The sequence below is a fragment of the Tindallia texcoconensis genome, assembly GCF_055383815.1.
On record NZ_AP042431.1, the window covers coordinates 2,892,501 to 2,950,171 of the forward strand.

General features: G+C 38.6%; 55 protein-coding genes, 15 tRNA genes and 2 rRNA genes (2 of these 72 cut by a window edge). 68 read left to right on the forward strand and 4 right to left on the reverse strand.

Features of this window, described 5'->3' with window-relative positions:
• The 21 genes from ACZ47N_RS13050 to ACZ47N_RS13150 form a co-directional block, all read left to right on the forward strand.
• Positions 1-2,518 (forward strand): 23S ribosomal RNA (locus ACZ47N_RS13050); it begins 422 nt to the left of the window's first position.
• 42 nt (positions 2,519-2,560) lie between these two features.
• Positions 2,561-2,677, forward strand: a 5S ribosomal RNA gene (rrf, locus tag ACZ47N_RS13055).
• 30 nt (positions 2,678-2,707) lie between these two features.
• Positions 2,708-2,796, forward strand: a tRNA-Leu gene (locus ACZ47N_RS13060).
• Positions 2,797-2,826: 30 nt separating this feature from the next.
• Positions 2,827-2,902 (forward strand) — tRNA-Met (locus ACZ47N_RS13065).
• Positions 2,903-2,906: 4 nt separating this feature from the next.
• Positions 2,907-2,983: transfer RNA gene (locus tag ACZ47N_RS13070), tRNA-Met, on the forward strand.
• 7 nt (positions 2,984-2,990) lie between these two features.
• Positions 2,991-3,065, forward strand: a tRNA-Glu gene (locus tag ACZ47N_RS13075).
• Between the two features lie 6 nt (positions 3,066-3,071).
• Positions 3,072-3,147 (forward strand) — tRNA-Val (locus tag ACZ47N_RS13080).
• A gap of 4 nt (positions 3,148-3,151) precedes the next feature.
• Positions 3,152-3,228, forward strand: a tRNA-Asp gene (locus ACZ47N_RS13085).
• A gap of 276 nt (positions 3,229-3,504) precedes the next feature.
• A tRNA-Leu gene (locus ACZ47N_RS13090) sits at positions 3,505-3,587 on the forward strand.
• Between the two features lie 25 nt (positions 3,588-3,612).
• Positions 3,613-3,687: transfer RNA gene (locus tag ACZ47N_RS13095), tRNA-Gly, on the forward strand.
• 3 nt (positions 3,688-3,690) lie between these two features.
• A tRNA-Lys gene (locus tag ACZ47N_RS13100) sits at positions 3,691-3,766 on the forward strand.
• A 6-nt stretch (positions 3,767-3,772) separates the two neighbouring features.
• Positions 3,773-3,846 (forward strand) — tRNA-Cys (locus ACZ47N_RS13105).
• A gap of 6 nt (positions 3,847-3,852) precedes the next feature.
• Positions 3,853-3,929: transfer RNA gene (locus tag ACZ47N_RS13110), tRNA-Arg, on the forward strand.
• 168 nt (positions 3,930-4,097) lie between these two features.
• A complete protein-coding gene (locus ACZ47N_RS13115; RefSeq protein WP_464886983.1) occupies positions 4,098-7,037 on the forward strand; it encodes a diguanylate cyclase domain-containing protein in 2,940 nt (979 codons plus the stop codon).
• 73 nt (positions 7,038-7,110) lie between these two features.
• Entirely contained in the window at positions 7,111-7,962 is an 852-nt protein-coding gene (locus tag ACZ47N_RS13120; protein ID WP_464886984.1) for a DegV family protein, read from the forward strand.
• Between the two features lie 78 nt (positions 7,963-8,040).
• The gene (locus ACZ47N_RS13125; protein ID WP_464886985.1) at positions 8,041-10,035 is read left to right on the forward strand and encodes a SpoIID/LytB domain-containing protein; all 1,995 of its coding nucleotides are present in this window, start codon (positions 8,041-8,043) and stop codon (positions 10,033-10,035) included.
• A 66-nt stretch (positions 10,036-10,101) separates the two neighbouring features.
• Positions 10,102-10,175 (forward strand) — tRNA-Gly (locus ACZ47N_RS13130).
• A 3-nt stretch (positions 10,176-10,178) separates the two neighbouring features.
• Positions 10,179-10,270 (forward strand) — tRNA-Ser (locus ACZ47N_RS13135).
• A 14-nt stretch (positions 10,271-10,284) separates the two neighbouring features.
• Positions 10,285-10,361 (forward strand) — tRNA-Pro (locus ACZ47N_RS13140).
• Between the two features lie 6 nt (positions 10,362-10,367).
• Positions 10,368-10,443 (forward strand) — tRNA-Phe (locus ACZ47N_RS13145).
• 131 nt (positions 10,444-10,574) lie between these two features.
• The gene (locus tag ACZ47N_RS13150; protein ID WP_464886986.1) at positions 10,575-12,719 is read left to right on the forward strand and encodes an ATP-dependent helicase; all 2,145 of its coding nucleotides are present in this window, start codon (positions 10,575-10,577) and stop codon (positions 12,717-12,719) included.
• A gap of 81 nt (positions 12,720-12,800) precedes the next feature.
• Here ACZ47N_RS13150 and ACZ47N_RS13155 read toward each other — a convergent pair whose 3' ends face one another.
• Entirely contained in the window at positions 12,801-13,238 is a 438-nt protein-coding gene (locus tag ACZ47N_RS13155; RefSeq protein WP_464886987.1) for a Dps family protein, read from the reverse strand.
• Between the two features lie 207 nt (positions 13,239-13,445).
• Between ACZ47N_RS13155 and ACZ47N_RS13160 the strand changes: the two genes are divergently transcribed.
• The 5 genes from ACZ47N_RS13160 to moaC all read left to right on the forward strand — a co-directional run bounded on the left by ACZ47N_RS13160 (position 13,446) and on the right by moaC (position 18,606).
• Positions 13,446-14,114, forward strand: coding sequence for a YczE/YyaS/YitT family protein (locus ACZ47N_RS13160; protein ID WP_464886988.1), 669 nt, complete (start codon positions 13,446-13,448; stop codon positions 14,112-14,114).
• A gap of 142 nt (positions 14,115-14,256) precedes the next feature.
• A complete protein-coding gene (locus ACZ47N_RS13165; RefSeq protein ID WP_464886989.1) occupies positions 14,257-15,657 on the forward strand; it encodes an S-layer homology domain-containing protein in 1,401 nt (466 codons plus the stop codon).
• An 86-nt stretch (positions 15,658-15,743) separates the two neighbouring features.
• Positions 15,744-16,904 carry a cysteine desulfurase family protein gene (locus ACZ47N_RS13170; protein ID WP_464886990.1) on the forward strand — a complete coding sequence of 387 codons (1,161 nt, stop codon included), beginning with the start codon at positions 15,744-15,746 and terminating at the stop codon, positions 16,902-16,904.
• Between the two features lie 4 nt (positions 16,905-16,908).
• Entirely contained in the window at positions 16,909-18,105 is a 1,197-nt protein-coding gene (thiI, locus tag ACZ47N_RS13175; RefSeq protein WP_464886991.1) for a tRNA uracil 4-sulfurtransferase ThiI, read from the forward strand.
• Entirely contained in the window at positions 18,106-18,606 is a 501-nt protein-coding gene (gene moaC / locus ACZ47N_RS13180; RefSeq protein WP_464886992.1) for a cyclic pyranopterin monophosphate synthase MoaC, read from the forward strand.
• A gap of 35 nt (positions 18,607-18,641) precedes the next feature.
• On the opposite strand, the gene ACZ47N_RS13185 is transcribed toward moaC, so the two are convergent.
• On the reverse strand, positions 18,642-19,145 hold the full coding sequence (locus ACZ47N_RS13185; protein WP_464886993.1) for a MogA/MoaB family molybdenum cofactor biosynthesis protein: 504 nt from the start codon (positions 19,143-19,145) through the stop codon (positions 18,642-18,644).
• A gap of 13 nt (positions 19,146-19,158) precedes the next feature.
• Positions 19,159-21,978 carry a transglycosylase domain-containing protein gene (locus tag ACZ47N_RS13190; protein ID WP_464886994.1) on the reverse strand — a complete coding sequence of 940 codons (2,820 nt, stop codon included), beginning with the start codon at positions 21,976-21,978 and terminating at the stop codon, positions 19,159-19,161.
• 221 nt (positions 21,979-22,199) lie between these two features.
• Between ACZ47N_RS13190 and hflX the strand changes: the two genes are divergently transcribed.
• The 40 genes from hflX (at position 22,200) to ACZ47N_RS13390 (ending at position 55,328) form a co-directional block, all read left to right on the forward strand.
• Positions 22,200-23,477 carry a GTPase HflX gene (hflX, locus tag ACZ47N_RS13195; RefSeq protein ID WP_464886995.1) on the forward strand — a complete coding sequence of 426 codons (1,278 nt, stop codon included), beginning with the start codon at positions 22,200-22,202 and terminating at the stop codon, positions 23,475-23,477.
• Between the two features lie 115 nt (positions 23,478-23,592).
• A complete protein-coding gene (locus ACZ47N_RS13200; protein ID WP_464886996.1) occupies positions 23,593-24,024 on the forward strand; it encodes an NUDIX hydrolase in 432 nt (143 codons plus the stop codon).
• 108 nt (positions 24,025-24,132) lie between these two features.
• Complete coding sequence (locus ACZ47N_RS13205) at positions 24,133-24,804, forward strand: IMPACT family protein (RefSeq protein ID WP_464886997.1); 672 nt, start codon at positions 24,133-24,135, stop codon at positions 24,802-24,804.
• 64 nt (positions 24,805-24,868) lie between these two features.
• Entirely contained in the window at positions 24,869-25,264 is a 396-nt protein-coding gene (locus ACZ47N_RS13210; protein WP_464886998.1) for a CoA-binding protein, read from the forward strand.
• Positions 25,265-25,420: 156 nt separating this feature from the next.
• Positions 25,421-26,164, forward strand: coding sequence for an NAD(+) synthase (nadE, locus tag ACZ47N_RS13215; protein ID WP_464886999.1), 744 nt, complete (start codon positions 25,421-25,423; stop codon positions 26,162-26,164).
• 117 nt (positions 26,165-26,281) lie between these two features.
• Complete coding sequence (locus ACZ47N_RS13220) at positions 26,282-26,995, forward strand: YebC/PmpR family DNA-binding transcriptional regulator (RefSeq protein ID WP_464887000.1); 714 nt, start codon at positions 26,282-26,284, stop codon at positions 26,993-26,995.
• Positions 26,996-27,020: 25 nt separating this feature from the next.
• Positions 27,021-28,136 (forward strand): C40 family peptidase, encoded by a 1,116-nt coding sequence (locus tag ACZ47N_RS13225; protein ID WP_464887001.1) that lies wholly within the window; start codon positions 27,021-27,023, stop codon positions 28,134-28,136.
• 34 nt (positions 28,137-28,170) lie between these two features.
• The gene (locus ACZ47N_RS13230) at positions 28,171-28,527 is read left to right on the forward strand and encodes a DRTGG domain-containing protein (protein WP_464887002.1); all 357 of its coding nucleotides are present in this window, start codon (positions 28,171-28,173) and stop codon (positions 28,525-28,527) included.
• A 24-nt stretch (positions 28,528-28,551) separates the two neighbouring features.
• Complete coding sequence (locus tag ACZ47N_RS13235; protein ID WP_464887003.1) at positions 28,552-28,980, forward strand: ATP-binding protein; 429 nt, start codon at positions 28,552-28,554, stop codon at positions 28,978-28,980.
• A 14-nt stretch (positions 28,981-28,994) separates the two neighbouring features.
• Complete coding sequence (locus ACZ47N_RS13240) at positions 28,995-29,327, forward strand: DRTGG domain-containing protein (RefSeq protein ID WP_464887004.1); 333 nt, start codon at positions 28,995-28,997, stop codon at positions 29,325-29,327.
• 1 nt (position 29,328) lies between these two features.
• Complete coding sequence (locus ACZ47N_RS13245) at positions 29,329-30,048, forward strand: PHP domain-containing protein (protein WP_464887005.1); 720 nt, start codon at positions 29,329-29,331, stop codon at positions 30,046-30,048.
• Positions 30,049-30,064: 16 nt separating this feature from the next.
• Entirely contained in the window at positions 30,065-30,613 is a 549-nt protein-coding gene (locus ACZ47N_RS13250; RefSeq protein ID WP_464887006.1) for an ATP-binding protein, read from the forward strand.
• A gap of 65 nt (positions 30,614-30,678) precedes the next feature.
• Complete coding sequence (gene rsxC, locus ACZ47N_RS13255; protein WP_464887007.1) at positions 30,679-32,007, forward strand: electron transport complex subunit RsxC; 1,329 nt, start codon at positions 30,679-30,681, stop codon at positions 32,005-32,007.
• A 29-nt stretch (positions 32,008-32,036) separates the two neighbouring features.
• Positions 32,037-32,990, forward strand: coding sequence for an RnfABCDGE type electron transport complex subunit D (locus ACZ47N_RS13260; protein ID WP_464887008.1), 954 nt, complete (start codon positions 32,037-32,039; stop codon positions 32,988-32,990).
• Positions 32,983-33,519, forward strand: a complete 537-nt coding sequence (locus ACZ47N_RS13265; protein ID WP_464887009.1) for an RnfABCDGE type electron transport complex subunit G — start codon at positions 32,983-32,985, stop codon at positions 33,517-33,519. The genes ACZ47N_RS13260 and ACZ47N_RS13265 overlap by 8 nt, the downstream gene beginning before the upstream one ends.
• Positions 33,520-33,536: 17 nt before the next feature.
• Positions 33,537-34,133, forward strand: a complete 597-nt coding sequence (gene rsxE / locus ACZ47N_RS13270) for an electron transport complex subunit RsxE (RefSeq protein WP_464887010.1) — start codon at positions 33,537-33,539, stop codon at positions 34,131-34,133.
• A gap of 15 nt (positions 34,134-34,148) precedes the next feature.
• A complete protein-coding gene (gene rsxA, locus ACZ47N_RS13275; RefSeq protein ID WP_464887011.1) occupies positions 34,149-34,730 on the forward strand; it encodes an electron transport complex subunit RsxA in 582 nt (193 codons plus the stop codon).
• Positions 34,731-34,742: 12 nt separating this feature from the next.
• A complete protein-coding gene (locus ACZ47N_RS13280) occupies positions 34,743-35,567 on the forward strand; it encodes an RnfABCDGE type electron transport complex subunit B (protein ID WP_464887012.1) in 825 nt (274 codons plus the stop codon).
• A gap of 192 nt (positions 35,568-35,759) precedes the next feature.
• Positions 35,760-36,287 (forward strand): Gx transporter family protein, encoded by a 528-nt coding sequence (locus tag ACZ47N_RS13285; protein WP_464887013.1) that lies wholly within the window; start codon positions 35,760-35,762, stop codon positions 36,285-36,287.
• A gap of 13 nt (positions 36,288-36,300) precedes the next feature.
• Positions 36,301-36,549, forward strand: coding sequence for a DUF4321 domain-containing protein (locus ACZ47N_RS13290; RefSeq protein WP_464887014.1), 249 nt, complete (start codon positions 36,301-36,303; stop codon positions 36,547-36,549).
• 29 nt (positions 36,550-36,578) lie between these two features.
• Positions 36,579-37,283 carry a RadC family protein gene (gene radC / locus ACZ47N_RS13295; RefSeq protein WP_464887015.1) on the forward strand — a complete coding sequence of 235 codons (705 nt, stop codon included), beginning with the start codon at positions 36,579-36,581 and terminating at the stop codon, positions 37,281-37,283.
• Between the two features lie 40 nt (positions 37,284-37,323).
• Positions 37,324-38,154, forward strand: a complete 831-nt coding sequence (mreC, locus tag ACZ47N_RS13300) for a rod shape-determining protein MreC (protein ID WP_464888445.1) — start codon at positions 37,324-37,326, stop codon at positions 38,152-38,154.
• A 9-nt stretch (positions 38,155-38,163) separates the two neighbouring features.
• Entirely contained in the window at positions 38,164-38,661 is a 498-nt protein-coding gene (mreD, locus tag ACZ47N_RS13305; protein ID WP_464887016.1) for a rod shape-determining protein MreD, read from the forward strand.
• Between the two features lie 12 nt (positions 38,662-38,673).
• Positions 38,674-41,475, forward strand: a complete 2,802-nt coding sequence (locus ACZ47N_RS13310) for a penicillin-binding transpeptidase domain-containing protein (RefSeq protein WP_464887017.1) — start codon at positions 38,674-38,676, stop codon at positions 41,473-41,475.
• An 81-nt stretch (positions 41,476-41,556) separates the two neighbouring features.
• Positions 41,557-42,231: a septum site-determining protein MinC gene (gene minC / locus ACZ47N_RS13315; protein WP_464887018.1), complete on the forward strand. Its 675-nt coding sequence runs from the start codon at positions 41,557-41,559 to the stop codon at positions 42,229-42,231.
• A gap of 26 nt (positions 42,232-42,257) precedes the next feature.
• Positions 42,258-43,055, forward strand: a complete 798-nt coding sequence (minD, locus tag ACZ47N_RS13320; RefSeq protein WP_464887019.1) for a septum site-determining protein MinD — start codon at positions 42,258-42,260, stop codon at positions 43,053-43,055.
• 28 nt (positions 43,056-43,083) lie between these two features.
• Positions 43,084-43,368: a cell division topological specificity factor MinE gene (minE, locus tag ACZ47N_RS13325; RefSeq protein ID WP_464887020.1), complete on the forward strand. Its 285-nt coding sequence runs from the start codon at positions 43,084-43,086 to the stop codon at positions 43,366-43,368.
• 29 nt (positions 43,369-43,397) lie between these two features.
• Positions 43,398-45,224 carry a TIGR03960 family B12-binding radical SAM protein gene (locus tag ACZ47N_RS13330; protein ID WP_464887021.1) on the forward strand — a complete coding sequence of 609 codons (1,827 nt, stop codon included), beginning with the start codon at positions 43,398-43,400 and terminating at the stop codon, positions 45,222-45,224.
• The gene (locus ACZ47N_RS13335) at positions 45,215-45,997 is read left to right on the forward strand and encodes a TIGR03936 family radical SAM-associated protein (RefSeq protein WP_464887022.1); all 783 of its coding nucleotides are present in this window, start codon (positions 45,215-45,217) and stop codon (positions 45,995-45,997) included. The genes ACZ47N_RS13330 and ACZ47N_RS13335 overlap by 10 nt, the downstream gene beginning before the upstream one ends.
• On the forward strand, positions 45,994-47,415 hold the full coding sequence (locus tag ACZ47N_RS13340; RefSeq protein WP_464887023.1) for an Rne/Rng family ribonuclease: 1,422 nt from the start codon (positions 45,994-45,996) through the stop codon (positions 47,413-47,415). Before ACZ47N_RS13335 ends, ACZ47N_RS13340 begins: the two co-directional genes overlap by 4 nt.
• A gap of 146 nt (positions 47,416-47,561) precedes the next feature.
• Positions 47,562-47,873 carry a 50S ribosomal protein L21 gene (rplU, locus tag ACZ47N_RS13345; protein ID WP_464887024.1) on the forward strand — a complete coding sequence of 104 codons (312 nt, stop codon included), beginning with the start codon at positions 47,562-47,564 and terminating at the stop codon, positions 47,871-47,873.
• A 12-nt stretch (positions 47,874-47,885) separates the two neighbouring features.
• Positions 47,886-48,221 (forward strand): ribosomal-processing cysteine protease Prp, encoded by a 336-nt coding sequence (locus ACZ47N_RS13350; RefSeq protein ID WP_464887025.1) that lies wholly within the window; start codon positions 47,886-47,888, stop codon positions 48,219-48,221.
• On the forward strand, positions 48,221-48,520 hold the full coding sequence (rpmA, locus tag ACZ47N_RS13355; protein ID WP_464887026.1) for a 50S ribosomal protein L27: 300 nt from the start codon (positions 48,221-48,223) through the stop codon (positions 48,518-48,520). The genes ACZ47N_RS13350 and rpmA overlap by 1 nt, the downstream gene beginning before the upstream one ends.
• Before the next feature lie 94 nt (positions 48,521-48,614).
• Positions 48,615-49,943, forward strand: a complete 1,329-nt coding sequence (gene obgE, locus ACZ47N_RS13360) for a GTPase ObgE (RefSeq protein ID WP_464887027.1) — start codon at positions 48,615-48,617, stop codon at positions 49,941-49,943.
• A gap of 28 nt (positions 49,944-49,971) precedes the next feature.
• The gene (nadD, locus tag ACZ47N_RS13365; protein WP_464887028.1) at positions 49,972-50,607 is read left to right on the forward strand and encodes a nicotinate-nucleotide adenylyltransferase; all 636 of its coding nucleotides are present in this window, start codon (positions 49,972-49,974) and stop codon (positions 50,605-50,607) included.
• Positions 50,604-51,200 (forward strand): bis(5'-nucleosyl)-tetraphosphatase (symmetrical) YqeK, encoded by a 597-nt coding sequence (gene yqeK / locus ACZ47N_RS13370; protein ID WP_464887029.1) that lies wholly within the window; start codon positions 50,604-50,606, stop codon positions 51,198-51,200. The genes nadD and yqeK overlap by 4 nt, the downstream gene beginning before the upstream one ends.
• Positions 51,201-51,234: 34 nt before the next feature.
• A complete protein-coding gene (gene rsfS / locus ACZ47N_RS13375) occupies positions 51,235-51,594 on the forward strand; it encodes a ribosome silencing factor (RefSeq protein WP_464887030.1) in 360 nt (119 codons plus the stop codon).
• Between the two features lie 175 nt (positions 51,595-51,769).
• On the forward strand, positions 51,770-54,238 hold the full coding sequence (gene leuS / locus ACZ47N_RS13380) for a leucine--tRNA ligase (RefSeq protein ID WP_464887031.1): 2,469 nt from the start codon (positions 51,770-51,772) through the stop codon (positions 54,236-54,238).
• 29 nt (positions 54,239-54,267) lie between these two features.
• Positions 54,268-54,930 (forward strand): helix-turn-helix transcriptional regulator, encoded by a 663-nt coding sequence (locus tag ACZ47N_RS13385; RefSeq protein ID WP_464887032.1) that lies wholly within the window; start codon positions 54,268-54,270, stop codon positions 54,928-54,930.
• Positions 54,931-54,947: 17 nt separating this feature from the next.
• Positions 54,948-55,328: a RidA family protein gene (locus ACZ47N_RS13390; protein ID WP_464887033.1), complete on the forward strand. Its 381-nt coding sequence runs from the start codon at positions 54,948-54,950 to the stop codon at positions 55,326-55,328.
• 53 nt (positions 55,329-55,381) lie between these two features.
• Here the strand turns inward: ACZ47N_RS13390 and ACZ47N_RS13395 are convergent, their stop codons facing one another.
• The gene (locus ACZ47N_RS13395) at positions 55,382-56,551 is read right to left on the reverse strand and encodes a D-alanyl-D-alanine carboxypeptidase family protein (protein WP_464887034.1); all 1,170 of its coding nucleotides are present in this window, start codon (positions 56,549-56,551) and stop codon (positions 55,382-55,384) included.
• 328 nt (positions 56,552-56,879) lie between these two features.
• On the opposite strand from ACZ47N_RS13395, the gene ACZ47N_RS13400 reads away from it, so the two are divergent.
• Complete coding sequence (locus tag ACZ47N_RS13400) at positions 56,880-57,530, forward strand: helix-hairpin-helix domain-containing protein (RefSeq protein ID WP_464887035.1); 651 nt, start codon at positions 56,880-56,882, stop codon at positions 57,528-57,530.
• Positions 57,531-57,552: 22 nt separating this feature from the next.
• On the forward strand, positions 57,553-57,671 hold the 5' end (the start) of the coding sequence (selD, locus tag ACZ47N_RS13405; RefSeq protein ID WP_464887036.1) for a selenide, water dikinase SelD. 922 nt of this gene lie beyond the right edge of the window; the window shows 119 of its 1,041 coding nt (coding positions 1-119); it begins with the start codon at positions 57,553-57,555; its stop codon lies off the right edge, out of view.

Here is a 57,671-nt window from a genome sequence, read left to right on the forward strand (position 1 = left end):
GGACACGAGAAACCCGGTGGGAACGCGGGGGGACCACCCCCCAAGGCTAAATACGACCCAGTGACCGATAGCGAATAGTACCGTGAGGGAAAGGTGAAAAGAACCCCGGGAGGGGAGTGAAATAGAACCTGAAACCCTTTGCTTACAAGCTGTGGGAGCATTTTTAACGAATGTGACCGCGTACTTTTTGTAGAACGGGCCAACGAGTTGCGATTGGTAGCAAGGTTAAGCTCTTCAGGAGCGGAGCCGTAGCGAAAGCGAGTCTTAATAGGGCGAATAGTTACCGGTTGCAGACCCGAAACCGTGCGATCTACCCATGGCCAGGTTGAAGCGAGAGTAAAATCTCGTGGAGGACCGAACCAGGTGACGTTGAAAAGTCATTGGATGAGCTGTGGGTAGGGGAGAAATTCCAATCGAGCACGGAAATAGCTGGTTCTCGCCGAAATAGCTTTAGGGCTAGCCTTGGAACAAACCTCGATAGGAGGTAGAGCACTGAATGGTCGCGGGACCTTCACCGGTTACCAACACCTATCAAACTCCGAATGCCTATCGAGAAATCCAGGAGTCAGACTGCGAGTGATAAGATCCGTAGTCGAGAGGGAAACAGCCCAGACCAACAACTAAGGTCCCCAAGTGTATGTTAAGTGGAAAAGGATGTGAGATTGCATAGACAACCAGGATGTTGGCTTAGAAGCAGCCATACATTTAAAGAGTGCGTAATAGCTCACTGGTCCAGGGATCTTGCGCCGAAAATAACCGGGGCTAAAACATACCACCGAAGTTTTGGATGTACTAAGGTACATGGTAGGCGAGCAATGCGTGCGGAGCGAAGTTGGATTGTGAAATCTGGTGGACCGCACACAAGAGAGAATGTTGGCATGAGTAACGAGAGGCAGGTGAGAAACCTGCCCGTCGAAAACCCAAGGTTTCCTGAGGAAGGCTCGTCCGCTCAGGGTAAGTCGGGACCTAAGCCGAGGCCGAAAGGCGTAGGCGATGGATAACAGGTGGAGATTCCTGTACCACCGAGATTCGATTGAGAGAAGTGGGGACACAGGAGGATAGACCGAGCGCGCCGTTGGTTGAGCGCGTCCAAGCAGGTAGGGAGAACCGGTAGGCAAATCCGCTGGTTCAATCCTGAGAAGTGATGGGGAGCGAAATATAAGTAGCGAAGCGGTTGAATCCACACTGTCAAGAAAAGCCACTATCGAGAATCAAGGTGCCCGTACCGCAAACCGACACAGGTGGGTGAGGAGAGAATCCTAAGACGAACGGGAGAACTATTGTTAAGGAACTCGGCAAAATGACCCCGTAACTTCGGGAGAAGGGGTGCCGGGAGAGGTGAATAAAAAACTTTAGGAGCCTCCCCCGGCCGCAGTGAATAGGCCCAAGCGACTGTTTAGCAAAAACACAGGTCTCTGCAAAGTCGAAAGACGAAGTATAGGGGCTGACGCCTGCCCGGTGCTGGAAGGTTAAGGGGAAGAGTTAGGGTAACCGAAGCTCGGAGCCGAAGCCCCAGTAAACGGCGGCCGTAACTATAACGGTCCTAAGGTAGCGAAATTCCTTGTCGGGTAAGTTCCGACCCGCACGAAAGGCGTAACGATTTGGGCACTGTCTCAACAATAGACCCGGTGAAATTGTAATACCAGTGAAGATGCTGGTTACCTGCGACAGGACGGAAAGACCCCGTGGAGCTTTACTGCAGCCTGACATTGGATTTTGGTACGGAACGTACAGAATAGGTGGGAGACTAAGAACCCGGAACGCCAGTTTCGGAGGAGTCGCCTTTGGGATACCACTCTTTTCGTACTGGAATTCTAACCACGAACCGTAACCCGGTTCTGGGACACTGTCAGGCGGGCAGTTTGACTGGGGCGGTCGCCTCCTAAAGAGTAACGGAGGCGCTCAAAGGTTCCCTCAGCACGGTCGGAAATCGTGCGTAGAGTGTAAAGGCACAAGGGAGCTTGAATGCGAGACCTACAAGTCGAGCAAGGACGAAAGTCGGACTTAGTGATCCGGTGGTACCGCGTGGAAGGGCCATCGCTCAACGGATAAAAGCTACCCCGGGGATAACAGGCTTATCTCCCCCAAGAGTCCACATCGACGGGGAGGTTTGGCACCTCGATGTCGGCTCATCACATCCTGGGGCTGAAGTAGGTCCCAAGGGTTGGGCTGTTCGCCCATTAAAGTGGTACGCGAGCTGGGTTCAGAACGTCGTGAGACAGTTCGGTCCCTATCCGTCGCAGGCGTTGGAAATTTGAGAGGATCTGTCCTTAGTACGAGAGGACCGGGATGGACATACCGCTGGTGAACCAGTTGTTCTGCCAAGAGCATCGCTGGGTAGCTACGTATGGCAGGGATAAGTGCTGAAGGCATCTAAGCACGAAGCCCGCCTCAAGATGAGATTTCCCACTCCGTAAGGAGGTAAGACCCCAGAAAGACGATCTGGTTGATAGGCCGGAGGTAGAAGTGCAGCAATGCATGCAGCTGACCGGTACTAATGGTACGAGGACTTGACCTAACCTGTGCAGAACGTTTCATGTAGTTTTGAGGGAACAATAGAAGGCGTGGCCATAGCGAAGGGGAAACACCTGTTTCCATCTCGAACACAGCCGTTAAGCCCTTCAGCGCTGATGGTACCTGGAAGGAGACTTCCCGGGAGAGTAGGTCGCTGCGTCTTCTTACCTTATATAAAAAGATAGGCCAACAAGCCGAAGTGGCGGAACTGGCAGACGCACAGGACTTAAAATCCTGCGATCCTAATCGATCGTACCGGTTCGATTCCGGTCTTCGGCACCAGGATTTTAAATAATGAAGCATACACAATGACGCGGGGTGGAGCAGCTGGAAGCTCGTCGGGCTCATAACCCGGAGGTCGCAGGTTCAAATCCTGTCCCCGCAACCAATTTGGCGGCATAGCTCAGCTGGCTAGAGCGTTCGGTTCATACCCGAAAGGTCACAGGTTCAATTCCTGTTGCCGCTACCAGTATTACGGCCCCTTGGTCAAGCGGTTAAGACACCGCCCTTTCACGGCGGTATCAGGGGTTCGAGTCCCCTAGGGGTCACCATTTTTAGGGCGCATAGCTCAGCTGGGAGAGCACCTGCCTTACAAGCAGGGGGTCACAGGTTCGAGCCCTGTTGCGCCCACCATTTAGGCCCGGTAGTTCAGTTGGTTAGAATGCCAGCCTGTCACGCTGGAGGTCGAGGGTTCGAGTCCCTTCCGGGTCGCCATTTAATGGCACGATGTATAAAGGAGAAACCATTCATAGGTAAGTAGCGGAATTGGCATAAGTAGAGAACCCAAATCTTGATTTGGAGTGAATCACTTAGTTAATATCGTTCATATAAATCCCAGCCATAAGATGCTGGGAGAAATCAGTTGTATATGCGGGTGTGGCGGAATTGGCATAAGTAGAGAACCCAAATCTTGATTTGGAGTGAATCACTTAGTTAATATCGTTCATATAAATCCCAGCCATAAGATGCTGGGAGAAATCAGTTGTATATGCGGGTGTGGCGGAATTGGCAGACGCACTAGACTTAGGATCTAGCGGGCGACCGTGGGGGTTCAAGTCCCTCCACCCGCACCACATCAATTCTTAACTTAATATAGATGCGGAAGTGGCTCAGTGGTAGAGCATCGCCTTGCCAAGGCGAGGGTCGCGAGTTCGAATCTCGTCTTCCGCTCCATATGACCCATTAGCTCAGTTGGCAGAGCACCTGACTTTTAATCAGGGTGTCCCGCGTTCGAGTCGCGGATGGGTCACCATTGTATGGCGGCATAGCCAAGGGGTAAGGCAGAGGTCTGCAAAATCTCTATCCCCAGTTCAAATCTGGGTGCCGCCTCCATAAAATGCGCTCATAGCTCAGCTGGATAGAGTGTCTGACTACGAATCAGAAGGTCGGGAGTTCGAATCTCTCTGAGCGCGCCATAAAAAAAGACTTTAAACGGTTTTCGTTTGAAGTCTTTTTTTGTTTGAGTATAAACAACAGATAATCGGTAAAGTAAATAGGAAATAGACACTATAATAAGGGTGTGCTATAATCAATTTATTGTTTAAATAACAGATTTTTATACGTCATAGAAAGGCGTGGGCATAATGGTAGTACTATTTCAATGGTGGATAATTCATGCGCATACTATTTTGATTGTAGGACAGTTGATCTTAAGCTTTGTCATAACAGGAGTGTTATGGCAGTTTAGGAATCATTCTCGATCAAATCGCTACTTATTTTTCTTTTTTATTGCCAATACCATAGCAATACTGTTTCATTGGCTGACATCTGCTGCCTTAACCATTAACTGGTATTATCAGACTGATGCATTAACCCTTTTCTTCTATCTACTAGGTGCAATAGCCCTTTACTATTTTGGACACAATTATGACACGGGATCTGTATCACAATATTCCAAAAAGTTACACCATGTCCTTCCAGCCACTTTATTAATCATTGGTGTGATTGCTGCTTTTGCATACGTGCATCTAAATGATCATATATGCTTGATGATACTCCTTTTCATGACACTTATCGGTTACATTGCTTCAGAGTGTGTCTTCTATTCAATAATATCTAAAAAGAAAAAAAACTCATCTAATCTAAGTGATGAAAAAGCATCTGAACTACGTGGGTATATGCGAATCATTCTATTGTTTATTTTTCCTTTTCTAATGTCTGCCATATACTGGATGTTTTTATATCAATTTTATCCTTCAACAGTCCACTATTTCTCAATAAATATAGCATTTATTCTATTTATGTTCTCATTTGTTCACCATTTCTTAAAGTATTCTTCGAAACCTGCATCTCTAATGATAAAAATGACCATGGGTACACTGACGATGGTGATTATTGTAGCCGCTACTATGGGTTATATAAATTCAATACTACATGATAGAGATTTAAATCAAGAGTGGATTGGAAAGGTTGAGACGATTGAAGACTATGTAGATTCTAATGAAACTGATAAATTAATAGATCCTTCTAGACTGAATCATTCTGTTTCCTTTATCCTGTCTTCTTCCTTAACATCAGAATCCTTCAATGATCGAGTCGATGTCCCTTATGGGTCTTTGAGTGATAGGGGTCCTATAGAGATTCTTATGCTTCGTGAAGAGACACTTATCCCTGAAGACCTTATAGTGGATGAGTTTGTCACATCACATTATACAAAGTTTTGGAGTTATGCTGGGCCAGATCCTGAAGATACATATGTTCTTTATACTTTTGAAGCAGGACAAAAATTGTACGTTGTAGGGTTTTCGGGCATACATATGAGAGATGCAATCAATGCAAGAGGGTTACCTGCCATATTTATGATGTTATTAAGTTCTGTACTTGTTCTGCTTGTTTTTCCGTGGTTTTTTCGCTCTATTCTAGTAAAGCCGCTGTATAATCTTGTAGAAGGGATGGAAAAGGTTAATGAGGGCAATTTGGATATCCATGTGCCTAAGACAACTGAGGACGAGTTTGGATTTTTGACGACTTCTTTTAACCAGATGATTATATCACTAAAGAAAGCAGATCAGTATATGAAAAATAGTAATGAAATTTTAAAAGATAAAGTTAAGGAACGGACCAGTGATTTGAGGAAGGCGTTAGAAGAGAGTCACAGCCTACAAAAATGTCTTTTTTCTGAAAGAGAGCTTTTAAAACAGACGCTTCGATCTATAGGAGACGGGTTGATTACAACAGATAAAGAAAGCAATATTGTAATGATAAATCCGCCAGCGGAGCGAATGACTGGATGGAAACGGTCAGATGCTGTAGGCAAGGCTCTTGAAAGAGTCTTTGTACAACAATCCCCCAAAACACAAGAGGAATTGAAAAATCCTGCAGAACAAGTGATGAAAACAGGAGAAATGTATAGAACACATGCACATACATTGCTGATTAGTAAAAGTGGAGAGGCTATTCCCATAGAAAAAAATGTAGCGCCTATCATGGATGAAAAAGGTAAAACAAATGGAGTGGTGTTGGTTTTTCGAGACTATACTGAAAAGAAGAAAGAAGAAGAAAAAATTCGTTATTTAAGCTATTACGATCAGTTGACAGGGATTCCTAATCGTCGATACTTTGAAGAAGAATTGATTAAGGTTAATACAAGTCATAATTTACCTATCACTTTGGTAATGTTGGACCTAAATGGACTGAAGCTTATTAACGATGCCCTTGGCCATAAAGAAGGAGATCTGGCACTTCTAAAAGCAGGGCAAATCATAAGAGATACATGCTATGGAGAAATGATTGCCGCTCGTATTGGAGGCGATGAATTTGCTTTGATTTTACCTGGAGTAGAGAAAAAAGAGGCTGAAAAAATTGTAAATGAAATTCAACAACGAATTGCTGCTGAAAAGATTAGGTTTTTAAAATTATCAGCTTCCATTGGATGGGCAACCCGATCGGATGAAAAAGAATCCATGGATGCTGTTTTTAAATTAGCGGAAGATAGAATGTACCAACAGAAACTAATTGATAGTAAACGGATGCACCGGCACACGATCGACTTATTACTGGAAACCTTATACAATAATCATCCTTTTGAAAAAAAATGTGCTGAGAAAATTGCTATTCTTTCCAAGAAAATTGCTATATCATTGGAACTTGATCAAGAGACTGTAAAAGCTATTCACCAAGCCGCTTTTATGCATGATCTTGGGAAAATTGCCCTAGATCCTGAGGCAATGGCAATTAATGCAAGCACAATAAGTGAAGAAAAGAAAATTCAAGAACGTCATCCAGAGATAGGCTATCAGATTTTAAGATCAACTCAAGAGTACTTAGTCGTCGCAGACTATGTACTGGGTCATCATGAACATTGGGATGGAACAGGATACCCTCGAAAACAATCAGGAAATGAAATTCCCTTAGGTTCTAGAGTGATTGCTGTCGCAGAAGCCTGGGTTCATTTGATGAATCCAACTAGCACAGGGCACCCTTATTCACATCGAGAGGCTATAGATGTGCTTAAACAAATGGCTGGAAAACGTTTGGATCCACAACTGACAAAAACTTTTCTAGAAAAAGTACTTGATGAATGAAGCACTCCAACAGATTGAAGTTCATTCATTATTCGAATGTAAAGGAAAATGGAAATAAGGAAGGGTGCAAAGGATGATAATCATAACGGATAGTGCCAGCGATATACCAGATGAATGGATAAAGAAATATAGGATTAAAGTGATTCCTATGCAAGTAGAAATAGATGGCACTAATTATTTAGATGGAATAGAACTTTCGCATCAAGAATTCTATGAAAAAATGAAAGTCAGTCACAATCTACCCAAAACCTCACAGCCATCTACAGGTTCTTTCATTAGTATATATAGGGAGTCTCTTCAAGAAGACGATGAAGTGCTTTCTATACACATGTCATCTAAATTAAGTGGCACTTTTAATGGTGCCTTAAATGCAGCCAAACAAACAAGCAAAAAAATTCATGTTTTTGATAGTCTCTCGGGAACGATGGGCACTGGGATGATGGTTTTGTGTGCAGCAAAGTTGAAAAAAAAAGGATATTCTATGGCGAAAATAATAAAAGAGTTAGAATCCTATCGTAAGCATATTCATGTGATTGGATATTTAGATTCTTTAGAAAATGCAGTTAAAGGTGGGAGGGTAAAACCTGCTAAAGGATTTTTTCTTGAGCTAATGAAAATAAAGCCCATAACAAATATTCAAAATGGGAATGTAGAAGTTATAAACGCCATCAGAGGTACAAAGAAAACCTATGCGTACATACTTGATAAACTAAAAAAAGAAATGCATAATCAAAAGGTCATTCAGGTGTTTATTGTACACTGCAATGCGGAGAAGAGTGGGGAAATATTGAGAAGGTCTATTGAAGCTCAATGGAAGGAATCAGAAGTGCATATTATGACGATGGGTCCCGTGAATAGCACTCACGTTGGATTTGGAGGAATTTCAATTTGTTTTTCTAATGAAGATAATCTTACAAGTTGTTGACAGTTTTTAAAAATGGTTTACGAAATTGCTTTGATTCAGTAAAATGAATATATCCAAACTAAAGGAGTGTGCATTGAGATGATAAGGGATACACAAAAATATATCAGCGGACTTGGATTGGTGTTCATTTTATTTGCTATCATGATGATCACTTTGCCTGTTTATGCGGAGATGCCTGTAGGAACAGTAATAGGGGAAGTTGTATCGACAGATATTGTAGCCACCATTGATCATCAACCTATTCCATCCTTTAATTACAATGGTTATACGATTGTAATTGCAGAAGATTTAAGGTCTTATGGTTTTGATGTGAGATGGAAACCAGCTGAAAGAAGGCTAGAAGTGACTAGGAGTCCATCCATAGAGGTGATAGGGAATAAAAATTCCAAAGAAAATATGATTGAATCTGGAGTGAAATTACATCAAGTACTACATACTGACATCAAAACATTTGTTAACGGAACGGAAGTGGTTTCATATAATATAGATGGTCAAACAGTTATTCCTTTTAATACTTTATCCGAACAAGGAGAAATTGAATGGAACCAAGAGGCTAGGATGGCTTCCTTATATTTGGATAAACCGGATAACGAGAAAGAAATAGAAACTGGGACGGTGCAGCTTGCTGAGGAAAAAAAAGATAGGACAAATCGAAAAGTCACCGAAACACCTGTATCCCGAAGAAAAACCACTGTTGATCCTTCCGAAGGGTTTTTAGAACAAGGGAATTACAGTCCGCTAATGATTCCTGAACATATTAAAATTGGATTGTTTTATGGAAGCACATCAACCCCATCTATCAAGGTTAAATCAGCTGATGGTTTACTGGCTGGATTTTATGAATCGAATCAGTTCCAAAAGATCCTAATGCTTGACCGCGTAAAGGAGATTAGCTTAAATAAGGACTCTCATTATTATGTTGGGTTAAAAAGACCTTTTAAAACACTTTCTCAGGCGAATAGTAGCCTATTGGATATTTCAGAAGGTATAGGCCAAGAATTGTTTTTTGCCAGCACGGAAGAAGGGTGGAATCTTTTTTTAGGTCCTTTCAGTACACGACAAGAAGCACAAGAATCCATGGGCTTCATTGAAAAGAAAACAGATAATACATGGACTATCATGTATCCTTCGGATACCAGGGTAAGAGTAGAAGATACTAAAGGGAACAACACGGTTATGACCTATCAAAGCAGTAAGCCTCTATATTTTGCTTCCGCCTCCGAAATATTCGAGAACTCTATGATGCTAATAGGGGGAAAAAGATATCGCGGGGCAACAACTGCTATTAGGCAAAAAAACAGTGATTTAACCGTGATAAACTTATTGCCTATGGAACAGTATCTGTATGGTGTGATTCCCAGGGAGATGCCACATAGTTGGCCTGAAGAAGCATTGAAAGCACAAGCAGTAGCAGCCCGGGGTTTTGCTGTGGCTAGTTATGATAAATATGCTGAATTTGGTTTTAATTTATGTGATACAGTTCATTCTCAAGTATATGGAGGATTTGATGTAGAGCAAATCAAAACCAATAGGGCTGTTGACACGACAAAAAGTCAAGTTATTACCTATAATGGACATTTAGCAATTCCTTACTATCATTCTTCTAGTGGGGGGCATACTGAAAGTAGCGAAAATATATGGACAAATCCAGTGCCCTATATTCGGGGAATAGAAGATAAGTATTCATTGAATTCTCCTCACTCAAATTGGGAAGTTGAATTAAGTAGAGGTGAAATTGAAACCATATTAAAAAGAAATCAAAAAGATATAGGGAATATAAAGAATTTATATGTTGCAGAAATATCTGAAAATGATCGTGTGCTGTCTTTTATAATTGAAGGTACCAATGGAAAAAAAGAACTAATTAAGCAGGAAAGTCGGAATATGTTTGGATTGCGTAGTAGTTGGTTCCATGTAGAACATGATTCTGAAAAGGATATTTATTTTTTTGTTGGGAAAGGATATGGGCACGGGATAGGAATGAGTCAGTATGGTGCAAAAAGAATGGCCGAAGATGGCTATGGGTATGCAGATATTCTCAAACATTATTATAGTGGAATAAGAATTCAATAAAAGTGTTGACAACCATAGAATTATTTGTTATTATTACTCTTGTGGTTCTCGTTAACCGCAAGAATTGCGGGTGTAGTTCAGTGGTAGAACTTCAGCCTTCCAAGCTGATAGCGAGGGTTCGATTCCCTTCACCCGCTCCAAATGGAGAAGTACTCAAGTAGGCTCAAGAGGACGGTTTGCTAAACCGTTAGGTCGCTTATGCGGCGCGCGGGTTCGAATCCCGCCTTCTCCGCCATTTATTTCTTTTGTCCGGGTGTAGCGCAGTTTGGTAGCGCACATGGTTTGGGACCATGGGGCCGGGAGTTCGAATCTCTCCACCCGGACCAATTCTTGCCCAGATAGCTCAGTCGGTAGAGCAGAGGACTGAAAATCCTCGTGTCCGTGGTTCGATTCCGCGTCTGGGCACCATTAAAGACCAACTTTTGCATATAAATGCACAAAGTTGGTTCTTTTTTTAGAATCAATTAATAAAATCGTAAACTGTTCATTGAGCAAGATGAAATTAAACTTTAGGATCGAGGATATAAAGGAGACAACAAATGCTGAGCTCATGGTTAAAAGAAACCCATAATATTACGCTTAATCAGCAGCAAGAGGATGTAATGAATCATAGCGATGGGCCAGCATTAGTATTAGCTGTTGCGGGAGCTGGAAAAACAACCTGTTTATGTGCCAGAATTGCTAAATTAATTCTTGATGGCAAGACAGATCCCAAAAGAATATGCACCGTAACGTTTTCTAAATCGGCTTCACGTGATATGAAAACTCGTTTTAATCACTTGTTTCATCGCATGGTTCCTAGTGGGCATGATATTCATTTTTCTACCATCCATTCTTTTTGCTATTACATTTTAAGGAATCACTATGGAAAGAATCAGATTCCTTTTCAATTTATGGAAAAGGGTAATACAAAGATAGACAAACATACGTTACTCAGAAAGATTTATGCACATTTCTATAAAGTTCCTATAGATGTGGATACTCAGGAAGAATTAGAACGTCTAATTAGTTTTTCGAAAAATAGCTTATTGAATAAAGAAGAAATTAAAAATTTAGATACAGGGATAAAGAAATTCCCGATCATTTTTCAAGCCTATGAGCATTATAAGTACAAACATTCTTTACTTGACTTTGATGATATGCTAACGAAAACCTACTACTTATTAAAGCAGAACAATCAATATTTATATTTATTTAGAAATCAGTTTGATTACTGGCAAGTAGATGAGTTTCAGGACACTTCTCCAGTTCAGTGGGAAATTATTAAAATGATCGTTGGTGATCGAAAAAACATTCTTTGCGTGGGAGATGATGATCAGACTATCTATAGTTTTAGAGGATCTAATCCAGCGATTATGCTTGGTTTTAAAAATGACTATCCTAGGGCGTTAGAATATTTTATGGAAGAAAATTTTCGATGCGGAAGTCTTAATACCCAAATAAGTAGTCTATTTATTCAAAAAAACATTACCAGATATCACAAAAAAATTGAAACTCAAAACCCTGAAAGAAAAGGGATAGAATTTATTCTTTATAGCGATGAGAGAAAACAATTGAATAAAACAATTGATACGATAGTGGATATCACTGAAAATCAGCCTCAGGCATCCATTGGAATTCTATTTAGAAAAAATATTTCATCGATTCCATTTATTGATGCTTTAAGTGATTTGAATCTATCCTTCAAAGTACGGGATCGGGCTGTTAAAGTAATGAGTCATTGGGTGGTTCATGATATGCTAAACATCATTGACTTTGCTTACTATCCAGATAAGCAAGAAATCTTAGAAAAAATATTTTATCGAATGAATGGATATATTAGTCGGCAGCAATTAGAGTACGCTTTAAGAAACAAACAACCAGGTCAGCATATATTGAAAGTGTTGGCAGCAAACCCAGCACTGGAAGAATATCAGATAAATCAATTGAATCAACTTATTGGAGAATTAGAAAAACTTAAGTTTAAAAAAGGGCCTTCCATCATCAAGCAAATTCTTTACTCGATTGGTTACATGAATTTTCTTGAACGGAATCATTCGATATCCAAGAATTCATCCAGGCATTTGTTAAGCGTGTTGGATTACATTATGCGGAATATCACAAGCCCGTTGGAGTGGTCTTGTAGAGTCAAAGAAATGAAAGAGAAAATATCCATGGCCCAAGAAGTTCGAAACACAAAACTGTCCTTAACGACTATTCACGCATCTAAAGGTTTGGAGTACGATTATGTATTTATAGTAGATGTAGCGGAAGGTATTTTTCCAAGTATAAAAGCAGGAAAAGAAATGACAGAAGAACACATTTTAGAACAGACAGAAGAAGAGAGGCGGCTTATGTATGTAGCCATGACAAGAGGGGTCCATAAGGTTACTATTTCTGCTCCAAAAAAAATGATGAATCGACAACAGACTGAATCCTTGTTTTGGCATGAGTTACAGCCCTTGTTACCTTGTTCTAACATTCTTACATATGGGGTGAAGGAGGCTCTTGGAAAGGGTTGTTTTAGAAGCAATGGGATATCCTCCGCTTTGAATCCAGGGGTGGAAGTGGAACATATGAAATTTGGAAAAGGAATTGTGGCTAGCAAAGACCATGGGTGTGTTGTAGTGAATTTTGGAAATCAAATAAAAAAAATATCATTAGATTATGTAGACAAAGTATTGAAGAAAAAAGAGGCACACTAATCGCTCTGGGAAAAAAGTAACTTTAGTTGGTTAAGGCCCAATTCCTTAGAAATTGGGCCTTAACACCTGTTTATCACGATATTATTTGGTCAGCATCGCTTTAATAAACCATAAATTTTTACTATATGCTGCTACATGCTCTTCAAATTCACCAACTACTTCAAAATCACCGTCTTCATCAGCTGTGTTTCTGATTTCCGTTGCCATACTCTTCATTTCATTGAGATCTTTCTCGACAATTTTTAATACTTCATCACGATTAAATTTGTCTTGATCAAGCTCAGATACCGTAGCGTGTTCCAAGTAATCAGCCATTTTAGCAAGTGGGTTAACATCTCTCATTTTCATTAACTCAGCCACTGCATCAAACTTTTCAAACATGTCGTCATACATAGACTCTGTGAACTCGTGAATTTGTACGAATTGTGGTCCCACTACATTCCAGTGTAGATTGTGTAGTTTAACATTTAAAACCGCCAAATTTGATAAGTATTGATTCATTTTTGTGTAATTCTTCATGATAATCCTCCTTTGTGATGTTAGTTACTTTATTGTAACTATTATAGTATATACCCGACCTAATGAATTGTAAACAATAAATGAGAATAATTCCTACTAAAAACCATAGATCTTAAAATTTGTATCGTTATATAAGGGCAATCTGATATAATAAAAAGAAAATACCGTATTTAAAATTCATAAAATAAGCTGGAAGGAAGAGGTATTATGAGGGTTATAATCTTAATTAAACGCATGCTAGTGTATATAGTGGGATTATTTCTTCTAGCATTAGGAGTAGCTTTTTCGATCAAGTCTGGATTAGGAGTGTCTCCTGTAACGTCACTGCCTTATGCCCTTAGCTTGGTGCTAGAAATAGATGTCGGTCTAATGTCAACAGTTGTATTTACAATTTACGTGTTGATACAAATAGTGTTACTGCGACGGGAATTCGAACTTAAAAATCTATTCCAATTAGCCATATCCAGTATCTTTGGTTTTTTTGTGACGATGTCCATGTTGTTGATTACTCCATTGAATCCAGTTAATTATACGTATAGATTCTTATTGTTAGTGATTAGTTTATTTTTAATAGCAATGGGGATTATATTCTACTTAACAGCAAACTTGGTACCGCAGCCCCCAGAGGGAATGGTGTTAGCTATTCAAAGGAAAACAGGGATTTCTTTTGCAACTGTAAAAATTTTATTTGATGGTACGAGCGTTTTAATGGCTGGATTTTTATTGTTGATTTTTATAGGAAATATTCAAGGGTTAAGAGAGGGGACTTTAGTTGCTGCTTTAGGGGTTGGACGGCTAATTGGATGGCTCTCAAAATGGTTGAGACCAATCATGATTACGTTCATTGAAAAACCATTTTATTCTAAAGAATCATAAGGAATTTTGTATTAAGTTTCTGGTAAAGTGGAATAAAATTTTTTTGTAAATCTAATATTTTGCTTTTGTTCCTGAAACTATTTGGTTTTGTTGATGGTCATATCAAGAGGAAGAATTTTATTCTAGTGATGGGGGAGTATATATGAGGACTAAAATAGTAACAGGCATCTTAATGATATTAACCTTTTTAGCACCTATTTCGGCTCATGGTATGTTTAGCGATACGAGAGAACACTGGGCAGAGGAGTATATTTTTTGGGCTACTTTTGATTATCCTGTTTTTAGCGGTTATCCCAATGGTTTATTCAAACCAGATGAATCCATTACCAGAGCAGAGTACCTCACATCAGTCAATAAATTGCTGGCATTAGCCAAGGATCCCTATGAACAGCAAACAAATGCTAGCGTGTCCTATGAGGATCTGAAAGAGAATCATTGGGCTTATTCACATATTCAAGCTACACATCAGAGCATGGAAGGTGCTAAGCACAATGAAATTTCCATATACGAAGTGTTTTCTGGACCGCTATTGGAACCGGAAAAAAATATTACCCGTTATGAAGCGGCTCTAATAAGCCGTGCTATCCTATCACCACAGACAGGTCAACAAAAGATAGATACGAATAAATTGTGGGATTTGGACCCTTTGGACCCAAATAGTCTCTATATTCGCGAACTGGAAGCAAAAGGTATTATCAATGGATTTCCTGATGGAAGCTTTAGACCCAAGGAATCTGTTACCAGGGCGGAGGCTGCAGTGTTATCAAATAAAATATTTAAAGACCTTAGGCATTTAGAAGACAATTATCTGATGCCAACACCGATGATGGATATGAACGTAACAGCTTATCCTATTTTTTATAGAGCTGGTCTAGATGAATCTACAGAGAAGCATCATCGCTTTATTGATGCGGTAACTTCTTTAGAATATCTAAGCATTATTGGATTTATTCCCCATGAAGAACGTTCTTTATACGACCCTGAACCAATAAAAACTGTATGGGAGTTAAAAGAAGATCATTATGAAAACAAACTGGGAATTAGCTATTATTTGATTAAATATGATGATAGTTTAACAGATCAACAGAAGAAATCTTTGGCCAATAATGCCATTAAGGAATACCTTCTATTGTCAGATGGTGAGGTGGAGGGAATGAGTGCTTTCTTTAAAATGATACAGAACATAGCGGATGCAGACCTTTTTCAAAAAGGAGCCGAAAATTTTTTAGATGTGGCTAGGGATGAGGTTGAAATGCATCAAACAATGAATCTGCTGGCAGAACATTATCGTAAAACAAATCAGTGGGATTCAGCTCAGCATATCTATCACACAGTAATTCATCAAACAGATGATGTGAAAATACTTAAGCGAGCTATTCAAAATCTTGCTTATACATCCTTACAACACAAAAGCAACGAAGAAACTATTCAAATAATGAAGGATCTTCAGGATACAGCTTTATCCCAATGGAAATCATCGGGAGATTGGGAATCTATTGGTTTTCTTGTAGAGGGAATCCAAAAGCAGCTGCTGCTCCAGTAGCTGCTTTACAATTTTATGGATTTTCGTTATGATGTAAACGATTGAAACGAATCAATGAAAATTGTCAACTGTGAAGGAGTATTCATATGAAACTATATTTAGACCACGCATCAACTTCTCCCATACTAGATGAATCTTTAAAGGTTATGATGGATGCATATAGGGAAGCATACGCAAATCCATCTTCAGCTCATTCTTTTGGAAGTGATGTAGAGAAAAGGAGTAAACAAGCAAAAAAGAGTATATTGAAAAACCTTTGGGGGAAACCTGATAATCTCATTATCACTTCCGGTGGAACGGAGGCAAATAATCAAATTATTTTCAGTCAGTCATATAAAAGGGCGGGAAATAATTCTTGTTTTTTGACGTCTTCCATCGAGCATAAGTCAGTTCTCATGCCCTTGGAATATTGGGTGCCTAAAAAATCTATCTACTCATTGAAAGTAGGGGATAATGGACAGATTTCCTTGGAAATCCTTGAAGAAATACTAGAAAAGGAAGGAGAGAATCTGACATTTGTTTCTCTGATGCACGTAAATAATGAGACTGGAATCATTCAACCTCTTGAAAAAGCAGCTGAAATAATTCGAAAAAAATCACCAGAAGCTTTTATTCATGTAGATGGGGTGCAGGCATTTGGTAAAATTCATATACAACCACTATTGGGGCATATTGATGCATACAGCATTAGTGCACATAAAGTCAAAGGGCCTAGAGGATTAGGTGCCTTATGGATAAAGAATCCAACGAAGATAAATCCTTTGTTGCGTGGTGGTAATCAGGAATATGGAAAAAGAGCTGGAACAGAGAATATACCAGGACTTTTAGGGTTTGAAAAATCTGTGCTAAAGGCTTATAAAAATTTAGAAAAAAACCATCAAAGCCTTTTAGAAATAAGAAAGAACATTATAGAAGAAATTAAAAATAGGATTAGTGATGTGATGGTTATTGAGTCCAAGGACCAACAAGTGCCAGGAATTATCCTCCTCGCATTTGAAAATATAAAGAGTGAAGTACTGTTACATTCTTTGGAATCAGAAGGGATATATGTATCTTCTGGATCAGCTTGTACCGCAAGAAAAGATGAAATTAGCCATGTTCTGATAGCGATGGGTATTCCGCGCCAATGGGCTGAAGGGGTTCTTCGAATAAGCTTTGATGAAATGTTAACATCAGATCAAATTTTATATTTGGTAGAAAAGCTTTCGGATCATATACAAAAAATACGAAAATGGACTAAGAGGTGATTGGATGATGGAGAAACAGATTATCATACGAAGTGGTGAGACTGTATTAAAAGGTAAAAATAGAAGGATATTTGAAGATAAATTAAAGAGCGATGTGTATCGTGTTTTAAAGCCGTATGGTAAGATTAAGATAGAAAAGAAGCATAATCGACTGTATATACCAGTTGACCATAATTTTAATGAAAGTATGTTAAAAGAATTGCAAAATGTATTTGGTATTGATCTAATATCCGTGTCCTCTGTAGTAGAAACTGACTTAGAAACCATCCAAGAGACAGCTTTGGATGAAATGAGAGCATTGCAAAAACATCGATCATTTCAGACTTTTAAAGTAGAAACCAAAAGAACAGATAAAAAGTATCCATTAAAATCTATGGAGGTAAGTCAAAAGGTAGGTGGCTATTTACTGCATTCTTTAGAGGGACTTCAAGTAGATGTCCACCATCCAGAGGTAACGATATATGTAGAGATCAAAGAAAAAGCATATGTTTTCAGTGATCGACTACGTGGTCTCGGGGGGTTGCCGAGAGGAACTAATGGTCAGGCAATGTTGCTTCTTTCTGGCGGAATAGACAGTCCTGTTGCAGGATGGATGGTAGCCAAAAGAGGTGTCCTATTAAAAGCGGTTCATTTTCATAGCTATCCATATACAAGTAAAAGAGCGTATGAAAAAGTAATTGAATTATCCGAGAGACTTGTTCCTTATTGCGGACCTATACAATTATTCTCCATTAACTTGCTTTCATTTCAACAAGCTGTAGCTGAACACTGTCCAGAAGCTGAAGGAACAATTCTTGTAAGACGTATGATGACACGTTTAGCTGAAAAGTTGGCATTAGAGCATGAATGTGATGCTTTAATTACGGGAGAATCTTTAGGACAGGTGGCGAGCCAAACGATACAAAGTATTCGAGCGACAAATGAAGCGGTTACCCTACCAGTATTGAGACCTTTAATTGCAATGGATAAGCATGAAATTATCGAAATTTCCAGAAGAATTGATACCTACCAGACTTCTGTGCTTCCCTTTGAAGATTGCTGTACTGTATTTCTTCCTCAGAAGCCAGTCACAAAGCCAAGAACGGACAAAATAATAAAGTCAGAACAATTGCTGGATTTAGAAGCATTAACAGAAAGCTTGTTTAATCAAGCGGAGATGACATGGATTGTTGAAGAGAATAAAACAAAGGAGGAGATATAAATGGCAGAATTAACTCATTTTAACAAAAGTGGGCGCGCAAATATGGTGGAGGTTGGGCATAAATTAAACACACAGCGAGAAGCCGTTACATTTGCTAGCATAACCATGAAGCCAGAAACACTTCGACAAATAATGGATCAGGAAATAAAAAAGGGAGATGTTCTTGCAGTTGCACAGGTTGCAGGCATTATGGCAGCAAAAAAAACCAGTAATTTAATTCCAATGTGCCATAATATTTTTCTAACTGGTGCGGATGTGGAGTTTGAGATTGATGAAAAAAACAACAAAATCGATATGACGGCAACGGTGAAAACAACGGGGAAAACAGGAGTTGAGATGGAAGCCTTAACGGCGGTTTCTGTGGCTGCTCTTACAATCTATGACATGTGCAAAGCTATTGATCGTGAGATGGAAATATCTGAGATTAAGTTATTGAAAAAAACTGGTGGAAAATCTGGTGATTATGTAAGGAATGGATACGAAAGCTTGCTGGAAGAATAAGATAAAAGAAGCACCTGCCATGGCAGGTGCTTCTTTTAATCCTTTTTACAATGGTGGCCGCACTCCTTAGCGGTACCTTTCAATATTTCTATCCCATGAATCAAAGATGGTTTGATGATTTCAAGGGCTTCCATAGCGCCTCGAGGACTCCCTGGCAAGTTGATAATAATTGTTTGGCCTCGGATTCCAGCAATAGCTCTGGATAAAATGGAGTGAGGGTTTTTTTCAAAACTTCTCATTCGTATTAGCTCGGTGAATCCAGGAATCTGTCGCTCAATAACATCCAGTGTAGCCTCTGGTGTAATGTCCCTTTTAGAAAAACCTGTACCACCAGTCGTTATAATGAGATCAAGACCTGCTTCATCGGACATGCGTCTCATTTCACTTCCAAGGATTTGTCTTTCATCTGGAAGGATTGTATAGTCCATAACGTCTCCTCCCAATTCATTCAAAAATGACTGTATAGCAGGACCGCTTTCATCCACTCGCTTCCCATCAGCGCCTTTATCACTAGCTGTGATGATGCCTACAGTAAACATAAAATCATCCCCCTTAAAAGTCAACAGTGGTCGTGTAGGTTACATTGTTGTTTATTTCAATTTCGAATTTTTGAGTCCCACTACCAGATACGCGAAACTCTGCTGTATCCCCATCTTGATCCATATTATGTGTTCTTTTTTCTAATAAAACCCTTTGATTGGGATCGATTCGGTATAATGCAAGTTCGATGGTTCCTTCTGCATCCATTGGTTGTGTTCGAAGCGTTTTGCTGGTTATGGTTGGTGTCTCGCTGGGCTCTTGGGTACTAGTGTCCTCAGTTTCATGATCCTCTATAAAAGAGTGATCTGGATTATATCCGTCCGAATCTTCATAATCGATGGTTCCGTTGGTATTATCTGCGTAAGAATCATATTCCTCTTTGGGGAGTTCATAGGCCCAGTCTCTAGGCACAATACCATTATGCTCTTCTGGGTAGTAAGGTATTTCTCGTTGAGTGAAAATTCTTGTTTCTATTTCATGGGGTGGGGTTTGCTCATTAGCTAATTTTCCTGTTGGTTCGTGAATGTCTGCTTGAACATGTACTTCACAATATTCTGTTGGTTCTGTGCCTCTGACAAATAATTCAGACCGAACAGTACTCCCCCGTGGATCTAAGGAACAGTATTCTGTGGGTAATTTACCAGACTTGGTACATACACTGACGCGGATGATATTTTCAGGGCTTTCAAAGCTTTTGGGATCATGGCCTTCATGAACTCGATACATTACAGTTTGCCATAACTCAGCAGCCATTCGACTACCTTGTTGAAGCTTTTCTGGTAAATCATGCCCTATCCAGACACTGGCAGTATAGTAGGGAGTATATCCTGCAAACCAAGCATCTTTGTGATCGCTTGTCGTACCAGTTTTACCTGCTGCAGGGATACGAGTATTTCCCTGATCGATACGTGCTCTGGAACCGGTACCTGAGGACACAACATCTCGTAACAAGTCAGTGGCTATATAAGCCACTTCTTCAGAAACAACTCGATCTCTTTCGGGTCGATTTTCAAGAATTAGATTTCCTCGCCTATCGTATACTTTTGTAAAGGTAGAGGGTTTGGTATAGACCCCTTTGTTTGCTAAGGACGCAAAGGCAGCGGTCATTTCCATAGGAGAAACACCTCGAGTCATACCACCCAACACCATGGAGTAATTTTCGTCAGTAGAGGTTCGTCCATGCCGTATGACTGGATTATTGCTCCCAACGAGAGACGTAATCCCCATGCGTTCCATGTAATCAAACATGACTGCGAATTGAGGTCGGTCGTCATACTTGCCTAACTCCTCTGCCAAACGAACAGTAGCCACATTACTAGAAACACGCAAAGCTTCTCGCATTGTAATTAATCCATAGAAACTGTTGTAATGATTTCTAGGCCAAGAAGTATTAGGAGCCTGAGGGTTTAAATATGCAGGTACATCATCAATCACCGTAGCTGCTGTCATCCCAAGATCTAGTGCTGGTACATAAGCGGCTAAGGGCTTAATGGCGGAACCAGGCTGGCGTGGAGAAAGAGCTCGGTTATAAACACGATGTCCACGTGTCATTCGACCACCTATAAGTGCTTTTATTTCTCCGCTGTGCTGATCCATAATAACCATGGAAGATTGAGGCTGAACATTGCCTTGGTCATCAAGAATATAATTACCTTCAGCATCTCTCAATGTTCCTGGAAAATTTTCAGCTTTGTTATATTCTTCTTCTAAAATTTGCTGCATACGCATATCAAGGGTACTATGGATACTGAGCCCTCCAGATTGAAGCATATGGCTAGCTTCTTGAGTAGAATAACCTGCATTTTCTAGGGCTTTTAGTACGTCGCGTTGTACCAGTTCCCCAAAAAAAGAAGATATTTCATTTTCGCCACTCAGTGTATTCGGAAGGATGCTAGAAGCGATATCTTGACTTAAGGCTTCTTCATATTCATGATCACTAAGGTAGCCTAAGCGATGCATGCTGTTTAGCACCAAACGCATTCTAGGAAGTGTTTCTGGATTAAAAACTACGCTATATTCATCATCTTCTTCATAATAGATGATATGATCCTCTCTGATTTGGTCTTTCCGAAGAATTGATACAGGGGAATAACGACGTGGATTTCTAGAAATCCCTGCAAGCAAAGCGGCTTCAGCATTGGTTAGCTGGTCTACATCTTTTGAGAAGTACAACTGTGCTGCTGCCTGAACTCCATTGGCTTGAACGCTATAAGAACCACTGAATGCAACACTTCCTAGGTTGATAGTGTTTAAATAAGCTTCTAATATCTGCTTTTTACTCAGTTGTCGATCTAACTGGATACCGTAGTATGCATCTTTGATTTTACGTGTGTAGGTCTGTTCTGGTGATAGGTAGATGATTTTAGCCAATTGTTGATTAATAGTGCTCGCTCCTTGACGAGAACCAGTTCTTAAATTAGTCCAAAATGCCCCGAAGATCCGTTTAACATCAATGCCATTATGATCCCAGAAACGCTCATCTTCAATGGCAATAAATGCATTTATTAAATGATCGGGTAATTGATCATAGTCAAGAATAGCCCTATGTCCTTCAGTCTGGACTTTTTCCATGACGTTCCCATCATTATCATAAATAAAGGAGCTTTCATCCAGAAAAGTATACAGATTACTTGCGTCAATTGGTTCGATTTCTCGGACAATACCAGCTACTACCCCAACAGCAGTTCCAGCTACTAAAAAAAATATCAACACAAGCATAATCATGGTTCCCCAAAATAGCTTAGGAAAGATAGATTTTTTCTTAGTCTTTCTTTTGGAACTGGAGGCTCTAGCAGATTGTCTTTCTTGATATGAACTTCCATTTGTAGACATTTTTGTCCCTCCATATATTTCTCTTTTAAATTTATGGTTTCAAAGAGTATACCATAAGTGCTATTATACCAAAATGCTTACAAAAGCAAGTCGAAAATGATACAATTTAAGCTAGCCCATTATATCATGACCCAATATATTTTAAAAGCATCCATCATTTAGATCATACACGCAAGTAAATAATAGATATAATAGTTGAGTACCAAAGGAGGTTTTTCAGGATGACCGTTAACAATCAATCAAAAGAATTAACTTGCATGCTACTTGGTGTATATCAAAAGGAAAGAGAACAATATCAAATTCATGACGAAATGGAAGAACTGGAGGCGTTGGCAGAATCGTGTTATTACAAAGTTGATATGAAGCATATTCAAAAAAGACAAAACCCCCATCCTACTTTCTATGTGGGTCGAGGAAAACTGGAAGAAATAGTAGGTGAAGTGATTCATAGAAAAATCCATACGATTATCTGTAATGACTCCCTTAGTGCATTGCAAGTTCAGTATATCGAAAAACAAACAGGAATCGAAGTACTTGATCGCTTTCATTTAATCTTATATATTTTTTCAAAACGTGCATTTAGTTTGGAAGGGAAGCTACAGGTGAGATTGGCAGCCTTACAGTATCAACTTCCTAGGTTAAGAGGGAAAGGGATTGATATGTCTAGGCAAAGAGGCGGTATTGGAACTCGTGGACCTGGTGAAATGAAGCTGGAAACAGATCGTCGTCATATTCAGCAAGAAATGAGTCGCATCCGAGAAAGACTAAAAATTATTCGCTTTCAAAAAAATACTCGACGTCAAAAAAGAATTAACAGTAAAATACCTCTTGTAGCTTTGGTGGGATACACAAATGCTGGTAAATCCTCTTTAATGAACGCTTTTATCGACATGAGCCTTTATCAGCATCCAGAGAAAAAAGTAGTATTTAAAGACCAACTTTTTAGTAGTTTAGATGTATACTTTCGAAGAATCATCCTTCCAAATAAATTCGAATTTTTACTATTGGATACCGTAGGTTTTATAAAAAAATTGCCACATGAATTAGTAGAAGCCTTTGAATCAACCCTCAGAGAAATCTCCTATGCTGATCTAATTGTTAATGTAGTAGATGGAGCATCCCCTCATAAAGATATGCACGAAGAAACCACTAGACAAATATTGACAACTCAAGAAATTCAACCTATTCCCATGATTCAAGTGATGAATAAGAGGGATCTGGTTTCTGATAAACCTATTCATAAAACAGAACAATCATCGGTTCAATGGATTTCTACTGGAAGTCAAGAGGATATACTCCTTCTAGGCAAAATGATACAAAGTAAAATAGAAGAAGAGTCAAAAGAGTCCGTTTTTAAAATACCGTATGAACGGTTTGATTTAGTTGAAATAGCCTATAAAATAGGTCAGGTAAGAGAAATTGAATATCAAGAACATTCTATTTTGATTAAAGGGTTATTCATGAATGATAGACAGAAGCTTTCTAAATGGGAAATATGAACGTTTTTATAAATAATGCTAGTAATAAAGAATGAATTTTAAGTAAATTTCTTGAAAAGACGTAGTGAATAGGGTATGATGATTGTAAGATATTATAAAAAAAGGGGGAATTGCCATGATTGTTAGAAACTGCGCAGGTGGAGTGGTTTTTTATGCGAATCAGGTGTTGATCCTGCAAAATGAAAAAGACGAATGGGTATTGCCTAAAGGAAAAATTCGTGATGATGAGCCTGCGTCGGATACAGCATACAGCCGAGTTGAATTTGAAGCTGGGGTAGATGCTGAGATATTATCCACTGCTGGTGAAACATGCTACGAATTTTTTTCTGTTACGAGAAAAGAACCAGTTTGCAATCAAATCGTATGGTATATCATGAAGGCTCATCATAAACAATGTTCAATAAATCCAGAAGAAGGATTTAAAAATGGTGGCTTTTATCCAATGGAAGAAGCCTTGGAAAAAATCACATACAGTCAGGATCGGTCTTTGGTAAGTCTTTCTTATCGTAAATACAAGGAATTAATGAAGGAAAAAGTGGCAATTTAGTCTAATTGATAATGGGTTAATAAAAGACAGAAGAGATGATGCTGACAGGCATTTATCTTCTGTCTTTTTATGATTTTAAAATAGAAACCATGAAGAAGGTGCTGGAAGGTGACGGATTTTAAGAAGAGCAACAGAAAAAAGGACGTACTAGCGTATACAACCATTGTAAAAAAACAATGGTTTCAGGAGACCATAGAAAAATCAAATTTCATTGCCTATGCAGTTCCAATTGAAGAAGAGTATGAAGTGAAGGTTATTTTAGATGAAGTTCATCAAAAATATTCAGGTGCTACCCATTACGTATATGCATATACCTTAGGTATCAATCAAGAAGTACAAAAATTCAGTGATGATGGAGAACCTTCGGGAACAGGAGGGATGCCAGTTCTTGAAATATTTCGGAACAGAGGCCTCTGTAATTTAATGGTAGTGGTGGTTCGATATTTTGGGGGCATCAAGCTTGGTACTGGGGGCCTTAAGCGTGCATATGCAAGAACTGCGCTTCAAGCTATTGAAGGAGCAAAAATTATTAATAAATTACAGCACCAATGGATTCGCGTTACAACTGATTATTCACATTGGGGAAAAATAGAGTACTTGCTTGCGCAGTGTCGTGTAGATCCAGAGAAAGTTGATTTTGCCCATAGAATCACTTTTGATATTCCGTTGCTTCCTTGGGATGAAGAGATAGTGATTGGGAAATTGGTTGAAATAGTAGGTGGAATTCCTGAGATGGAGAAGATCGGATATGAATTTTTACCTGATCTAAAAACAGATTAATTCCATTGGATTAGGGTATCTTTCCAATAATAAAAGACTTTTGAAAGGAAAGGAAGCGAATAGAATGAGTGATATCCAAAGATACAAGCAGGAAATGCTTCAATTAAAAAAATGGGCAGTCATAGGAGCGACACCAACTAAAGAGAAATTTGGATTTAAGATTTATCGGACTTTACAAGAACATCAATATCAAGTATTTGGTGTGAATCCTAGATACAAAGAGCTAGAAGGTGAAATAGTATACCCAGACTTAAAAAGCTTGCCAGAATCACCAGACTGCATTAGCGTGGTAGTGCCACCTAAAATTACCATGGAATTATTAGAAGAAGTTCATCATGAAAGCATTTCATATGTATGGTTACAACCAGGAACTTATGATGCTGAAGTCCTTAAAAAAGCACAAGAATTAGAATTGAAGCTGGTGTATAATGACTGCGTGTTGGTTACCTTGGGGCATTAAATTTTTCCTTAGCAAACAAAACATCCTTTGAAATTGTAAATCTGTAGATAGAAGTACAGATGCAATTAATAAGGATTTTTTCTTTTTTTGTCGATTTTTATGATATAATAAACCCATAATTGCTGTTTTCAGAACTCTATAGGAGGGCGATGGAATTTGAGAAACAGGTATGAAAGGTTTATACAAGAACGAGTCGATTGGTTACGCGCTAAAACAAATGAGGCTGGAACCAAAGGGCTTATTGTGGGCCTTTCTGGTGGTATAGACTCTGCAGTGGTAGCGAACTTAATTAAAAAAGCATTTTCAGAGGATTCAATGGCAATTATTTTGCCAATTGCTAGCGACGAAAAGGACCTGGAAGATGCGGTGATGGTAGCAAAAAAAGCAGGGATTCATTATGAAATCATAGATTTAAGCAACACCCATAAAACTATGATGGAACATATAATAACATTACCTTGTATGGAACATCAAACAGATGAACATCATAAAAGAATTGCGGATGCAAATTTAAGGGCTAGGTTAAGAATGAGTACCCTTTATGCCATGGCAAATGCATTGAATTATATGGTGGTTGGGACAGACAATGCAGCAGAGCTTTACACTGGCTACTTTACGAAATATGGAGATGGTGGCGTGGATCTTTTACCAATTGCTGATTTGTTGAAAAGAGAAGTGTATGAAATGGCTCACTATATGGAAGTCCCAGAATCTGTCATAAAAAAAGCTCCTTCAGCAGGACTGTGGAGTGGGCAGACAGATGAAGAAGAAATGGGAGTAACATATGAAAAAATCGACAATTATTTATCTGGCCTTACAATACCAGAACAAGATCGTCAAACCATTGAAAAACTGCATAAAAGGTCTCAACATAAAAGAGAAACGCCGTCAATTCCTTGATAATTACAACGAAATGAATAATTGAAACACCAATAGGCTTGTGCTAGAATTTACCTTGAAGAAAAAAATGCTCATATTTTTCATTTTGAGTAATTTACGAATAGGAGCCAACATACTATGGGAAGAATTGGAAATATAAAAGATAGAAAGAATAAACAAGACTCAAAAAAAGCTTCCATTTATACGAAAATGGCTCGTTTAATTGCTGTTGCCGTTAAGGAAGGGGGGAGTGATCCAGAGTATAACGCAACGCTAAAAGCTGCATTAGATAAGGCGAGAGCTAATAATATGCCAAGCGATAATATTGAAAGAGCGATTAAAAAGGCAAGTGGTGAATCAAGTGATCAGGTATTTGAACATATCATTTATGAAGGGTACGGTCCTTCAGGAGCTGCTGTTATTTTAGAGGTGCTTTCTGAAAATCGAAATAGAACCGTTGGAGAAATTCGCCATATTTTCGATAAAAACGGAGGCAACCTAGGGACTAGTGGGTGTGTAGCCTACCTTTTTGATCATGTTGGACATATTCTTATTGAGAAAAGCCTCTACCCAGATGAAGATCAGACAATGATGGATGCCTTAGACTCTGGTGCTGAAGACATTGAAATAGACGAGGAAGTATATGAAATAACTGGAAACGTTGCAGGATTTCTTGAATTAAAAGAGTCACTTGAAGAAAAACAATATGCGTTTTTAGAAGCCGATGTTATTTACAAGCCTCAGACTTTAGTAGAATTGACAACAGAAGAAAGTTCGAAAATGGAAAAGCTGATTAATATGCTTGAAGATAATGATGATGTTCAGGAAGTGTATCATAATTGGAAACTATAACCAGAAGTGGAGGAGGTTTTAACTATTGATCGCTTATCAAAAAGTAAAAATAATTGCGTTAACCATGGGAACTATTCTGTTAACAAGCATTGTTGGGCATGCAGCTACGGGAAGCGGAATGGTGATTGGTGACAACGCTACCCTTCGTAGTGGGAGTAATTTAAATGGAAGTGCAATTCAAAGCCTACCAATCGGAACTGAAATTAATATTAGTGCCCTTGAAAATGATTTTTATCAAGTAGATGTAAAATCAGATAATATAAATGGGTGGATACATAAAGATTTAGTGTTACCAGATAAAGGTATCTTGAATGAAAAAGTAAGAAAAGGAATAATAACAGCCAGAACTCTCAATATCCGATCAGGTCCATCAACAGAGCATAGCCAACAAGGTCAGTTAAAACAGGATCAAGAAATACAGATAGTTGGAGAAAAATCTGAATGGTATCAAATCAAAGATGAACGAGGAGTCAATGGTTGGATCCACAGCGACTATGTAAAATTGATACCAAATTTACCAAGGGCATATATTAAAACAGATTCTGCTAATGTCTATACACATACAGATAAAAATGCTGGAATCTTAGAAGTGTTAAAAAAAGAGCAGGTTTTTTTTATTAAAAACTACCAAGATGGATGGTATCGCGTCGAAACAAATTCTGGAATTGAAGGATGGATTTTACGAAAACAAGTGAGTTTGATTGTGAATGGAAACGGTCCTGTAAGCCGTGGTGGAGCTAGAAGCTCTTTGAATGGAATGATAGGCATCACTGAAAAATACCTAGGAAGTCCTTATCGATATGCGGCCACAGGTCCAAGTCAGTTTGACTGCTCAGGATTTGTTTATTATATTTTGCATGAATACTATGGCCAGGAACTGAGAGAAAATAGCATTAACCTTCCCAGATCTTCAAGGCACATGGCTAACGTAGGAGAGACGATTTCACGTGATCAGCTTCAAATAGGGGACTTAGTGTTTTTTAACAATGGATCTTCTAATAGGATAAATCACGTTGGGTTTTATATCGGTGGGAACAATTTCATACATGCATCGTCTGGATCTAATATGAGCGTCATCGTCTCGTCGCTTAATGCCAACAACTATAACAGGCGTTATTCTACAGCGAAAAGACTTTTTTAATAAGGAGACCAATAGAATCAAATGGAGGTGCCTAATGAAACTAATTGAAATTCAAGAACTACTGGATGCAGAAATATTATCCGGCCATGAATACCTAGATCGAGAAGTAACCAATGCCTTTGCTGCTGATTTGATGAGCGATGTCTTAGCTTTTGTAGATGATAAAACCTTATTACTGACAGGCCTTACGAACCCTCATACGATTAGGACCGCAGAAATGATGGACATTAACTCCATTGTGTTTGTGAGAGGGAAAAAACCAGATGAAGAAACCTTGAAAATGGCTGAGGAAAATCAAGTAGTAACCATGACTACCAAAGAGATTATGTTTGTAGCTTCGGGCCTTCTCTATGAAAAAGGACTACGAGGTGCTAAAATAATTCACAAATAAAAAAGAAACGTAAAGTACGGGGTGATGGACATTCAGAGGAAATATGAAGTTGAAAGAAGAGATTTTAAGTCTGCTGGACAAGTGTCTAGTAGTATTAAAAAAATTTTGAAACAGGTAGGAGTAAGTCCGGAATTGATTAGACGGGTTTCGGTGGCATCTTATGAAACGGAAATGAATCTTATCATACATTCTAATGGGGGGACGATGGAATTTATTATCAAAGCAGATCGGATTGAAATTATTGCCATAGATCGAGGTCCTGGCATTGAAAATGTTGATTTAGCAATGAAAGAAGGCTATTCAACCGCAACTAAAGATGTTCGCGAATTAGGGTTTGGCGCAGGGATGGGATTGCCAAATATAAAAAGATGTGCGGATCATTTTAATATCACGTCAGATCTTGAAAAAGGGACTGAAATACGGATGAAATTTGATCAAAAATCATCTGATTGATGGAGGAGATGATTATGACAATAAAAGAATTGAAAAAAGAATTAAACCTTGAAATACTTGCTTCAGAAGAAAAAATGGATCAACTCACCGTTGATGATATTTACATTGGCGACATGTTGAGCTGGGTTATTGGCAATGCAGAAACTGGCAGTGTCTGGATTACTATCCAGACGAATGTTAACATCATTGCTGTTGCTGTGATGGTTGGGATCCATGGGATTTTAATTGCAGAAAATGCTAGTGTCGACTCAGAAACCATAGAACGAGCTGAAGAAGAGGGAATACCGCTCTTGAGATCAGACTTAACGGCTTATCAGATTGCAAAAAAGATAAATCTGAGGAATTAACATGGAGGCGTACGCAGTTGACTTGCATATGCATACGGCTCTATCGCCTTGTGGAAGCGAAGAAATGACACCCAATAATATAATCCATATGGCAGCTTTAAAAGGGCTGGATATCCTATCTATTACAGATCATAATGCCATTGGAAACGTACTACCCTGCATGAAAATCGGCTATAAGCATGATGTGGTTGTCATACCAGGCATAGAAATAACCACGCAGGAAGAGGTTCATCTATTGGCTTATTTTAGCACCTATGAGAAATTGAGCCGTTTTTTTCAGGCCCTTAGTGTTTTTCAGTCAGACATGAAGAATAGGCCTAGTATTTTGGGGAATCAGTTCATTTTTGATACAGAAGACAACGTGATTTGCGAAGAGACAAAACTGTTAATGAATGCACTGCAAATATCATTTGATGAAACAGTGAAAATGATACGAAAATTTGATGGTGCTCCAGTACCAGCTCATATAAACAGGAATAGTTTTAGTGTGTTATCATCGCTTGGTTTTTTACCGAATCACCTGGATATTCAGTGCATTGAATTATTTGGTGGTACGGATACAAATAGCTTTTTGAATCAATATCCCGAATACAAAAGATATCGTCATTTAAAAAGCTCTGATGCCCATAGCCTTGCCAATATCATGGAGAGGATTTTTTTTGTGGAATTAAAGAAACGAAATGCAGAAGACATGATTCAATGGATGTTGAATAAACGGTAAATCGGAGAGGATCATTATGAAAGAAATTGCACTCCATATTTTAGATATTATTCAAAACTCTATAGTGGCCAATGCTCAACTGATTCAACTTAAGGTTAGTGAGAGCATCAAAGAAGATTATTTGAGGATTGTTATCATTGATGATGGAACAGGAATGGATGAATCTTTACTTAAAAAAGTAACAGACCCCTTTGTGACTAGTCGGACTACCAGAAAAGTTGGGCTAGGAATTCCTTTGTTGAAACAAGCTGCAGAAGATTGCGAAGGATCTCTTAGTATAGAGTCTCAGGTAGGGAAAGGCACTACTATTGAAGCCAGCTTTCAGCATAGTCATATAGATCGTGTGCCACTTGGTGATATGGCTGAAACGGTCTGTACCATTCTTTTATATGGCAATGAATTTGACTTTACCTATGAACATTCTACGGATGTTGGATATATGAAGTTTGATACAAGAGAAATAAGGCAAGTGCTTCAAGAAACGCCACTAACTCATCCAGAAGTGATTACGTGGATACGTGAAAAATTGATAGAAGATATTAAATCAGTTGATTCAAAGACATAACCCATAAGAATACAAGATGACAAAAACAGTTATCATACTGTTTATGATATGAAAGGGTGAAAAACATGAATTTCTTAACATTTAAAGGCGGAATTCATCCACCGGATTCCAAGTCTGCTACATCATCGAAAGCCATTGAACCAATGAAAGAACCGAATGAGGTAATTATTCCATTGCTTCAGCATATTGGAGCACCATGTCAGCCTGTAGTCAAAGCCAAGGAAGAAGTAAAGGTAGGTCAATTAATTGGAGAACCACAAGGCTTTGTTTCGGCTCCAGTACATGCTTCAGTATCTGGAACCGTGAAAGAGGTTGTGATGAAGTCTATCGGTGGTGGACGTAGTGCCCAATGTGTGGTAATAGAATCAGATGGATTAAATCAGATGCATCCAGATATCAAGCCCTATGGTCCTCTTGATTCTATGGACAGCAAACAGATTGTTGAAATGGTTCAAAAATCAGGTATGGTAGGAATGGGTGGAGCAACTTTTCCCACCCATGTGAAGCTATCTCCACCACCTGAAAAACCAATCGATACCATTATTATCAACGGTGCTGAATGCGAACCTTATCTTACGGCAGATCATCGTTTGATGCTTGAAGACCCAGACAACTTAATACTAGGGCTTAAGATTATTATGAAATCTGTTGGTGCTCAAAAGGGTATGATTGGAATCGAAGCCAATAAAAAAGATGCGATTGAAAAGGTTTTAGAGAGGGTTCATGAAAAGGATCCAATTCATGTAGTGGCACTTCATACAAAATATCCTCAAGGAGCAGAAAAACAGTTGATAGAAGCGTGCACAAAAAGACAGGTTCCCTCAGGTGGATTGCCCATGGATGTAGGGATTGTAGTTAACAATGTGGGTTCCGCTTGGCAAATAGCAAAAACATACCAAACCGGGATGCCTCTTATAGACAGAATTACAACGGTTACAGGTTCTTGCATAGCAGAGCCTAAAAACTTAAGAGTCAAAATAGGGACATCTGTAAGAGAGTTGATAGAGTTTTGTGGTGGCTATACAAAAACACCAGGGAAAATTATTTTTGGTGGTCCTATGATGGGAATGGCACAGGATTCTGATGATTATCCCGTTGCAAAAGGAACATCGGGTGTCTTAATATTTGACAAAGATGAAGCAATTATCCCAGATCCGGTAAATTGTATTCGCTGTTCCAAGTGCATAACAGGTTGCCCAATTCATCTTATGCCGGTAACCATCAGTGAATTTTCACTGGCTGATCGTATGACGGATGCTGAGAAATACCATGCAATGGATTGTATTGAATGTGGTTCTTGTTCGTATGTTTGTCCTTCGAAAAGACCGTTATTACAGTCTATTAGAGTTGCTAAAAATGCAATTATGACAGAAAGAAAAAAGCAGCAGAAATAACTTAAGTTATGAAAACAGGAGGGAAACAAATGGACGAAAAACTGATTGTATCTTCATCACCACATATAAGAGATCATAATTCAGTTTCAAAAGTGATGGGTGATGTTGTGATAGCGTTGATCCCTGCCACATTGGGAGCAATTTATTTTTTTAGAACAAGAGCAGCCATTCTTATATTGGTAGCAATTGTTACTGCTGTTTTAGCAGAAGTGGCTGTTCAAAAACTCAGAAAACAGCCAGTAACAGTTAATGATATGAGTGCTGTTGTTACAGGATTGCTAATTGCCCTGAATTTATCTCCTGCTGTATCCTGGTGGTTGCCAGCCATCGGCTCTGTATTTGCTATTGTGGTTGTGAAGCAAATATTTGGTGGGTTAGGTAAAAACTTTATGAATCCTGCTTTAGCAGCTAGAATTTTATTGACTCTTTCTTGGACGGAGCGAATGACAGAGTGGGTTAGTCCAGGCGTCGATATGATTTCTACGGCGACTCCACTAAGTTACGTAAAGGGGGAAATTGTGGTTCCGTCTGGAGCTCCATCCCTTTTTGATGCGTTCATTGGAAATATTGGTGGATGTATGGGGGAGACTTCTGCGTTATTGTTGTTGTTGGGTGGAGCCTATTTGGTATATCGAAAAGTGATATCTCTGCACATACCAGCCGTTTATATTGGTACGGTAGCAGTGCTAACTCTTATCAATAGTGGATTTAATGTTGAATATATGGCGTATCATGTTGTTTCAGGGGGACTAATGATTGGAGCTATATATATGGCGACGGATTATGCTTCTTCTCCTCTTACAACTGAGGGTAAAGTTATTTATGCAGTCGGATGTGGCGTTCTTACATCAACCATACGTGTATTTGGTGGCTTTGCAGAAGGGGTAGGCTTTTCAATTTTACTGATGAATGTGGCAACACCATTGATTGACCGATACACGGTTCCAGCAATTTATGGGGAGGTGAAGAAGCAAAATGCGTGATATTATTAAGATGGGAATTATATTGTTGCTTATCACCAGTGTAGCAGGAATGGTGCTGGGCGTTACAAACAGTTTTACCGAAGGGGTTATTGCAGAAAGAGCTTTAGAAGAAGTCCTTGAGTCCATAGAATCACTTATAGCGGATGCCGATGAATATGAAATTGTTGAAGATGATGATGTGTTAGAAAGAGATCGAATTAGAGAAGTGTATGTAGGATATAAAAGTGACTCTGTTGCAGGTTTTGCGGTTAAATCTTTTGGACAGGGCTACGGTGGAGAAGTTGAGGTAATGGTAGGCATTACGGGTGATGGAATTATTAGTGGGGTTCAAGTCATGAATCAGTCAGAGACTCCAGGCCTAGGCGATAAAATAGTGGAAGAAAGTTTTCTTGAAAATTATAGAGGAAAAGAAACAAGCCAAGAGGTTGCTATCGACACCATTGGTGGAGCAACGGTTTCAAGTGTAGCTGTAAATAATGCAGTAGAAGAAGCAGCAAATTTATATGAAGAAATTCTAAAAAATAGATAGATTAGGAGGCGAAACCAGTGAAACTATCAAATGTTTTTTCTAGAGGATTGGTGATGGATAACCCAATCTTTGTTCAGGCACTGGGCCTATGTCCCGTGCTGGCAGTTACAAATACAGCTTTTAATAGTTTTGGGATGGGTATGGCGACCACGTCTGTTTTGTTAGGTTCAAATATTGTTATATCCTTACTACGTAAATTCATTCCGTCAAAAATAAGAATTCCATGTTTTATTGTGGTGATAGCTACTTTTGTAACCATGGTTGGAATGATTCTTGAAGCGTATTTACCTGCATTGAATCAAGCACTTGGAATTTTTATTCCTCTTATTGTGGTAAACTGTTTGATTTTAGGTAGGGCAGAATCATTTGCTTCTAAGAATTCCTTCGTTGGCTCTGTAACAGATGCATTGGGAATGGGGCTTGGATTTACAGGTGCCTTGGTCTTGTTGGGTATGGTCCGTGAGATCCTTGGTTTTGGAACTGTCTTTGATATGCAGTTGTTTGGGGATGCCTTTGAGCCAATGGCACTTATGACCATGGCACCAGGTGCGTTCATGGCCCTTGGCGTACTGATGGCAGCTTTCAACCGTATCGTTTATGCGAAAACAAAATAATAGGAGGTGTTCACAGTGTCAGCTTCATCGATATTCGTCATTCTTGTTAGTGCAATTTTTGTCAATAACTTTGTTTTATCACGATTTCTAGGGATTTGTCCTTTTATAGGAGTATCCAGAAAAGTGGAGACATCTCTTGGAATGGGTATGGCTGTTACTTTTGTTATGACCATGGCTTCTATTATTACCTTTGTTGCACAACGTTTTATTCTAGATACCCTTGGAATTCAATATATGCAGACCATTGTTTTTATTTTGGTGATTGCTTCATTGGTACAATTAGTAGAAATGGTGATACAAAAAAGTAGTCCCACCTTATATCAGTCATTAGGTGTATATTTACCGCTTATTACTACAAATTGTGCAGTGTTAGGTCTCACAATCCTTAACATTCAAAATGAATATAATTTAATTGAAACCATTTTTCATGCAATGGGAGCAGCCATAGGTTTTACTTTGGCTATTGTCCTGTTTGCAGCTATACGGGAACGCTTGGAGCTAGTGGATATTCCACTTGAGTTTAAAGGATTCCCTATTGCATTAATAACCGCTGGCCTGATGTCCTTAGCATTTATGGGCTTTGCAGGTTTAGTGTAAAGGAGCGATCATATGAATGTAGAAATGATAATATTTCCAGTGATTGGGCTTGGTGGTTTGGGACTTGTCTTTGGTGCAGGGTTAGCCTATGCGTCTCAAAAATTTAAAGTAGAAATAGACCCAAAGGTTGCAACTATCAGAGAACTTCTTCCAGGTGCTAATTGTGGAGGTTGTGGAGTTCCTGGGTGCGACAGCTTTGCTAAAGCAGTCGCTGAAGGGACGGCACCTGCGGATGGGTGTCCAGTTGCAGATGGTGCTACGAATGATGAAATTGCAAAAATATTAGGCGTGGAAATTGCTGGAAGTGCAAAAAAAGTGGCAAAAGTAATTTGCCGAGGTGGAGAAGATAAGTGTAAAGAAAAGTTTGTGTATAACGGGATACAAGATTGCGTAGCGGCAAATATGGTGAGTGGTGGCAGTAAATCATGTCAATATGGGTGTTTAGGTTTGGGAAGTTGTTATGAGGCCTGTCAATTTGGAGCCATTGAAATGAAGGAAAATGGGTTGGCTGAAATTATTCCAGAAAAGTGCACAGCTTGTAGAAAATGTATAGAAGCCTGTCCCAAAGATGTGATTAAAATGGTTCCCTTTGACCAAGAAGTTGTTATTTCATGTAACAGCAATGCACCTGGTAAGGAAGTGAGACAAAAATGTTCTATTGGTTGCATTGCCTGTAGAATATGCGTGAAATCATGTCCAGAAAACGCCATAGAGTTTGAAAATAATTTGGCAGTTATTGACTATGAGAAATGTACAAATTGTTATATTTGTGTTGATAAATGCCCAACAAAGGCTATTGAAGGCGCAAGGATCACCTCTAAAGAAGAGATGAATTAAATAATCTTTAAGATACGGCAGCCTAAACAAAGGGCTGCCGTATCTTTGCGAAAAAAAGGAACACTAGCATGTTGATGGTTTAAATAAGTGAAATGCAATTGATTTGTTGTGCTTGCCAGCAGTTACTTAAAGTGGTACACTTTTAAAAGGATTTTAAAGACGATAACAACTATACTTGAAAGTGAGATAAGGATGAAGACAAAAAGAATTACTTATTATGGGATATTAACTTCTCTTGGCATCGGGCTACACATTGCAGAAGCAATGATTCCAAATCCATTTGTTGGCATGGTACCCGGTGCTAAAATTGGCTTAGCGAATATTATTGCATTAATAACATTAATCCTATTTGGATTTAAGTTTGCTCTATCTGTTAATCTAATGCGCGTAGCAATTGCTGGTTTGTTATCAGGAGCTGTAACCTCTATGCTCTATGGGTTGGCAGGAGCATTATTTAGCACTTTACTGATGTGGTTGGTCCTTCATTATTTTAGTGACTATTTTAGTCTAATAGGGGCTAGTGTCCTAGGAGCATTAGCTCATAATCTTGCACAATTAGCTGTTGCCAGTTTAATTATACAGAATTTACGAATATTTGTTTACTTGCCTGTGATGATGTTTGCTAGTATTTTTACTGGTGTCTTTATAGGCTTAACAGCTCATTTTGTCTTGCGAAAAGTAGTCCTGCTCTTTAATGAAACTTCTTACTCACTGACATAAAAGGAGGAATAGCATGAATAGACATAAAAATACGGGCTGGTTTTTTATTACCATTGTTGCAGGAGTTTTGATTGGAAGTTTAATAGGCTCATTGCTTGGTCAAGCTTTACCAATTTTAAGATTTGGACCAGGGCCACTAGGCTTAGAAAGTGTATCTGCTGATTTTGGTTTTTTAACTTTTCAATTATCCTTCATGATTCATCTTAATTTAGCGGGTTTAATAGGTCTTGTGTTAGCTATAGTTTTATTTAAAAAATTATAAAAACGTATATTTCTAACGGGAGGTCTAACATGACACCAGGATATACTGTTACCATAAAAGAAATGCCAGAAACAGAACGACCAAGGGAAAAAATGTTATTGGAGGGTCCTCAAATCCTTTCGAATGCAGAATTAATTGGCATTATCCTTTCAAGTGGAACACAAAATCAGACGGCTATAGACCTAGGGAGATCCGTTTTATGCCGGCACAATGAAGGTTTAAGCTTCTTGCGAAATTGCAGTATGCAGGAGCTTATGGAAATTAGAGGCATTGGACCAGCAAAAGCAGCCCAAATTATCGCTGCAGTAGAGCTGGGTAAAAGAATTTCTTTAACTGGGCGAGATATGAGATATCGAATTAAATGTCCAGAGGATATCAGTAGGTTAGTGATGGAAGAAATGAGATATTTGAAAAAAGAGGTGTTTACAATACTTCTTTTGAATACCAAACATGAAGTGATCAGCATTGAAAAAATATCTGTAGGGAGCTTGAATGCCTCTATAGTACATCCGCGTGAAGTGTTTCATCCTGCGATACGAAAAAGCAGTTCTGCGATTATTCTAGTTCATAATCATCCGAGTGGAGACCCTACTCCCAGCTCAGAAGATCAGAATATAACAAAGAGATTAATCGATGCAGGAACTTTGCTTGGTATTTCAGTTTTGGATCATGTTATTATTGGAGACAATGTATATACGAGTCTCAGGGAATTGAATTCTGTTTTATTTGAATAAAACGGTGATACTAATAAAGATGGTGAGATAATTGATTAATATGAATGACCGTAACAAAATACCGATTATAATGACTATCGTGGTGATTTTTCTTATCATGGTCATTGGTTTTACTTCTCAACAAAGAGAGCGGTTAACCCCTTTTGAAAAATGGGTAGGAGACTTGTTTATGCCATTTCAAAGAGTGGTTAGTCAAGGGTATCATGGAATTGAAAGTCAAATTAGAACCTTACTTAGATCTGGTGAAATGAAAGAGGAAAATCGAAAGCTTAAAGAAGAGCTTCATCAACATCAATTAGAATTGATTGACATTCAATTGAAAAGGGAAGAAATAGCTGAACTCAAAAATCTCCAGAACACCCTTAACAGTATTGATAGAAGTAGTTTTTCTAAAAACATTACAGCCAATGTCATTGGCAATAATTCAGGAAATTGGTTCCAAATGTTTACGGTAGATGCTGGTGAAAGTAAAGGTGTGGAAGTGAATAGTGTTGTTCTTGGGTCAGGTGGTTTGATCGGAAGAGTGTATGAAACTGGGAATTCCTGGTCCAAGGTAATTTCTATTATAGACAATAGCAGTTCTGTCAGTTTTCAGGTGCTGCGAGATGGTAATTTACAGGGCATCGTATCAGGAAGTGTTGATAATGAACTAAGAGGATATCTTTTTGACCCAGATGCAGATATTGTTGTTGGAGATAAGCTAATTACTTCTGGTATTGGACTCTATCCAAAAGGGATTTTGATTGGAGATATTACGGACATATCCACTAGCACGGATCAATTACTTCAAAATATTGAAGTAAAGCCTGCAGTAAATTTCAATCGAATGAATAAAGTGACAATTATTAATCCGAGAATATCAGAAGAGTAGGGGGTAACTATGCGTAAAGTGTTCTTAGGGTCACTCTTTTTTTGCAGCATCCTTTTAGAGTCAACATTGTTGCCTTTTTTCCCTATACCAGGAATGGCCCCAAATATTACGATGATTCTTGTTATTTGTTATGCATTGTATTATGAAGAAAAAAATGGAGCTGTTATAGGATTCACAGCTGGATTCTTTAAAGATATGGTTGTAGGAAGAGTTGTTGGAATTAGTGCATTAACGTTTATGATAATTGGTTTTTTAGTAGGGTATTATAATCGGAAAGTGTTTGTTGAAAATGCAACAACACCTTTTGTCTTAACGGTTGCTTCAACAATTCTTCATGAGAGCATGACGATCTTAGCTGTGTTTTTAATGGGATACCCAATTCAAATAGCGATGACCTTAAATCGAGTATATATATACCAAACAATATATAATGCCTTAGTGGCAGTGCCCATTTACTTTATTGTGAATCAACTATTGTATAGTCATTTCTTGAGAAAATCTTACTAAGGATTGGTTTTTATGAATATTAAAGAGACAAAAATACGTTTTGTTATTATGACAGCAATGATTTTGTTGTTTTTTCTCATTATTATTTTTCGCTTAGCGAGTTTAATGATTGCAGAGGGAGAAACTCATCGAGAATATGCGGAGAATCGAATTGTCAAGAGTATTTCCATCAGCGCTCCTCGGGGAGAAATCAGAGATCGGTATGGTCGTTCACTGGCGGGGAATCGTCCTAGTTTTTCAGTGGAAATTTCTAAAAATGAAATGATAGATGAGCGTATTAATGAAATTAGTGCAGATTTAATACAAATATTCAATCAAAACGATGACTCGTTTCTTGATGATTTTCCTATCCTATTGAAAGGGGATGAACTGGTATTTGAGTATAACGAAAAAATTACCCTGTGGAAAGAAGAGTTGGAAATTCCTAAAGAGTACAGTGCAAAAGAAGCCTTCGATTTATTAAGAATCCGCTATGAAATTACGGAAACAGATCCAGTTGAAGTTCAACAACGCTTGCTTTCAATTCCAGAACTTACGATCCCTATTTCTATTCGAACATGGAAGTTCACAGAAGAAATGCGGCGAGATCAATGGCTTGATAAAATGAGAATTCCAGAAGAATATGAGTCTCCAAAAGATGTTTTTGAGTGGATTTGGAAGGAAAAATTTGAAATACCAGATCATTATAATCCACAGAAAGCACGGGATATCATGGCGATACGTGAGCAGATTGAGACCCAATTGCCAGGATTTATGCAATATCAACCGATTAAAATAGCACAAGATGTATCGCCAGCAAGCGTAAGCCTCATTGAAGAAATGATCTATGAATTGCCAGGCGTGAACATTGTTGTTGAGCCAATTCGTACGTACCCAGAAAAAAATGTAGCCGCCCATATCCTTGGAAATTTAGGGAAGATTTCGGATCAAAACGAAATTGAATATTACATAGAAGAGAAGGGATATTTACCCAGTGATATTATTGGAAAAACAGGAATAGAACATAAATACGAAGAGCGGTTAAAAGGAACAGATGGTTCTCAACGAGTAATGGTAGATTCACGTGGTCGATTGGTTAGGGTACTTGAGAAAGAAGAACCAGTACCAGGAGAGACGATAAAACTAACTATTGATATGGAGTTCCAAAAAAAAGTAGAAGAGATATTGAAAGAAGTATTGGAAACCATACAAGAAGGAGGCACCTATGAGACTCCATGGGGCAGCAACCAATTAGTTAGCAGGCAAGGCCCAAGAAGAAATGCTACTTCTGGATCTGTAGTCGTTACTGACGTTAAAACTGGAGAAATTTTAGCCCTGGCAAATTACCCAGCCTATGATCCGAATTTATTTGTGACGGGAATCACTAATGAAGGCTGGGAAAAAGTAATGCCAGAGAATCCTAGAGATCCATTAGCACCAAGGCCGCTTTTGAATATTGCAATGTCAACTGCTGTGCAGCCAGGATCTACGTATAAAATGCTAGTCGGCTTGGCAGGGTTAGAAAAGGGATTAAGTCCAACGCATGAAATTCTCGATCGTGGATTTATTCAGGTAGGGGAACACTCCTTTGGGAATTGGTTATGGAATCAAAGTAGGCAAACCATGGGGTATCAAAACCTGTACCAAGCAATTGCGGACTCAAATAATTATTACTTTTACTCAGTTGCAAATGGATACGACTACAGTAGGAATCGACCATTGCCTATTGAAATGGATGTTGATACCTTAATTGATTATGCAGTGATGTTTGGACTTAATGATAAAACAGGGATCGAAATTGACAGACCCCGTGAACAAAGTGGCGGAGTCCCAAATCCCGAATCCAAGCTTAGGATGACAAAAGCAGTTTTGCGAAACCACTTAAATCGTATCCTGGATGAGGAAGATTTGGAGCCTGAGGTAATAGAGGGGGATCCAGACGCGCTACAATCAGCAATTGAACATCTTGTAGCCTTAGCAGAGATAAATCCACCCAGACATGAGGTATACAGAAATATAAGAGAAGTTGGTATTGTGGAAAATCGTGCGAATGCCATTACTGATCTAGTAAAATATAGTTACTACAATCAAGCGAACTGGGGTATTGCAGACACCATGAACTTTTCTATTGGTCAGGGAAGCCATGCTTATACGCCGCTTCAAATGGCAAACTATATGGCTATGATTGCCAATGGAGGCATCAAGAATAAGCTGACAGTTGTTAGAGATATTATCCCTGAAAATGCGAAAGTTGATCCTAGTTTACCAAAATATGAACAAGAGAAATTGCCATTAAATGACCCTCAGAACTTGAGTCACCTACGTCGAGGGATGTTTGAGTCTACGGAAAGTGGTGGCGCAAGAAATTACTTTCGTGATTTTCCGATAAAAGTTGCTGCAAAAACTGGAACGGCACAAAGAGAAGGGAAAATCCCACCTGTAGATGAAGTGGCATACCTCCTATCTCATCTTCATCGATTTGGCGTTAATGAAGAAGAAGTTAGGGCAGAGACAACACGACTTATGGAAGAAAAAAGAGACCAGTATCAATATCAAGATGAAGGATATGCTATGAGACAAGCCATAAGAATCCTCAATCCATCCCTTGGCAATGCGGACCTCGATGAATATAAAGAAGATTACGATAACTTTTCTTGGTTCACTGGATTCGCACCCTATGAAGATCCTGAAATAGCAATATCTGTATTGATTTTTCAAGGGGGCGCTGGAGGTTACGGAGCACCAGTTTTTAGAGAAGTTGTTGCGGAATATTTAGGTTTAAATGAAGCACCAAGTAACGGAAGTCATGTGTTCAATACGTTTATGACACGATAAAACTCAAGAAAAAATGGTGGAGTAAATTGTATTAAAGAGGTAAGATGTTCATAGGATGGTTTTTAATGGAGGTGTTATTTAATGATAGCTGAAGAAGGGCGAATTGAACTTAAAGGCACCGGCGACGGTTTGATAATTAAAGTTCATATCCAGGGAGAGCTTGAACCAGTAAAAAAATTAATCCAGGATAAAATCGAAGAAAACCCAAAATTTTATAAAAAAGCTACTTTAGCTGAACTTACCTGTAATTATTTAATGCATGAAGATTATGAAGAGTTGCAACGGTGGCTGTATGATGAATATCAAATGAGTTCATCAAAAAAAACGAAACGAAAGACACAATCAGCTAAGCAAGAACCAGTTCCAATGGAAAAAATAGAACCTGTTCAATGGGATGAGGTAAAAGAAGAGCTAGTAGAAGAGGATACTCGTTTTATTCATGGAACCGTTAGGTCTGGGCAAAAAATACACAGTGTTGGCAATATCGTTGTTCTAGGAGACGTTAACCCAGGAGCAGAACTGGTAGCTGGTGGAAATATTGTGGTGATGGGGAGCTTTAGAGGGATTGCTCATGCCGGGGCCCAAGGGAAGGAAGATTCATTTGTGGCTGCCCTTGTGTTACAACCGACGCAATTAAGAATTCATCAAACCATAACCAGGGCTCCGGATGGGAAAATTGAAAAGGCAAAAACGCCTGAAATAGCTAGACTAAGAGAAAGTGCTATATGCATTGAACCGTTTTTTATTAAAAATTAAAGGCAAAAGCAGGAGGGGTAAGAATAATGGGTGAAGTATTAGTGATTACGTCTGGAAAAGGTGGAGTTGGAAAAACCACTACCACGGCCAACTTAGGAACAGGATTAGCTCAGTTAGGAAAGAAAGTGGTGGTTATTGATGCGGATATAGGCCTTAGAAATTTAGATGTGGTATTAGGACTGGAAAACCGGATCGTATACGATTTAGTAGATGTCATCGAAGGTGGGTGTAGACTTCGACAGGCTCTTATTAAAGATAAAAGAATGCCAGAACTTTATTTGTTGCCAGCAGCACAGACAAGAGACAAAAACGCAATTAATCCAGAACAGATGGAAGCGCTTCATAAGGACTTAAAGGAAATATTCGATTATATCATAGTCGATTGTCCCGCTGGGATTGAACAGGGTTTTAAAAACGCTATTGCAGGAGCAGATAGAGCCATCGTTGTAACTACGCCGGAGATTTCTGCTGTACGAGATGCTGACCGAATTGTAGGATTATTGGAAGCAGCAGAGCTTCGAAATCCAAAGCTCATTGTGAATCGATTAAAGATGGATATGGTAAAGCGTGGAGACATGATGAATATTGACGATATGCTGGATATTTTAGCCATTGATTTACTAGGTGTGATTCCCGATGATCCAGAAATTGTTATCTCCACCAATAAAGGTGAGCCGGTTGTCACCAAGTCTAACTCCGATGCAGGCAAAGCTTATTCTAATATCGCTCGTAGGGTGTGTGGAGAAGACGTTCCTTTATTAGACCTTGAATGTCACGATGGGTTTGTTCAGCGTATTCGAAAAGTCTTTGGATTTGCAAAATAGGCAACGGAATTGAGAAGGGGGAAAAAACATGGATTTCTTTAAATTTTTTACAGGTGAAAGTAAAAAAAGTAAAAATGTAGCAAAGGAACGCTTAAAGCTGGTTTTAGTCCATGATCGTGCCGATTGTTCACAGGATTTTCTGGATTCCATAAAAGAAGACCTAATTAATGTGATTTCAGAATACATGGTAATCGATGAGGAAGAGCTAGATATAAAAATCACACGAACAAAACGTGAAACTGATGAATCTACCATGCCAGCGTTAGTAGCCAATATACCGATTAAACACATGAAAGATCGAAAACGTGTGTAATTGATAAAATAGAGGAGATATTTTCATATATGAATTTGGAAAAATTACTTAAACAAGTTGAAAAACCAGCTCAATACTTAGGGAATGAATACAATAGCATCCATAAAAACATTTGCGAAAACACGATTCGATTTGGCTGGTGTTTTCCAGATTTGTATGAGATCGGCATGAGCCATCTGGGGAGCTTGATCATGTATCATTTACTTAACGAAGAGTCGGATATTTTTTGTGAACGTTTTTATATGCCTGCTGAAGACATGACAAAACTATTACTACAAGACAATCTACCACTCTTTAGTTTAGAAACAAAAACGCCGATGCATCGGTTTGACATGATAGGATTTACATTGCAGTACGAACTTAGTTATACCAACATCCTTCATATGCTTCGAATGTCAGATATAGCCTTTCGATCTAAAGATAGAAATGAGACCGATCCACTAATTATCTTTGGTGGTCCATGTGCCTACAATCCAGAACCAATTGCAGACATTGCAGATATTATTGTAATTGGTGAGGCGGAAGAAGTGATCCTTGAAATAATGGAAATATACCGTCGTTGTAAAATGAACAAACAGGAATTTCTATCTTCTGTTGCACAATGTGAAGGAGTATATGTACCTGTTCTTTATCGTGCAGCTTCAGAAAACGATGGTTTTTTTGATATCATAGAGCCAATTCACAAAAAAACACCATCACAAATTAGGAAAAGATACATAAAAGATCTTGAAAAGTCATATTACCCAGAAAAACCTCTAATGCCTCATATGAAAACCGTTCATGATCGAGCAACAATTGAGCTCTTCAGAGGCTGCATACGTGGTTGTCGTTTTTGTCAGGCAGGAATGGTATATAGACCTGTTAGGGAGAAAAGCAAAGAAAAACTTTTAAACGATGCGAAGGCAGTTATTCATAATACTGGATATGATGAACTATCTCTGACTTCCTTAAGTACGAGTGACTATACCAATTTATTGGATCTTTCCATGGAGTTGATGAAAGACTTAGAAGAGAAAAAAGTTGGGTTATCTCTTCCCTCTTTGAGGCTGGATAACATGACTCTTGATCTTTTGAAGCAAGTTCAGCGGGTGCGAAAATCTGGTTTAACATTTGCTCCTGAAGCGGGAAGTCAACGCCTAAGGGATGTTATCAATAAAGGGATTAGCGAAGAAGATTTGATCCATTCTGTAAAAGAAGCCTATCAAGCAGGGTGGAGTCAAGTTAAGTTATACTTTATGATTGGATTGCCAACAGAAACCATGGAAGATGTGGATGCTATTTATCAACTAGTGTCCAAACTCGATCATGATGTTTTTCAAAAACGAGATCCTATGTATAAGCATCCTTTAAAAATAAGTGTGAGTGTTTCGAATTTTGTCCCAAAACCATTTACACCCTTTCAATGGTGCCCCCAGGATACCATTGAAAATCTTGCGGAAAAACACCAAGTCCTCAAAGAAAAATTTAGAAAACGACGGTCTATTCAGTTTAGTTACCATGATTCAGAAACCAGTTTTCTTGAAGGTGTTTTTGCAAGAGGAGATAGAAAGCTATCCGAGGTGCTGATAAGGGCCTATGAAAAAGGATGTCGTTTTGACGGCTGGGTGGAGAGCTTTCGATTTGATGCTTGGATGGAGTCCTTCCATGAGATGGAAGTTGACCCTACTTTGTATACAGCAATAGAAAGACCCATAGAGAAACCCCTTCCTTGGGATCATATTAACGCTTTAGTGACAAAGGATTTTTTGATACGAGAGTATCATCAGTCACTTCAAGCTATGAGTACACCCCATTGCAGAGATCAGTGTTCTGCTTGCGGCCTTCAATCTTCTAAAGGTGGTGGAATATGCCCATGATCATGCGAGTAAAATATGCAAAAGAAGGCATGATGAAATACGTTTCTCACCTAGACTTAGTTAGATTATTTGAAAGAGCATTTCGACGAGCAGAAATACCACTTGCTTTTTCTCAGGGATTTAACCCTCATCCTATGGTTTCATTTGCATCTCCTCTAAGCATTGGAGTGAGTAGTGAATCTGAATATTTTGATTTAGTACTGGGAAAAGAAATGAAAGAAGCTGAGTTTCTTGTAAGAATCAATCAAACGCTTCCACAAGGGGTACGACTTATTGCGGCTAAATACTACGGTAAAGAAAAAATACCTTCCTTGATGAAGGAGTCTGCCTTAATTGCTTATAATGTGCAAGGATATGCTTCTACTTCTCTGAGTCAGAGTCAATTAAAAAGATCTTTAGATGCCTTTCTTGATCTTGAAGAAATACCAATCGAAAAAACCATCAAAAAAAACAAATATAAAAATCGAAGAAACCATAAAACAACAAGGATCAATATACGACCTCTGATCCATACATTATTGCTTGAAACTGTAGAGGAAAATTATTTTAGTGCAAAGCTTCAAACGCATAATTTAGATAGTGGTACCGTGAAACCTATTATTGTCTTTAGAGAATTGTTTCGTTTTGCAAATATTGAAATTGACTTAGACCAATTATCTATTCATCGATTAGATGTTTTTCGAATCAATGGAAATTCTGAATATGAGTCGATTCTTTCAGAGGGGTATACCACAGTACAGCCATTACATATAGGGAAGTGTGATGGTGAATGAATTCAATTATTGCGGATGTTGGTGTATACGAAACACGAGCGGCTGTTCTAGAAGGCGATTGTTTAGTGGAATTGCATTTTGAAAGGAATAAACATAAAAGCACAGTAAACAATGTCTATTGTGGAAAGATCGTCAATATTGTGCAGGGAATGGGAACTTTATTTGTAGATATCGGAGTGGATAGACATGCGTTTTTACATGAGTCAGACCTTAAGAAACCACTAAATAAAGTAAATGAAGGAGATTCTTTGTTGGTGCAAATCACGAAAGACTCGCTGGGAACCAAAGGGGCAAAAGCGACGACCTTCATTTCTTTTCCAGGTAAGTATGTGGTATTGTTATCGGAGGAAAAACATATTGGTATTTCTAGTCGCATCACCCATGAAATGGAAAGAAAAAGGCTCCAGTGTCTAGCAGAGCAACTTACAAATAACACTCCTCATGGCATTATAATGCGTACAGAAGCAGTTCATCAATCGGATGAAGTAATCGAAAGAGATTTTCAGTATTTGAAAACCATCTCAACACAAGTAAACTCCAAAAGAACCAATGCTAGGAAAGGAGATATTCTTTTTCGTGAAGAAGATCTCCTTACAAGATTACTGCGTGATGTTATGAATCAAGATACAAATAGATTTGTACTTAACGACAAAGAGGAAACAGAACGGCTTCTTGGATTGTGTAAACATATAACGCCAGAGTATTTGCCTCGAATTCAGGAAACGGAATTTAAAGAAAATCTATTTCAAAAATATGATATCGAATCACAGTGGATGAGAGCCATGACTAGCAGAATTGTTTTAGAAAGTGGAGGGAGCCTCGTTATTAACGATACAGAGGCTCTGACTGTTATAGATGTTAATACTGGAAAGTTTACTGGAGATCGTTCTTTTCAGAATACTGTTTTTCAAATTAATATGGAAGCGGTTCATGAAATCGCCAGACAACTTCGCTTAAGAGATATAGGCGGTATCATTGTTATTGACTTTATTGATATGAAAAGTGCTGCCAACAAAGATACATTGCTTCGTGAATTAAATCATGCTTTCAGCAAAGATCGACAAAAAACAGTGGTGCTGGGGATGACAAAACTAGGTTTAGTTGAAATAACTCGTAAAAAAACAAGAGAAAAAATAGACTCACTTTTTACAGAATCCTGTAGTTGTTGCGATGGAACTGGTAAAGTGCCATCTGTCTATCAAGACCTATATAAACTTGAAAACCAATTTAGAAGATTGGAAAAGCAGAAGGATATTCAAACCCTAACCATTAGTGTTCATCCAGACTCTTGGGCAGAGTTGCAAGAGAAAGGCTTAAATCTTCAGTTCATGGCGGATATGTATGGATTAAAGGCTACAATTGTAAAGGATGAAAAGTGCTTAAAGCATAATTTTACGGTAAAAATATATCAAAAATAAGCATACGAATCAGCCTTAGAAGTGGAGATTTACATTGACAACACTTGTGTGCAGTGATATAATTCATTTTTGTAGAAGCCGCTCAAATTGGGTTGAAACCTTTATGGTGCCTAAATTTGGCGAGACTGGTTAGAGGAGGTGTCAATATGTACGCAATTATTGAAACAGGTGGTAAGCAGTATCGAGTAGAAGAAGGTTCTACATTAGTGGTAGAAAAGTTACTTGTGGAAAAAGGCGACACGGTTAAGTTGGACAAGGTTTTAGCTGTATCCAAAGATGGAGATCTTTCAATGGGGTGCCCATTGGTAGAAGGAGCTTCTGTGGATGCCACAGTAGTAGAAAATGGCAAAGCTGATAAGGTGATTGTATTTAAGTATAAGCCAAAGAAAGATTACAGACGGAAAAAAGGTCATCGTCAACCTTATACAAAACTGAAAATTCAAAGCATTAATGTATAGGATTAACGAGGGATGATTACCATTAGATTGACGAGAAACACAAAGGGAGATATTCTTAAATATAAGATCATCGGTCATGCAAATACAGATGACCATGGGAAAGACATTGTATGTGCTGCAATATCAGTACTTGCTCAGACAAGTATTTTGGGAATCCATAAAGTCTTAGAGGTGGAGCCCGAATGGACAGCAAAAGATGGAAAACTACATTGTACAGTACCGGATGGAATTGATGATAACCGTAAAAGAGAGATAAATGCGATTCTTGAGACCATGGTTCTTGGATTTGAAAACATTCAGAACCAGTATCCAGAATCCATAAGGATTGAAACGAAGGAGGTGCGCTAATGTTATTGAAAATGAACTTGCAATTATTTGCCAGTAAAAAGGGTGTTGGAAGCTCTAGGAACGGTCGTGATAGTCAATCAAAAAGATTGGGTGTTAAGCGAAGTGATGGTCAGGTTGTAACCGCTGGAAGCATTATTGTTCGTCAAAGAGGGACGAAAGTTCATCCAGGCGAAAACGTAGGACGTGGTGGTGACGATACATTGTTCGCAATGATTGATGGAATTGTTAAATTTGAGCGTAAAGATAAAAAGAGAAAGCAAGTAAGTATTTACTCTGCTGAAAATGTACCAGTACAGTAGAATAAATCAATGCATTACTTGATAAGCCGCCGTATAGGCGGCTTTTTTACAATTCAGATAAAAGTGGAATTACTTTTGAAAGGCAGGAAGTATTATGTTTATAGATCAGGCAGAAATTCAGCTTAAAGCTGGAGATGGTGGTAATGGAATTGTAGCCTTCAGACGTGAGACGTTTGTTCCAGACGGTGGTCCCTCTGGTGGAGATGGGGGGAAGGGTGGCGATATCCTTTTTGAGGCGGACGCGAATCTACGGACGTTGATGGATTTTCGATATAAGCGTAAGTATGTAGCGGAACGCGGTGAAGATGGTAAAAATAAAAATCGATTTGGTGGACATGGTAAAGATTTAGTGGTTAAAGTGCCTTGTGGTACATTGATCAAAGAGAAAAACTCAGAAAAAGTACTGGCAGACCTTACGGAAAATGGACAATGCTTTCTTGTGGCAGAAGGTGGACAAGGTGGAAAAGGGAATGCCAGATTTAAAACTTCTGTTCGTCAGGCACCTACTTTTGCTACGGCTGGTGAAAAAGGCTATGAAGTTGAGGTTGTTTTGGAGCTTAAACTCATTGCAGATGTAGGGTTAGTTGGGTTTCCAAATGTAGGAAAGTCAACTTTATTATCTGTTATTACCGATGCTCAACCTAAAATTGCGAACTATCACTTCACTACCTTAACCCCTAATTTAGGTGTGGTGCAGAATCAGTGGGGCGATAGCTTTGTGGTTGCTGATATTCCAGGAGTGATTGAAGGGGCGCATCAGGGAGTAGGTCTAGGACTAGATTTTTTGAGGCATATTGAACGAACGAAGGTTTTAGTCCATGTAGTGGATATTGCTGGCATAGAAGGCCGTAAACCAGCAGAAGATTTTCAGCAGTTAAATGATGAGTTGAAACAATATGCAGTTGATTTATCCGATAGGCCGCAAATTATTGCAGCTAATAAATCAGATTTATTAAGTGACCCATCGATTTCTGATGAGTTTATTGATACAATGAAAGAAAAAGGATTTCCTGTGGTATTAATATCTGCAGCCACTGGACAAGGAATCGATGATCTGTTGAAAGAAGCCAGTCATTTATTAAAAACCACAGAAGAAAAAGATGCAGAACAAGCAAAAGTCGACCAAATAGCAGCTGAAAAAGAATCATCTAGGAAAATTATCCGATATTCAGATCAAGAAGATACTAAAAGATTTAACGTCTATAAAAAGAATAATATTTACTATGTGGAAGGTGAGATGGTTCGTAAGTTGATTTATTCACTTAACATGGATAGTATGGATGCATTACTTCACTTTTACAGAGTGCTTCAAAAAAATGGCGTAATCAAAGCATTAAAAAAGCTTGGAATTCAAGAAGGCGATACTGTAAATATCATGGATGTAGAGTTTGATTTTATGGAAAATCCAGAAGAAAGTCAATAAAGTTGTGTATATAAAGGATGGATACCAGATGAAAGACAGGACAAGAGAAAAAATTGGAATTTTTGGTGGCACTTTTGATCCGATTCATAATGGGCATCTGTTTATTGCACAGACGGCTTTAGAAGAAGCGAAGCTTCATCGGATAGTATTTGTTCCATCTGGTCATCCGCCACATAAGAAAAATCAATATGTAACAGAATCAGGTCATCGTCTAGCTATGCTTCGACAGGCGATCCAATCGAATCCTTATTTTGAGTGCTCTACTTGTGAAGTTGAAAGCAAGGATATTGGTTATACGTATACCTTACTAAAAAAAATGAGACAACAAAAACCCAGAGATGATTTTTATTTTATAATGGGTGCTGATTCTTTTATGGACATAAAAAATTGGTATCGATACAAAGAACTATTAACGCTTGTGGAGTTGATTGTTATGAAGCGAAAAGGGTTTGATGAATCATTGCTGAATCAGCAAATTAGTAGCTTAGAACAACTAAATAACCATAGAATTACTATTCTAGATAGTCCAAAACTCGAAATATCTTCATCGGATATCCGGAATCGTATTTTATTAAGGAAATCGATTAAATACCTAGTACCTGAACCTGTAGAAATCTATATTAAAAATCAATACCTATATAAGAAGGAACAGGAGTGCCTATGAGGGATCAATCAATAAAAATAGATGTACTCAGGAAAAAAGTCAAAGAAAAAACAACGAAGAAACGTTTTAAGCATATTCAAGGAGTTGTGGAAACAGCTGTTAATCTGGCGAGAAAATATGGAGCTGATGAAACATCAGCTGAAATTGCGGCTCTATTACATGATTATGCAAAAAATGAATCGAAACAAAGCCTATACCACTTTCTTCAAGAGCATAACGTATCACTAGATCCTATCATGCAACACGCCTATCAATTACTTCATGGAACAGTGGCAGCGGTCATAGCAGAGAAAGAGTTTGGCATAACAGACAAAGATATTTTATATGCCATAGAGAGTCATACTACTGGCAGACCAGGCATGAGTAAGCTGGAACAGATCATTTATTTGGCTGATTTTATTGAACCAGGACGAGATTATGAAGGAGTTCATGCTTTGAGAAAATTGGCAGAGGAAGATTTAGAAAAAGCTGTGTTTGTAGCCTTAAATAACACAATGATCTACGTATTGCATACTAAAAAGTTGCTTCATCCCAAAACATTAGAATGTCGTAATCAAATGATGATGGATAATCCATCTTTGTATCAACTATAAATAGAAATGTTAAAAATAGGAGGGAGGCTTGTCAATGACAGACAATCAAAAAATTAGTGAATTGGTCCAGAAAATAGCCTTTTTTATGGAAGAAAAACATGGGCAGAGTATCACTGTGTTGGATTTAAAAGGTGTTTCCAGTATGTGCGACTACTTTGCAATATGTAGTGCACCGTCAGAAAGACAGGTAAAAGCAATTGCGGAAGAAATAAGAGATGGACTGGAAAAAGAGGAAATATTTCCCAGGCACGTAGAAGGATTAAGAGAATCTAGATGGATTCTATTAGACTACGGTGATGTTGTGGTGCACGTGTTTATTCTGGAAGATCGAGAGCATTATCGACTTGAAAACATCTGGAAAGATGCTGTTGTTGTAGACGTTGACACACTGTAAATACCTAAGATATAATAATATGAATTCATCAGTGGTTCGGCGCTAGTTTCGAAATCCGCAAGCTGAGCTTTCTGTGAAATATGGTTGCATAGTGAGTGATCTTTGCTGCCTTATGGAATAGAAAGCTTTTTACGTAAAATAAAGATCGCATCCTAACTTAAAAGGAGGAAGACAATTGTCAACCTATGATTTTCATACAATTGAAAAAAAATGGCAAAATCATTGGAATGAAAAGGAGCTATATCGAACATCCGAATCTGAAAGACCCAAATACTATGCCTTAGAAATGTTTCCTTATCCCTCTGGGAAAATACATATGGGACATGTTCGAAACTATTCGATAGGAGATGTTATAGCTCGCTTCAAGGCTATGAAGGGATTTGATGTTCTGCACCCCATGGGCTGGGATGCTTTTGGACTACCAGCAGAAAACGCAGCTATTCAGCACGAAATTCATCCAGATACATGGACAGATAAAAATATCGAAGAAATGAAAAATCAATTAGACAAGCTAGGCCTTAGCTACGATTGGCAACGAGAAATTTCTACCTGCTCGCCAGAGTACTATCGATGGACACAGTGGATATTCCTTCAGTTTTATCATCATGGACTAGCATATAAAAAAGAATCACGCGTTAACTGGTGTCCTTCTTGCGATACCGTACTAGCAAATGAACAGGTAGTGAATGGTCAGTGTGAACGGTGCGATAGCCACGTAAAAAAAGAAATGCTTAATCAATGGTATTTTAAAATTACAGACTATGCAGAAAAATTATTGGAAGATCTTAGTTTACTACAGGGATGGCCGGATAAAGTCAAGACCATGCAAGAAAACTGGATAGGAAAAAGTACTGGAGCCGATATTGTTTTCCCTGTTGATGGCATGGACCTTCAGCTTAATGTATTTACTACTAGACCGGATACGGTTTTTGGTGCAACCTGTATGGTTATGGCACCAGAGCATCCCTATGTTGAAGAAATGACAAAAGGAACAAAATATGAAAAGCAAGTCCGTGATTTTATTGACAAGCTCCAACATATCAGCGATATAGATAGAACCTCTACAGATACGGAAAAAGAAGGAATATTTATCGGGAAACACTGTATCAACCCTTTTAATCATGCTAAAATACCAATTTATATCGCTAACTATGTATTAGCTGATTACGGTTCTGGAGCTATTATGGTGGTTCCAGCCCATGACCAAAGAGATTTAGATTTTGTCAATAAATACAGCCTAGAGGTGGTTCCTGTCATTAAACCAGATGAGGCAGACGAACCATATCATATTGAAAAAGAAGCTTTTGATGGAAACGGAAAGATGATCAACTCTGGTCAATATAACGGTATGGATTGCCATGAAGCTTTTGATGCTATTTGTGACGATATGGAGGCTCAAGGTTTAGGAAAAAGAACCATTAGTTATCGATTGCGTGACTGGCTTTTATCTAGGCAGCGGTACTGGGGTGCGCCTATTCCCATTGTTTACTGTGATACCTGCGGTATTGTTCCTATTAAAGAAGAAGACTTACCGGTTAAATTACCTATAGATATCCAGTTTAGTGGAAAAGGGAAATCTCCATTAACTACCAGCCAAACATTTTTACAAACAGAGTGTCCAACCTGTGGAGGAAAAGCAACTAGAGAAACCGATACTATGGATACGTTTGTTGATTCTTCCTGGTACTTTCTAAGATATACAGATCCAAATAATGAAACGATGCCTTTTGATCGGGAAAAAGCAAGTCAATGGATGCCTGTGGATCAGTATATTGGTGGGGTAGAGCATGCGATACTTCATTTATTATATTCGAGATTTTTTGTGAAAGTCATGAAAGATTTAAAATTGTTGGACTTTGATGAGCCGTTTCTTAATTTGCTGACCCAAGGAATGGTTTTAAAAGATGGAGTTAAAATGTCAAAATCCAAAGGCAATGTAGTGAGTCCAGAAGAAATAATTCGTCTTTATGGTGCGGATACAGCCAGGCTCTTTGTACTCTTTGCAGCACCACCAGAAAGAGATCTGGAATGGAGCGATCAAGGAGTAGAAGGATGCTATCGATTCTTGAATCGTGTATGGAGATTGGTGCAAGAAGTGATTCAAGAGGAACGTGCAAGCTTAATCAAAGATGTGTTGGATGAAGAGGACAAAGGGATTTCTTTTAAAATTCATAGTACCATTAAAAAAGTATCCGACGACATCGATACTCGATTTAATTTCAATACTGCCATTAGTGCCGTCATGGAGCTAGTAAACGAGCTCTATAAATACAAAGCCCTTGATAAAGAAAGAATAAATGGATCGATTTTACAGCAAGGGATCGAAACAGTATTGATATTAATGGCTCCATTTGCACCACATATGACAGAAGAATTGTGGAACCAACTAGGCAATAAAGAATCCGTTCATCGTCAACCTTGGCCAGAAGCAGATTTGAAAGCCATGGTGAAGGAAGACGTGGAAATAGTCGTACAAATAAATGGAAAAGTTAAAGATAAGATACGGATCTCCACTGGACTTTCCCAAGAAGAAACAAAAGAAACGGCGATGACCAATATCAAAATAAAAGAAAGTATCCAAGGAAAAGAAATAAAGAAAGTGATTGTAGTTCCGGACAAGTTGGTGAATGTGGTGGTAAAATAGTGAATCTGGAACAAAAAGGAGCCTTCAAGATGGGAAATCAACATAAACTGCATCCAACATTAGCGAGTTTGGTGCCATTAATTCACTCCATGGGTAAAACCTTGGGAAAGAACTGCGAAATTGTTTTACATGAAATAGATCAGTCTGTAAAAACGATTGTAGCCATCAGCAATGGTCACGTCACCGGCAGGTCAATAGGGAGTCCGATGGTTAATGAAGGATTGGAAGCTGTTCAGAAAGGCGATCCATCAGACCATATTATAAATTATAAAAACAAAAGTGCCGATGGCAAAATATTAAAATCTTCAACCTTAATGCTAAGGGATGAAAACAATGAGATTATTGGATGTCTTTGTATAAATATTGATATTTCTGAATTCATGATTGCAAAAAAAGTCCTAGAGGATTTTACGAGCATCCAACAGAATGAAGTTGATTATTTTAATGACACTGGATACAATAGTGTTAATGATGTTCTCAATAATTTGGTTACGAGAACCTTGGAGGAATTTGGAAAACCAGTGGCCTATATGAATAAAGAAGAAAAAGTCTCTATTGTAAAAAAACTGGACGAGCAAGGTGCTTTCCTCATTAAAGGTGCAATAGATTATGTAGCCAAAGTATTGTGTGTTTCTAGGTATACCATTTATAATTATTTAGATGAAATAAGAGCAAATAACCCATTGTCCTAAAGAGAGGAGAAATTATTATGAGTAAAATGCATGCAACAGATAAAGCGCCAGCGGCCATTGGTCCATATTCTCAGGCTGTGGTAGCGGGAAATATGATTTATGTTTCAGGACAACTGCCTTTAGATCCTAAAACCATGGATTTTGTTTCCGATGAAATTCAAGAGCAAACAAGACAGTCTCTAATCAACCTAAAGGCTATTCTGGAATCAGCAGGATATCAGATGGAAGAGATTGTTAAAACCACTATCTATATTAAAGATATGAATGAATTTAGTCAAATGAATGATATTTATAGTGAATTTTTTCAAGAGCATAAACCTGCAAGGGCATGCGTTGAAGTGGCTAGACTCCCTAAAGATGCAAGAGTAGAAATTGAAGCCGTGGCTATGAAGGAATAAAACAAAGAGAAAGCCGGTTCTGTTCACTTTGTGAATCAGATAACCGGCTTTTTTTATTCATACCGCTCCATTTGTCTTCGTAAATACATTCTTCTTTTTCGTTTTCGATATCTAAAAACATGGATTTGCCAAAAGAAGAAACCAATCAAAACTGTGGTAATAAACAGTGCAAACATTGGAATGCGTCGATAAAAGGCCAGACGTTCGACAGATTCCATAGCAATAAGGTTGGTAGATCCTAAGACGCGTCCTTCATGATAGTAAATCACTTTGCCTAGGATCTGGTTTGATTCGATAGGAGCTTGGTAAAACTCCTGGGTTTCAATGACTTTGGTAATTTCTTCAGCAGGAACATATGAAGGAATAACGGTGTGAATTGCTTCTTCTGTGAACAGAGAAAGTGTTTCGCGACCTCCATGGTGGATAGGAACATTCGTGGTCATCATTTTTTCGTCTGTCAAGGTTACCAGCTGAAACTGATCCAATCCGTAGTCTAGTAAAGTTCTTGAATCTGTATAAATATGTTCACGCTCTGTATTTAAAATAACAGCAATTACCCTGCGGTTATTATCTGTTGCAGAACTGATTAGACAATGTTGAGCAGCATTAGTATATCCTGTTTTAATGCCATCCACACGTGGGTAGTAAATGTTTACCCATGCATTTTGGTACAGAATTTGATGACTGGGGCCTCTTCCCCAAAGAAAACGATTACTGTTATTGTAGATTCGTTGTTCTGGTGTTTGCAATGTCTCTGGGATTATTAATGATGGACTAGAAACAATTTCCCTAAAAACCGGATTTTGCATAGCGTACTGTGAGATAAGAGCCAAATCATAGGCTGTTGTTATATGCTCTTCATCTGGGAGACCGTGTGGATTGGTGAAATGTGTGTTGGTAGCACCTATCTCTATGGCTTTTTGATTCATGAGATCAACAAATTCATCGACGCTTCCAGACACATGACGTGCCAAGACTTCAGCTACATCATTGCCTGAACGAATTAACAGAGCTTGTAATAAGGTTTCTACAGTAAAAGATTCACCAGGGAGTATGAACATGCTAGCACCACTCACACCTGGTTCATAGTCAATGTGCACCACCTCTTCCAGATCTGCATTTTCTAGGACAACAACAGCAGTCAATACTTTAGTAGTACTGGCAGGATACGTTGGATCATGGGCTTGTTTTTCATAAAGCACTTCTCCTGTAACTTCATCCATCAGAACAGCCCTTGGAGAGAAAATTACTGGTGGTTCTGCAACTGGCTCCGTTGCATATATATGGAGTGACGGGGTGATGGCCACGCTACAAATCATGAAAAAAAGTAAAGTTCGTATAACTCTAAGAGGTTGATTATATAAATTTAATAAGTTCAAATGGTATCGACTCCGTTCAAATATGGGTTAGGATTAGGATTCTATAGAATCATCATGAATAATATGGTTTGATGTGGAAAATACGTACTCATTTATAGTACAATAAATAGAGGGTTTTGTTAAGGTTTATTTACTGAAAATAAATGAATCAACTTTTGAACGGAGGGATGGGGTGGAATTAAGCAAACGCCATAAAATAATCTTACTTACCGTTGTTATAATTATTTTTGCCAGTATCTCCATACGTGAAGCCATGCAGCTAAGAAGTAAAACTTATATTTTAGCATCGAATGCTGGAAATGAGATTGAAAAGGAGATGCCTTCTGAAGAACCATTAAAACAGACTTCTGATGAAACGCATATGATTATGGTTCATGTAGAAGGAGAAGTAGAAAAACCTGGGGTCTATCAGTTAGAAGAAGGCAATCGAGTCGTTGATGCCATTGAGATGGCAGGGGGACTTGGCATGAATGCAGATCCTAAGCGAATTAATATGGCATTAAAGCTTCATGATGAAATGTTTTTATATATTCCTCAGCAAGGAAATGATCATGAAGGTGACCATGAGCTTATTTTTTCTAAAACATTGGAAGATCCAACCCTCTTGCAACCTTCTACCCTTCAAGATGGATTAATCAATATAAATACAGCGGATACCAGGGCGTTAGAAACCTTGCCAGGGATTGGACCAGTACTAGCACAGCGAATTATTGATCATCGACAACAAGTTGGAAATTTCAACCAGAAGGAAGATTTAATGAATGTTACTGGTATTGGAGATTCCAGGTATCGGGATGTCAGTGATCGAATTACGGTTCGCTAATAAATGAAATGAGGTGAAGGAAATGGAAGAAAAACGATTAACACAAATGACACAAAGCGCTGGATGAGCGGCTAAAATAGGACCGGAGGTCCTTTCCAAAGTATTGAAAAATTTACCATTTCAATATAATCCAGATGTGTT

Bases quoted from the DNA above. Each gene is read 5' to 3' on its own strand.
- ACZ47N_RS13170 (WP_464886990.1), top strand. From the start codon at position 15,744: ATGAAACTATATTTAGACCACGCATCAACTTCTCCCATACTAGATGAA.
- ACZ47N_RS13240 (WP_464887004.1), top strand. From the start codon at position 28,995: ATGACAATAAAAGAATTGAAAAAAGAATTAAACCTTGAAATACTTGCT.
- rpmA (WP_464887026.1), top strand. From the start codon at position 48,221: ATGTTATTGAAAATGAACTTGCAATTATTTGCCAGTAAAAAGGGTGTT.
- obgE (WP_464887027.1), top strand. From the start codon at position 48,615: ATGTTTATAGATCAGGCAGAAATTCAGCTTAAAGCTGGAGATGGTGGT.
- mreC (WP_464888445.1), top strand. From the start codon at position 37,324: ATGAATGACCGTAACAAAATACCGATTATAATGACTATCGTGGTGATT.
- ACZ47N_RS13150 (WP_464886986.1), top strand. From the start codon at position 10,575: ATGCTGAGCTCATGGTTAAAAGAAACCCATAATATTACGCTTAATCAG.
- ACZ47N_RS13120 (WP_464886984.1), top strand. From the start codon at position 7,111: ATGATAATCATAACGGATAGTGCCAGCGATATACCAGATGAATGGATA.
- rplU (WP_464887024.1), top strand. From the start codon at position 47,562: ATGTACGCAATTATTGAAACAGGTGGTAAGCAGTATCGAGTAGAAGAA.
- rsxC (WP_464887007.1), top strand. From the start codon at position 30,679: ATGAATTTCTTAACATTTAAAGGCGGAATTCATCCACCGGATTCCAAG.
- moaC (WP_464886992.1), top strand. From the start codon at position 18,106: ATGGCAGAATTAACTCATTTTAACAAAAGTGGGCGCGCAAATATGGTG.
- ACZ47N_RS13285 (WP_464887013.1), top strand. From the start codon at position 35,760: ATGAAGACAAAAAGAATTACTTATTATGGGATATTAACTTCTCTTGGC.
- mreD (WP_464887016.1), top strand. From the start codon at position 38,164: ATGCGTAAAGTGTTCTTAGGGTCACTCTTTTTTTGCAGCATCCTTTTA.
- rsfS (WP_464887030.1), top strand. From the start codon at position 51,235: ATGACAGACAATCAAAAAATTAGTGAATTGGTCCAGAAAATAGCCTTT.
- minD (WP_464887019.1), top strand. From the start codon at position 42,258: ATGGGTGAAGTATTAGTGATTACGTCTGGAAAAGGTGGAGTTGGAAAA.
- ACZ47N_RS13210 (WP_464886998.1), top strand. From the start codon at position 24,869: ATGAGTGATATCCAAAGATACAAGCAGGAAATGCTTCAATTAAAAAAA.
- radC (WP_464887015.1), top strand. From the start codon at position 36,579: ATGACACCAGGATATACTGTTACCATAAAAGAAATGCCAGAAACAGAA.
- ACZ47N_RS13340 (WP_464887023.1), top strand. From the start codon at position 45,994: ATGAATTCAATTATTGCGGATGTTGGTGTATACGAAACACGAGCGGCT.
- minE (WP_464887020.1), top strand. From the start codon at position 43,084: ATGGATTTCTTTAAATTTTTTACAGGTGAAAGTAAAAAAAGTAAAAAT.
- ACZ47N_RS13390 (WP_464887033.1), top strand. From the start codon at position 54,948: ATGAGTAAAATGCATGCAACAGATAAAGCGCCAGCGGCCATTGGTCCA.
- nadD (WP_464887028.1), top strand. From the start codon at position 49,972: ATGAAAGACAGGACAAGAGAAAAAATTGGAATTTTTGGTGGCACTTTT.
- ACZ47N_RS13160 (WP_464886988.1), top strand. From the start codon at position 13,446: ATGAGGGTTATAATCTTAATTAAACGCATGCTAGTGTATATAGTGGGA.
- ACZ47N_RS13235 (WP_464887003.1), top strand. From the start codon at position 28,552: ATGGACATTCAGAGGAAATATGAAGTTGAAAGAAGAGATTTTAAGTCT.
- ACZ47N_RS13190 (WP_464886994.1), bottom strand. From the start codon at position 21,978: ATGTCTACAAATGGAAGTTCATATCAAGAAAGACAATCTGCTAGAGCC.
- ACZ47N_RS13200 (WP_464886996.1), top strand. From the start codon at position 23,593: ATGATTGTTAGAAACTGCGCAGGTGGAGTGGTTTTTTATGCGAATCAG.
- ACZ47N_RS13115 (WP_464886983.1), top strand. From the start codon at position 4,098: ATGGTAGTACTATTTCAATGGTGGATAATTCATGCGCATACTATTTTG.
- ACZ47N_RS13395 (WP_464887034.1), bottom strand. From the start codon at position 56,551: ATGGATGAAGTTACAGGAGAAGTGCTTTATGAAAAACAAGCCCATGAT.
- ACZ47N_RS13265 (WP_464887009.1), top strand. From the start codon at position 32,983: ATGCGTGATATTATTAAGATGGGAATTATATTGTTGCTTATCACCAGT.
- ACZ47N_RS13245 (WP_464887005.1), top strand. From the start codon at position 29,329: ATGGAGGCGTACGCAGTTGACTTGCATATGCATACGGCTCTATCGCCT.
- minC (WP_464887018.1), top strand. From the start codon at position 41,557: ATGATAGCTGAAGAAGGGCGAATTGAACTTAAAGGCACCGGCGACGGT.
- ACZ47N_RS13280 (WP_464887012.1), top strand. From the start codon at position 34,743: ATGAATGTAGAAATGATAATATTTCCAGTGATTGGGCTTGGTGGTTTG.
- thiI (WP_464886991.1), top strand. From the start codon at position 16,909: ATGATGGAGAAACAGATTATCATACGAAGTGGTGAGACTGTATTAAAA.
- ACZ47N_RS13230 (WP_464887002.1), top strand. From the start codon at position 28,171: ATGAAACTAATTGAAATTCAAGAACTACTGGATGCAGAAATATTATCC.
- yqeK (WP_464887029.1), top strand. From the start codon at position 50,604: ATGAGGGATCAATCAATAAAAATAGATGTACTCAGGAAAAAAGTCAAA.
- hflX (WP_464886995.1), top strand. From the start codon at position 22,200: ATGACCGTTAACAATCAATCAAAAGAATTAACTTGCATGCTACTTGGT.
- ACZ47N_RS13155 (WP_464886987.1), bottom strand. From the start codon at position 13,238: ATGAAGAATTACACAAAAATGAATCAATACTTATCAAATTTGGCGGTT.
- ACZ47N_RS13220 (WP_464887000.1), top strand. From the start codon at position 26,282: ATGGGAAGAATTGGAAATATAAAAGATAGAAAGAATAAACAAGACTCA.
- ACZ47N_RS13185 (WP_464886993.1), bottom strand. From the start codon at position 19,145: ATGTTTACTGTAGGCATCATCACAGCTAGTGATAAAGGCGCTGATGGG.
- ACZ47N_RS13385 (WP_464887032.1), top strand. From the start codon at position 54,268: ATGGGAAATCAACATAAACTGCATCCAACATTAGCGAGTTTGGTGCCA.
- ACZ47N_RS13290 (WP_464887014.1), top strand. From the start codon at position 36,301: ATGAATAGACATAAAAATACGGGCTGGTTTTTTATTACCATTGTTGCA.
- ACZ47N_RS13310 (WP_464887017.1), top strand. From the start codon at position 38,674: ATGAATATTAAAGAGACAAAAATACGTTTTGTTATTATGACAGCAATG.
- ACZ47N_RS13250 (WP_464887006.1), top strand. From the start codon at position 30,065: ATGAAAGAAATTGCACTCCATATTTTAGATATTATTCAAAACTCTATA.
- ACZ47N_RS13125 (WP_464886985.1), top strand. From the start codon at position 8,041: ATGATAAGGGATACACAAAAATATATCAGCGGACTTGGATTGGTGTTC.
- ACZ47N_RS13350 (WP_464887025.1), top strand. From the start codon at position 47,886: ATGATTACCATTAGATTGACGAGAAACACAAAGGGAGATATTCTTAAA.
- ACZ47N_RS13165 (WP_464886989.1), top strand. From the start codon at position 14,257: ATGAGGACTAAAATAGTAACAGGCATCTTAATGATATTAACCTTTTTA.
- ACZ47N_RS13330 (WP_464887021.1), top strand. From the start codon at position 43,398: ATGAATTTGGAAAAATTACTTAAACAAGTTGAAAAACCAGCTCAATAC.
- ACZ47N_RS13260 (WP_464887008.1), top strand. From the start codon at position 32,037: ATGGACGAAAAACTGATTGTATCTTCATCACCACATATAAGAGATCAT.
- ACZ47N_RS13335 (WP_464887022.1), top strand. From the start codon at position 45,215: ATGCCCATGATCATGCGAGTAAAATATGCAAAAGAAGGCATGATGAAA.